Annotated in this window: 43 protein-coding genes and 1 other annotated feature; of the genes, 3 read left to right on the top strand and 40 right to left on the bottom strand. The window is 34.2% G+C overall.

The window, feature by feature from the left end; genetic code table 11:
* Positions 1-103: 103 nt before the first annotated feature.
* From CHB72_RS20980 to cooS, 18 genes are all read right to left on the bottom strand, one after another.
* A complete protein-coding gene (locus tag CHB72_RS20980; protein WP_089284841.1) occupies positions 104-781 on the bottom strand; it encodes a DUF3786 domain-containing protein in 678 nt (225 codons plus the stop codon).
* 10 nt (positions 782-791) lie between these two features.
* A complete protein-coding gene (locus CHB72_RS20975; protein WP_089284840.1) occupies positions 792-1,973 on the bottom strand; it encodes a SpoIIE family protein phosphatase in 1,182 nt (393 codons plus the stop codon).
* Positions 1,974-3,695 (bottom strand): [Fe-Fe] hydrogenase large subunit C-terminal domain-containing protein, encoded by a 1,722-nt coding sequence (locus tag CHB72_RS20970; protein WP_089284839.1) that lies wholly within the window; start codon positions 3,693-3,695, stop codon positions 1,974-1,976.
* A 134-nt stretch (positions 3,696-3,829) separates the two neighbouring features.
* Positions 3,830-5,776, bottom strand: a complete 1,947-nt coding sequence (acsV, locus tag CHB72_RS20965) for a corrinoid activation/regeneration protein AcsV (RefSeq protein ID WP_089284838.1) — start codon at positions 5,774-5,776, stop codon at positions 3,830-3,832.
* A gap of 299 nt (positions 5,777-6,075) precedes the next feature.
* A complete protein-coding gene (gene gcvH, locus CHB72_RS20960) occupies positions 6,076-6,447 on the bottom strand; it encodes a glycine cleavage system protein GcvH (protein ID WP_089284837.1) in 372 nt (123 codons plus the stop codon).
* Positions 6,448-6,524: 77 nt separating this feature from the next.
* Positions 6,525-8,651: an acetyl-CoA decarbonylase/synthase complex subunit alpha/beta gene (gene acsB, locus CHB72_RS20955; RefSeq protein ID WP_089284836.1), complete on the bottom strand. Its 2,127-nt coding sequence runs from the start codon at positions 8,649-8,651 to the stop codon at positions 6,525-6,527.
* 25 nt (positions 8,652-8,676) lie between these two features.
* Entirely contained in the window at positions 8,677-9,462 is a 786-nt protein-coding gene (gene acsE / locus CHB72_RS20950; RefSeq protein WP_089284835.1) for a carbon monoxide dehydrogenase/acetyl-CoA synthase methytransferase subunit, read from the bottom strand.
* A gap of 84 nt (positions 9,463-9,546) precedes the next feature.
* Positions 9,547-10,917 (bottom strand): acetyl-CoA decarbonylase/synthase complex subunit gamma, encoded by a 1,371-nt coding sequence (acsC, locus tag CHB72_RS20945; protein ID WP_089284834.1) that lies wholly within the window; start codon positions 10,915-10,917, stop codon positions 9,547-9,549.
* A gap of 71 nt (positions 10,918-10,988) precedes the next feature.
* Positions 10,989-11,933, bottom strand: coding sequence for an acetyl-CoA decarbonylase/synthase complex subunit delta (gene acsD / locus CHB72_RS20940; protein WP_089284833.1), 945 nt, complete (start codon positions 11,931-11,933; stop codon positions 10,989-10,991).
* Between the two features lie 22 nt (positions 11,934-11,955).
* On the bottom strand, positions 11,956-12,729 hold the full coding sequence (locus CHB72_RS20935; protein ID WP_089284832.1) for an ATP-binding protein: 774 nt from the start codon (positions 12,727-12,729) through the stop codon (positions 11,956-11,958).
* Between the two features lie 74 nt (positions 12,730-12,803).
* Entirely contained in the window at positions 12,804-14,177 is a 1,374-nt protein-coding gene (lpdA, locus tag CHB72_RS20930) for a dihydrolipoyl dehydrogenase (protein WP_089284831.1), read from the bottom strand.
* Positions 14,178-14,293: 116 nt separating this feature from the next.
* Positions 14,294-15,175 (bottom strand): methylenetetrahydrofolate reductase, encoded by an 882-nt coding sequence (locus tag CHB72_RS20925; RefSeq protein WP_089284830.1) that lies wholly within the window; start codon positions 15,173-15,175, stop codon positions 14,294-14,296.
* 20 nt (positions 15,176-15,195) lie between these two features.
* The gene (locus tag CHB72_RS20920) at positions 15,196-15,867 is read right to left on the bottom strand and encodes a methylenetetrahydrofolate reductase C-terminal domain-containing protein (protein ID WP_089284829.1); all 672 of its coding nucleotides are present in this window, start codon (positions 15,865-15,867) and stop codon (positions 15,196-15,198) included.
* 99 nt (positions 15,868-15,966) lie between these two features.
* Positions 15,967-16,821 (bottom strand): bifunctional 5,10-methylenetetrahydrofolate dehydrogenase/5,10-methenyltetrahydrofolate cyclohydrolase, encoded by an 855-nt coding sequence (locus CHB72_RS20915; RefSeq protein WP_089284828.1) that lies wholly within the window; start codon positions 16,819-16,821, stop codon positions 15,967-15,969.
* A gap of 115 nt (positions 16,822-16,936) precedes the next feature.
* The gene (locus tag CHB72_RS20910) at positions 16,937-17,569 is read right to left on the bottom strand and encodes a cyclodeaminase/cyclohydrolase family protein (protein WP_089284827.1); all 633 of its coding nucleotides are present in this window, start codon (positions 17,567-17,569) and stop codon (positions 16,937-16,939) included.
* A 24-nt stretch (positions 17,570-17,593) separates the two neighbouring features.
* Complete coding sequence (locus CHB72_RS20905) at positions 17,594-19,270, bottom strand: formate--tetrahydrofolate ligase (protein ID WP_089284826.1); 1,677 nt, start codon at positions 19,268-19,270, stop codon at positions 17,594-17,596.
* The gene (locus CHB72_RS20900) at positions 19,270-20,043 is read right to left on the bottom strand and encodes an ATP-binding protein (protein ID WP_089284825.1); all 774 of its coding nucleotides are present in this window, start codon (positions 20,041-20,043) and stop codon (positions 19,270-19,272) included. Before CHB72_RS20900 ends, CHB72_RS20905 begins: the two co-directional genes overlap by 1 nt.
* Before the next feature lie 112 nt (positions 20,044-20,155).
* Positions 20,156-22,120 carry an anaerobic carbon-monoxide dehydrogenase catalytic subunit gene (cooS, locus tag CHB72_RS20895; protein ID WP_089284824.1) on the bottom strand — a complete coding sequence of 655 codons (1,965 nt, stop codon included), beginning with the start codon at positions 22,118-22,120 and terminating at the stop codon, positions 20,156-20,158.
* Positions 22,121-23,323: 1,203 nt separating this feature from the next.
* On the opposite strand from cooS, the gene CHB72_RS20890 reads away from it, so the two are divergent.
* A complete protein-coding gene (locus CHB72_RS20890) occupies positions 23,324-23,707 on the top strand; it encodes a hypothetical protein (RefSeq protein WP_089284823.1) in 384 nt (127 codons plus the stop codon).
* A 118-nt stretch (positions 23,708-23,825) separates the two neighbouring features.
* On the opposite strand, the gene CHB72_RS20885 is transcribed toward CHB72_RS20890, so the two are convergent.
* The 6 genes from CHB72_RS20885 to CHB72_RS20855 form a co-directional block, all read right to left on the bottom strand.
* Positions 23,826-26,753 carry an insulinase family protein gene (locus tag CHB72_RS20885; protein WP_089284822.1) on the bottom strand — a complete coding sequence of 976 codons (2,928 nt, stop codon included), beginning with the start codon at positions 26,751-26,753 and terminating at the stop codon, positions 23,826-23,828.
* 103 nt (positions 26,754-26,856) lie between these two features.
* On the bottom strand, positions 26,857-27,891 hold the full coding sequence (locus tag CHB72_RS20880; protein ID WP_089284821.1) for a homoserine dehydrogenase: 1,035 nt from the start codon (positions 27,889-27,891) through the stop codon (positions 26,857-26,859).
* 18 nt (positions 27,892-27,909) lie between these two features.
* Positions 27,910-28,662: a response regulator gene (locus CHB72_RS20875; RefSeq protein WP_089284820.1), complete on the bottom strand. Its 753-nt coding sequence runs from the start codon at positions 28,660-28,662 to the stop codon at positions 27,910-27,912.
* A gap of 288 nt (positions 28,663-28,950) precedes the next feature.
* On the bottom strand, positions 28,951-30,756 hold the full coding sequence (locus tag CHB72_RS20865) for a diguanylate cyclase domain-containing protein (protein WP_089284818.1): 1,806 nt from the start codon (positions 30,754-30,756) through the stop codon (positions 28,951-28,953).
* Between the two features lie 598 nt (positions 30,757-31,354).
* Positions 31,355-32,137, bottom strand: coding sequence for an undecaprenyl phosphate translocase family protein (locus CHB72_RS20860; RefSeq protein ID WP_089284817.1), 783 nt, complete (start codon positions 32,135-32,137; stop codon positions 31,355-31,357).
* A 26-nt stretch (positions 32,138-32,163) separates the two neighbouring features.
* Complete coding sequence (locus CHB72_RS20855; RefSeq protein ID WP_089284816.1) at positions 32,164-33,213, bottom strand: serine hydrolase domain-containing protein; 1,050 nt, start codon at positions 33,211-33,213, stop codon at positions 32,164-32,166.
* A gap of 497 nt (positions 33,214-33,710) precedes the next feature.
* Between CHB72_RS20855 and CHB72_RS20850 the strand changes: the two genes are divergently transcribed.
* Positions 33,711-33,878, top strand: coding sequence for a CDIF630_02480 family spore surface protein (locus tag CHB72_RS20850; RefSeq protein WP_089284815.1), 168 nt, complete (start codon positions 33,711-33,713; stop codon positions 33,876-33,878).
* A 39-nt stretch (positions 33,879-33,917) separates the two neighbouring features.
* Here the strand turns inward: CHB72_RS20850 and nifJ are convergent, their stop codons facing one another.
* The 14 genes from nifJ to CHB72_RS20780 all read right to left on the bottom strand — a co-directional run bounded on the left by nifJ (position 33,918) and on the right by CHB72_RS20780 (position 53,140).
* Positions 33,918-37,448 (bottom strand): pyruvate:ferredoxin (flavodoxin) oxidoreductase, encoded by a 3,531-nt coding sequence (gene nifJ, locus CHB72_RS20845; RefSeq protein ID WP_089284814.1) that lies wholly within the window; start codon positions 37,446-37,448, stop codon positions 33,918-33,920.
* 423 nt (positions 37,449-37,871) lie between these two features.
* Positions 37,872-39,140 carry a uracil-xanthine permease family protein gene (locus tag CHB72_RS20840; RefSeq protein ID WP_089284813.1) on the bottom strand — a complete coding sequence of 423 codons (1,269 nt, stop codon included), beginning with the start codon at positions 39,138-39,140 and terminating at the stop codon, positions 37,872-37,874.
* A gap of 384 nt (positions 39,141-39,524) precedes the next feature.
* The gene (locus CHB72_RS20835; RefSeq protein ID WP_089284812.1) at positions 39,525-40,820 is read right to left on the bottom strand and encodes a glycoside hydrolase family 3 protein; all 1,296 of its coding nucleotides are present in this window, start codon (positions 40,818-40,820) and stop codon (positions 39,525-39,527) included.
* Positions 40,759-42,108, bottom strand: coding sequence for an HD-GYP domain-containing protein (locus CHB72_RS20830; RefSeq protein ID WP_089284811.1), 1,350 nt, complete (start codon positions 42,106-42,108; stop codon positions 40,759-40,761). Before CHB72_RS20830 ends, CHB72_RS20835 begins: the two co-directional genes overlap by 62 nt.
* Before the next feature lie 257 nt (positions 42,109-42,365).
* Positions 42,366-43,592 carry a tyrosine--tRNA ligase gene (tyrS, locus tag CHB72_RS20825; RefSeq protein ID WP_089284810.1) on the bottom strand — a complete coding sequence of 409 codons (1,227 nt, stop codon included), beginning with the start codon at positions 43,590-43,592 and terminating at the stop codon, positions 42,366-42,368.
* 55 nt (positions 43,593-43,647) lie between these two features.
* Positions 43,648-43,854: a binding site (T-box leader), on the bottom strand.
* A 62-nt stretch (positions 43,855-43,916) separates the two neighbouring features.
* Positions 43,917-46,382: a DUF3656 domain-containing U32 family peptidase gene (locus CHB72_RS20820; RefSeq protein WP_176431518.1), complete on the bottom strand. Its 2,466-nt coding sequence runs from the start codon at positions 46,380-46,382 to the stop codon at positions 43,917-43,919.
* A 139-nt stretch (positions 46,383-46,521) separates the two neighbouring features.
* Complete coding sequence (locus CHB72_RS20815) at positions 46,522-46,728, bottom strand: endonuclease/exonuclease/phosphatase family protein (RefSeq protein WP_089284808.1); 207 nt, start codon at positions 46,726-46,728, stop codon at positions 46,522-46,524.
* A 296-nt stretch (positions 46,729-47,024) separates the two neighbouring features.
* Entirely contained in the window at positions 47,025-47,384 is a 360-nt protein-coding gene (locus CHB72_RS20810) for a cupin domain-containing protein (protein ID WP_089284807.1), read from the bottom strand.
* Between the two features lie 326 nt (positions 47,385-47,710).
* Entirely contained in the window at positions 47,711-48,268 is a 558-nt protein-coding gene (locus tag CHB72_RS20805) for a hypothetical protein (protein ID WP_089284806.1), read from the bottom strand.
* 387 nt (positions 48,269-48,655) lie between these two features.
* On the bottom strand, positions 48,656-49,234 hold the full coding sequence (locus tag CHB72_RS20800; protein ID WP_207652619.1) for a class I SAM-dependent methyltransferase: 579 nt from the start codon (positions 49,232-49,234) through the stop codon (positions 48,656-48,658).
* A gap of 244 nt (positions 49,235-49,478) precedes the next feature.
* On the bottom strand, positions 49,479-50,000 hold the full coding sequence (locus CHB72_RS20795; protein WP_089284804.1) for a GNAT family N-acetyltransferase: 522 nt from the start codon (positions 49,998-50,000) through the stop codon (positions 49,479-49,481).
* A 341-nt stretch (positions 50,001-50,341) separates the two neighbouring features.
* Positions 50,342-50,992, bottom strand: coding sequence for a DJ-1/PfpI family protein (locus CHB72_RS20790; RefSeq protein ID WP_330397099.1), 651 nt, complete (start codon positions 50,990-50,992; stop codon positions 50,342-50,344).
* Positions 50,993-51,267: 275 nt separating this feature from the next.
* Entirely contained in the window at positions 51,268-51,717 is a 450-nt protein-coding gene (locus CHB72_RS20785) for a hypothetical protein (RefSeq protein WP_089284803.1), read from the bottom strand.
* A gap of 55 nt (positions 51,718-51,772) precedes the next feature.
* Positions 51,773-53,140, bottom strand: a complete 1,368-nt coding sequence (locus CHB72_RS20780; RefSeq protein WP_089284802.1) for an IS4 family transposase — start codon at positions 53,138-53,140, stop codon at positions 51,773-51,775.
* A 187-nt stretch (positions 53,141-53,327) separates the two neighbouring features.
* On the opposite strand from CHB72_RS20780, the gene CHB72_RS26050 reads away from it, so the two are divergent.
* Positions 53,328-53,477 carry a DUF3796 domain-containing protein gene (locus CHB72_RS26050; protein ID WP_141131522.1) on the top strand — a complete coding sequence of 50 codons (150 nt, stop codon included), beginning with the start codon at positions 53,328-53,330 and terminating at the stop codon, positions 53,475-53,477.
* A 70-nt stretch (positions 53,478-53,547) separates the two neighbouring features.
* On the opposite strand, the gene CHB72_RS20775 is transcribed toward CHB72_RS26050, so the two are convergent.
* Both CHB72_RS20775 and CHB72_RS20770 read right to left on the bottom strand, forming a co-directional pair.
* Entirely contained in the window at positions 53,548-53,757 is a 210-nt protein-coding gene (locus CHB72_RS20775) for a PF20097 family protein (RefSeq protein ID WP_089284801.1), read from the bottom strand.
* A 279-nt stretch (positions 53,758-54,036) separates the two neighbouring features.
* Complete coding sequence (locus tag CHB72_RS20770) at positions 54,037-54,528, bottom strand: GNAT family N-acetyltransferase (protein ID WP_089284800.1); 492 nt, start codon at positions 54,526-54,528, stop codon at positions 54,037-54,039.
* Between the last annotated feature and the right edge of the window lie 133 nt (positions 54,529-54,661).

Here is a 54,661-nt window from a genome sequence, read left to right as displayed (position 1 = left end):
TATCGAGGTCTAGAGTTATTATAAACTCTAAATTCGATAGGCTTGATTATTTTTTGAGGATTTCAACTGAAATTTTCAATTTCCCGATATCCCCTTTTATTTGTTACAAAGAAGTAGATTTCCTCTGGTATAAACCCTTCCATAAAGGTAAATCACCATGTCCTTTTAATACAGCAATTGCAATTTCTCCTACAACTGCCAAATCTTCAGCATCAAAATAGTAAGTAGTATTTAAGTCAAACAAGATATTTGCAGAAGAAGGGAGTTCTTCATCCCCTTGCCAAATAATGAAGGTTAAATAAACATTGTTTAAAAACTGTATTTTATATGCTGCATCACCTATCTTCGTTTTCACACCCCTTACTTTCTCCGCAGCTCTACGAAAATCTTCTATATTATTTCCGTAGATTTTTGCTAACTTTAGTATGGTTCTGTTATAGAAATTGCTGTAATAAACATGCCCACCGGGAATCTCTTTATAGGTGATGCTTTTACCAGTTGGCGGAATCCCTTTTGCATTAACAAGATAACGTAAAAAAATGGTTTTTATAGCGTAAGCCTCAACTTCTATGTTTTCACTTTTTAGAAAAACCCTCCCTTCAGGATAGCTCACAATATATTCCTTACTCATAAATGTTACAACAAAAACTTGACTTTTTTTATCATATGTAACTCCTGAAAGCTCTGCCATTTTTAAAGGTTCACATTCTTTATAAGTACTTCTAATAAACTCAAAGGGAACCTTTCCTTGACGGTCTTCTCTTACTGCTTGTAAATTCATCTTACCCCCCCTAATAATAATAGATATTTACAATTTTCCCAAGTTTTCTTAAGGTATTAATTATTTCCCCCACTACTCTAAATTTTGTTCCTAGTTTATATGCAGTATCAGCCTTTTTATGAGCTGAGTTCAAGGAATGTCCAAGAAAAAAGTTAATATGAGTTCCTTCATTAAGTAGTTTGTTTGCCAACATACTTGCACCATTTCTTTTCTTCAATTGATTGATGCTTTCTCTAGATAATGGTTGGTTCAAATAATCCTTTAAATAGCTTAACGCGTGTTTCATGGTTATAGCACCTTCGGTTATTAGTGCAAAGCCTTGCATAATAGAAGTAGGCGGTATCCCTTCGGTTATTGTACTTACATCAATTGTTAATTCTCTTTGAAGCTCTCTAGATACAATATTAGCAGCCGTTCCACCACAGATAATTCTTTTCCCAGGACTACTAGTGAATTTCTTTACCATCAATTTGTCTTTTTCTCTAAGAAGCGGAGGGCCTGTGAATACATTGATGATTTGTGGTAATTTCATCTTAATGACTAGTGCTGTAGCATCATCTGAAGGCTGTCCATTGTATAAATCATTACAAGTAGTCATTAAGGATTTTGAAATCATCATAGCATTATTTTGGTTGTTAGTGCAGGTACCCTCTAAATATTTAGCTACATGGTTCCATTCCCATCCATAATTTAATATTTCTCCTACTCCCGCATGAATTACTCCATCTGAAGCTGCAATAATACAGTCTCCATCTTCTAGCCGACATTGCATTTCTATTATTTTTTTATCGTTTATGATAGATTCATTCCCTATCATTTTTATAATTCTCTTTTGTTTTTTTCTGTAATAGAAAACTGTGGGGTTATCATATTCTGCAATATAGACATCACCATTATACTGTGCATATATAATAGTGAATGTTGAATAAGCAATATTTCGCACTTTACATATAGGCAAGGTATTCGCTATTGTATCTAATACATCTGACAAACTAGCACCATTTTTTAGCATGGTAGCCGCTATTTTTGCTGTAAGTGTAGCTAGAATATTTGCTTTTATCCCACTTCCTAGCCCGTCTGACATAACAGCGATGACCCCGTTATCCATTCTCACAATCTCTACTTGATCGCCACATAATTCTTCATCTTTCTTATTTAATTGATCATGACCTACTTCTATAAAATAACGCATTTAACGATCACCTGACTTTTCTAAAGTAACATCGAGGAATTTTGTTAGTGCGACTTTTGTTTCTGCTGTTGTTTCTCCAAGAACACTGCATATCTCTTGGACAACCATCATTTGCTTTGTAATCACTTTTTGAAGCATATCGGCTGTATTCTTTTTAACCTCCATCAATTCCATTTCCTTTTGTTCTTCTTTTGTTATATCATTTAGTATTGCTAACACAGTATCCTGTTCTTCTATATATAGTAAATTTTGTATTACAGTTAAATTTTGCTCCTCTAGTCTTACGATCTTTCCACAAATACTTTTCTTCGTCTCAAAAACCTTCATATAATCACTAAAATCTAAAATTGTAGATAAGTGTAGATCTCCATCAAATTGTTTATCTAAATATAAATGACCTACTGCAGCTGGATTAATGCTTATTATCTTTAAATCTCTATTTACAAGAAAAATATGGTTGGGAGAATGCTCAAATATTAAACTAGAAATTGTTTCACTTTTATTTCTTATATAGGGCAAACACATTTCTGTTTTATCCATATGATTGTAAACTGCTATAGCTTTGTCTCGACAAGTATCGTAACCACAGGTGCCACAGTTTAATTCATCACTTGTTTTGAACTTTCCCATTTCTTTCAAAATTTTTCTTAACTCTGCTATATTAGGCTTAGCATTTTCTACTTTTTTATTTACAAATTCTCTATCAAATTCAGTTGTAGAATGAGTAGATTCTATTTTGTCAATTTTTCCTGAAATTTCTTTATATTGCTGAACTAATTTTTTTCTAGAATAAAGACTTTTTTTAAAATTATGGAAAACAGGACCATTAATACATCCATTTAAACAATAATTCATTTCAATGTAAGATGGATCTACTTCATCTTTCATTAAACTATGCAAGATTTCTTTAACATTTTCTAACCCTGAAACTTTAATCATGTTTTTATCAGAGGGCAGCTTTTCTTGAGTTATTGGAAAACCTTCTAAAGGAAATGCTTTAGCATCTTTTGAACCTTCCTCATCAAAAAAACCATCTTCTAATTCATTGATAGCAATATTTTTTGTCTTTATCCAATCCTCTACTTCTTGAAAGCTTAAAACGCCATCGATCAATGGCATATCATCTAACAGAGAATCACTGCATTCTATTTTTGCTGCTATACAAGGTCCAATAAAAACTACTTTACTTTCGTTACCATACTTTTCTTTCAAAAGTTTACCATGCACCATCATAGGGGAAAGTATAGGTATCATATACTCATTCAACTCTGGATAGTACTTCTGTATCAAAAGGTTCGCTGTAGGACATGCAGAAGTAATATAATGCTTCTTGCTATCATTTAGATATATCTTCTCGTAATGTTGATTTAATGCGTCTATTGCCACTGCTGTTTCTCCTATGTAGTGAAATCCTAATAGCCTTAGGGCAGTCAGTAGTTTTTTGTAATTATCTCCAAAATAGGCAACGAAGGTAGGATCAATGGAAGCTATCATTTTTCTATTATTATCAATAAAATCACTTATTCTTGTTAAACCATTAGGCATATTTTTATTTTTTTGAGGACATATATTGAAGCATTTTCCACAAGCAATACATCTAGTAGATGAGATCTCCGTAAGGTTTTTGTTAAAGTATATTGCTTTTACAGGGCAGTTTCTTATGCATTTATAACAATTCTTACAGCCATTATCTGATAGGGTTAAGGCATAATTATTTTCCATAACTTATTCTCCTTCTTTAACCATTATAGATATATTTATGTTATCATAATTATAAATATTTAAAAAGACTTCTTTCAAGCAATTCCATAGCTTTCAAGAAATCTTTAATCGTCATTTTTAATTTTTAAAATAGCTTAATTGCTTCCATCCTGATGCTGTAATTTTTTTTCAACTGTTGGAAAGCGCTCTATATCAGTATGAGGTAAAAAGCAAGCTGATATAAACTCATCCATATAACTTGGATAGGTACTTAATTCTATATAGGTCATTTGACCTGCTACCTCTTCCATTTTTCTTCTAGCATCTTCACTCATTAGAGTAAGGTAACAACCCATTAAAGAACTATTTCCTATATACATGAACTTTTCTTTTTCTATATCTGGAAACAAACCAATTTCAATCGCTCTATCTATAGATAAGCTATTCCCAATTCCTCCCGCTATATAAACTTTGTCTATGATGCTTAGATCCATGCCTAAACTGTTTATTAGGGTGGACACTCCAGAATAAACCGCTCCCTTTGCTTTAATAAAGTTATCAATATCAATCTCTGTAATGGTTATATCTTCATGAATATCCCAATCATCTTTAAAAGCCAACACATACTCTCCTATATTATACTCATCAAACCTTATTCTATTGGAAGGAAGATTCCTATTGATTTTTCCTTTTCTATCTATTATACCCGCTTTTAACATTTCTGCAATAAGATCTATGATCCCAGAGCCACATATTCCTTTAGGCTCTTCATTATTTATTATTTTTATCTTAGGTTGAAAACTATTTTTATCAATCTCTACTCTTTCTATAGCGCCTCCAGCAGCCCTCATTCCAGAGCTTATTTCTCCGCCTTCAAAGGCTGGTCCAGCTGAACAAGCGCAAGTCACCAAATAGTCTTTATTGCCAAATACAATTTCACCATTTGTGCCTAAATCAATAAAGATCACATTTTCTTCAGAAGTCCAGATGCCTGAAGCCAACACCCCAGCTGTAATATCTCCTCCTACATAGCTTGCTATGGATGGTAAAATATATAAAAAGGTTTCAGGATTTGCTTCTAACTCTAATTCAGAGGCTTTAATAAAGGGTGCTCTTGAAAAAGCAGGAATATATGGCTCTAGCCTCAAATTATCAGGATAAACCCCAAGTAACAAGTGACACATCGTAGTATTTCCTGCTGCAACAAAGGCAGTTACTTCATTTTTATCTATCCCCGCATCAGAATACATCTTTCTTAACAAAGGATTAATCGTTTCGTGGATTACAGCATAAGTAAGTTTTTCTAATCCATTTTTTTTCGTTGAATACATGATTCTATGGATAACATCTCCACCATATTTCATTTGCGCATTACCAGCTGAAGCCTTTGCTAAAAGTTTACCGCCATAAAGGTCAACAAGAAAAGCTGCTACAGAGGTAGTTCCAATATCTAAAGCTACACCATAAAGTCGGTTAGTTGTATCGCCTATTTCCATATTTACAATAGTGGTTCTGCTATCACCTCTTGGTATATGTGTAATCGTTACTTTGAATCCACTTTCTCTTAATATAGATGGTATTCTTCTTAACATTGGTAATCTACAGAAAACCTTGCTATAGCCTAAGTTATTTCTAAGATGTCTCTTTATTCTATCCCAGTCAGAAATATTATCATTCAATGTTGGTATATCTATTTCTATATAATCCTTTTTAATATAGGAACAAAACCGCATACCATTGTTTAATACTTGGGCTCTTGCTCTTTCAAAAATTGCCTGATCTTTTGGCCCAGATAAATCCTCAATTTTCATTCCTACCAAATAATCAGATTGATTAGCAGAGGTCTCTATGATTATATCTTCTATTACCTTGGTGTCACATGCTAAAACATACCCTTCCTTCATTTCTACTTCTTTTATATGATGGCTACCATTAGTATCTACATTACCTTCTATAACCTTCACTTTGCATTTACCACAGGCTGCAGTCCCATTACAGGGTGCATCTATAAATACATTTCCTCTTCTGGCAACCTCCAGCAAGTTTTCTCCTTTTTCTGCTTTTATTTCAATCGCTGCTGGTAGAAATTTAACGTTAATCATTTAGATATCCCTCCATATTATTTGCCAGGATAAGGTGTGAACCCATCTTCTTATAGAACTATTATTCTATAGATATACGCCCTAAATTTCAATATACTAAGGGCTACATTTGCAGTCCTTAGCTATGCTTTTTTAGCCAAGGGTGAAACCGTAGACCGTGTATATTAAAATTTAATTCTAAAGACGTATATCTATAATATTTCTGCAAGATAAAACTCTACCTTTCAATAAATAATATCGTTGGTACTTGGAGTCCTATCTTGCAGACAAAAATTTTAAAATATATATTTTTACCCCAATTATCCCAACAATTCTTGGTAAGCCGAAGTGTTTAATAGATTTTGCACTTCATCAGTATCAGTTATTTTAACCTTTACAATCCATGCATCATAAGGCGCTTCGTTAACAAATTCAGGTTCATCATCTAACTTTTCGTTAATTTCCAGCACTTCTCCTGAAATAGGAGCTATTAAATCCGATGCAACCTTAGAAGATTCCACTACACCAAATTCCTCACCTAGTTCTATTTTATCCCCTACCTCGGGCATTTCTACAAATAAAACTTCACCTAATTGTTCCTGAGCATAGTTGCTTATCCCAATAGTAGCAATATTGCCTTCAATTTTTACCCAAGTATGTTCTTTATGATATTTTAAATTTTCTGGATACATCTTTTTCTCCCCCATTCCTTTTGATTTGATAACATACTCCCACTAAAAAAGTAGGAGTATGCTTAATGATGAATATATTACATTAATGGTTCCATCGTTAGCGCTGGATGGCCTTTTTCTGTTAAAAAGTTTAATACTTCTTCAGATTCAATTGCAATGGTTTCATCACAAATCATGTCTGTGAAATTGTCAATATTGTACATTTCTTTAGCTGTTTGATTCAATTTATCTTGTACATAATCCTTTAATTCCTTCGGCATCCATACGATTCTTGCTAGACCACCCTCAGCGGAGATAAACTTTTTAGAGGAAATAAAGAATCTACCATGACCCATGAATCCTGGTGTTTGTACTCCTCCTCCAGTCATTGAAGCCAATTCTCCAAAGGTCATGCCAACAGGTGTTGTTGCAGCATGTTCTCTATTTACTATAACAATACCATTAGCCTCTGGCATAATTCCTGCAATACATTCGAAGCAGCCACAGGAAGTCATCGGATCTTCCATTAAGCTGTAAAGAGTTATTCTATCTACAGCGCCTTGAGATTTTTCGGCTACATGCTCATTAACAGCACTCCAAATACCCTTCACCTCATCTTCTACACCTTCTTTAGCAACTGGTTGACAAGGTCCAGCAGGATCAAGTTCTTTTGTTGCTTTTGCATCTAACCAACTCACGGCACCGCAAAGTCCTAATCTTTCAGGTGTTACGATACAAACATGGGCTGGTGCAAAAGATTGACATAATAGACATGAATAGAAAGTATCTACACTTTCATCTGTTAAAGATGCAAGTCTTTCATCTCTAGCATTATATTTAGGATATGCTTCTGTTTGTTTCATAGCAGCTACTTTTTCTGGATCAGTTATAATAGTAACTTGGCATTTGTCTACAACCGAGTCGAATTCATCCCTCATTTTTGCATATAAAACCTCACCAAAATGTTTTAATCTAAAGCCACTATTATAGGTATCATGATTAATTCTAATCCAAGTAGTATCTCTTTGTCCTACATGCATAACCCCTTCTGTATAGTTCATAAAGTAGTGGATACGTCTTTCAAGAACAGGTTCAAAATCCTCCTGCATATTCTTTCCAGCAACCTCCACTAAAATTGTCATCGGAAGTCTTTTAGGTGCTCCTTCAACTTCATCTATATCAGGACCTATAATCTCAATCTTATGATCTTCTATCTCACTTAATTCTCTGCTTCTAACCAATTCCCAACACTCAGTTTTAGACCCTCCAAATTCTACGCTTAGATCATCTTTTCTAACTCTTTCACCTTCAAAGGCAGCAGCAAAGCTTACTGGAATAGGAATTTCAGTTACTTTAATTTTAATACCCCTTGCCTCTAATGAAGTAGCTGTAACTTTATCATAATCTTTTTGTGTTAATAATAGGGTAGGAACTTCTAGTACATCTTGATCCGTAATAACAGGGAATCCAAGAGCAATAGCACCTGCTCCTGCAGAAACTACTAATTCACTTAATGGTCCAAAAGCATTAACGAAAGCTGGAACTCTGTTTTTGGTGTATTCCATATGTTCAGCTAATTTACCAGGCTCAACGCCACCAAAAATAAGACTGGCTCTAATCGCAACAGATACAACATGAATTACTGAAGTAACATCATAACCTAGTGGTATAACCCTTAGCTCTAAGCCCATCTTTACATTTGCTTCTATGGCTTGATCAATGACTTTTCCAACTAAGAAGGTAAGTAATCCTTTAGATTGATAATCTTTGATAACCTTAGCAGCAGTTTCACTATCAGGACATTCTCCCAAAACAACAGCTACTCCAGGTATATCGCCAGTTACAAGGGGTACACCTAGTGAACGAATCGTTGCATCGCTAATATGTCCTGCACAAGGCGCTTCATAGGGTGTATCATTTAAAGCATATTTGATGGCTTCAATGATCTCTGCTGACACTGCTGTAGCAAGGCCTGCATTTAAAGCTGGCTCTAATCGAGGTTCTTCAGTAATTAAACTTTTCACTACCCCAATAGCGCCTTCTAAGTCTCCTAGTGAGTTCATTTTTAAGCCTGTTGCTGCATAAATAACAGGTAGAGAATAGGCTGTTTCAGGGAAAGCTACTTTATGAGCTTTTCCTTTTTGGTCAATTGCCTGCTTCAACAAACCTTCAGCCGCTGCTAAAGCTTGGTTGGATCCAGTATAAATGATTTCAAATAAATTCATACATCATTACCCCCTTTTATTATTTTTATAAATCTAAGTAAGAGTCAGCATATAATATATTGTTTTTGATTACATCACAGGTTTTAATGGTATCCATTAATTCCTTATCACAAGGATTAATGATCGCTGAAGAAAGTCCACATTGTATCGCCATTGCAGCAAATACTGCATCCATAATTGGTCTTACATGCTTTGGCGCCCCATTAGAGATATTGCTTAATCCTCCAGTTGTTTTTAATCCCATTTCAGTAATTTGTCTAATAGCTTCTAATACTTCAGATTGTTTCTCCTGCATCCCCTTTACTACTAAGAAAAGTGGATCAAATAGTATATCAGAAGGATCCATACCAACTTCCATAGCTTTTTCAAGCATTTCTGTACAATAAGCTATACGTTCTTCGCAATCTCTTGGTATTCCTTCTTTAGCACATAAACCTATGATTTTCGCATCATATTGTGCAGCTAAATCGAATAAATCAATTCTAGGACCTGCATCAGCAGAGTTAATAATTGCCTTACCCTTTTCATTATTGTAAACCTTTAATCCCGCTTCGATTGCTTTTCTGTTTACAGTATCTAATGCTAAAGGCACATTGTCAAATTCTGATTGAATCAACTGAACAGCCCATGTCATTAATTCTTCTCCATTTTTTTCAGCTGGCCCTATATTTACATCTACATAATCAGCTCCAGCTTCAATTTGTTCTTTTGCTCTCTTTAAAATTGGCTCTGGATTTTTCTCTGCTAACGCCTGTCTAATCACTGGCGAAATACAATGAATTCTTTCTCCGATCACTAGGAATTTTTCCATGTAAATTACCCCCATTTTCTTTTTATTTTAAGGAAAGGCTCAAGCCTTTCCTTAGTTTATATACTGGTAGCACCCAAAAGAGATTTATGCATTGACAGCTGCAGTGCTTATTTGTAGTTCCTTTAAAAACTTAGGAAGATGCATTGCCTCTTCTGGTCCAACAATAATTTCCCAGCCTGGTAGCTCATCCTCAATTTCTCCCTTAAGAACAGCGACTAATCCTGGAATAATTAATTTTCTAGACTTTGTTTTATCTGCTATGCCGCTTTCTTTAATAAACTTTGTAATGCTAGAACCCCCAAATTTTCCTGCAGCCCAAGCAGTAAGTACAGAATATCCACCAGCATCTGGTATAGCTAACCATACAGGTGCTTTAGAACGTTCGACCTCTCCTGCTACGATGAAATAAGTTAATGCAAAGTCAACTGTTACTAACACAGGTGCATTGTCATCGGCACCATTAACTCCATAAACATCAGGTTCTACCCTCATTGGTCTTTGTGGATCTGTATAAACATTTTGTCTTAATGCAAACAAAGGTAATGCTTTTGCAAAATCAATATCTTCTAATACTACTATTGATCCATATTTCAATGTAAATAGTGATGCTAAAGCAATCTCCATAAACTTGTCATTCCCTGACAGTTCGTTTACAAATACCACTGATGGATAACCAAATTTTCTATCTTGTTCTTTTAATGCTGTCCTGCGCATCTGCACTACATTTTTAAACGTCTCTTTGATCGAAGCACCTTCTACTGCTAACAACAATTCTTTATACTCTAAATCCTGTACTTTTTCTACTAGCTCATATAATTCTTGTAAATTTCCAGCTTTTAAACCTAGTGGAAGCTTAGTGCCCTTTACTATGCTAACCATTGCCTCATAGTTATCTTTTGTAGCACCATAAACAATAGGATGATCTTCTTTTACTAATTCTAATGCATCTTTAAGTATGGCAGCATCTTCACAAATTAGCATATAAGTTAATGCTACACCACTTTCTTTAACCCTTTTAATCAAGTTTAGATAAGCTTCTTTATTTCCAGTACATTTTAATGCAGCAATTTCAACCTGCATTTTTTCGCCAATTCGTATATAGTTTACCTTTCTAATGTTTTCTAGTTTTGAAGCTATTACTTCCTCTCCCATAGAATCTGAGAAAATAACTGCAAATCTATTTCTATTTACAAAGGTTTTTTCATGACGGAAAAGGACAGTTTCACCGCCAAGAGCATATTCATTGTCGCCTTTACCAATTTTTATCGTCTTCATCAGTGGTGCTGTCGCTTCGGATAGTTTTTCTAAAGCTGCTTCACTCATATGTGGACATTTTTCTATTTCCATAGCTCCTGCAGCAACCTTCATAGAAAAAGCTAAACATGTTGGAAATCCGCAGTCCTTACAGTTCTTTTTTGGAGTTAACTTAAATATATCTAATCCTGTTAAAGCCATTTTCACTTTCCCCCTTAGAAAATCGTTTAATTACTTTATTATTCATTGCTTAGAGTTAGTTAGATAAGTTGTTATGCAATCGCTTCAGTAAAGTTTTTGATCGTTGCTAAGCTTTTCGGATGACGTACGATTACTGCATCTGAGCCTACTGCAATAATACTGGCAGCAGTGGATACCTCCATAGCAATGCCTCGCTCTTCTTTATCTCCCCACTCTGGCGCGTCCTCTTCCTCAGCAACAGTTTCCTTTACATTCCAAGTTTCAAAAGATACTGGTGTCATGATAGGCATTTGTAAAGTTTTATCATTTTGTCCAAGCGCAGCTAATCGGATTCTATCTACAGTAGAAATTAAATATTCAAAACCATATCCTACAGCTGAACATCCAATGTTCATAGCAATATCTTCATATTTAACACCTAATTGACCCATAAGTACATTTAGCTGTTTTGCAAGATTAATATCAACAGAAGACTCAGCTCCAACTTTATGTCCATAAGCTAAACCAGCAGCCGCACCTATTGTCTTATAGTTGTCTTCTGTAGCTGCTAAGAAAAGACAATTATGTCCTTCTACAGCTGCTGCAACCTTTTCAAATAGTTTAGCATCTTTATCATGGTTTCCTGTTCCTGCGATAACTAATGGAAGATGAATTGCTTCCACTACAGCCTTTGCTATCTCTCCACATTCCTCTGGTGACTTATCTAATCCATTTGGGTCTGCCCCTAAAAATCTTAAACAAATAAAGTCTGGCCCTAATTCTTTTTCTACAAATTTTGCCCACTCAACAGGACTATGTGCAACATCCTTGTATAAATCCTTAAGGGAAGTTATCCATTCCTCAGGAAAAACATCTAGGATTTCCATTCCAACCTTAGGCGAATTGCCTGTTTCTCCATCAAAGTCATAAAAAGCCATCGTGGCTTGCCCACCGATTTTAAAAGCTTTATCGCCCTTACCTATTTCTACTTCATTGATTTTACCTTTATAATCCTGCACTGACATTTTAAATGCCACTTCAATCGCCCCCTCAAATTAATTACTTGTTAAAGTTCACTTTAGAAAGAATATTTTTTAAAGCTTGTTTTGACACAGAATCCTCTGGTAAATTCACTAATGGTATACCTTGTGCATCATACTCATAAACTTGTTGATCCATAGGTACTACCCCTATTAGGTTTAACCCTTGCTTTTTTATTTCTTCAATTGTATCTTCCTTCAAGAGACCATTTGGCACTCTATTTACTATAAGGTAAATATTAGCTACATTCAGCTCTAGCTCTTTTACCAGTTCATTAATTCTGCCAACTGCTTGAATACCTCTTTTTGATGAATCACTAACTAACAACAGGGTGTCAATATGCTTTGTTGTTTTTCTGCTTAAATGCTCCATACCAGCTTCATTATCAATCACTAAATACTTATAACTATCAGACAGGGAATCAATTTGTTCTCTCAGCATACCATTTACATAACAGTAGCATCCTTGCCCCTCTGATCTGCCCATTACTAAAAGATCATATCCTCTTCCTTCAACGAGTGCCGTATTCAACCGATACTTCAAATACTGTGCTTTCGTCATACCTCCAGGAAAACTATTCCCACTATTTTCTCTTTTACTAACTTCTTCTCTTATCTCACCTATAGTAAAATCCACTTCTTCACCTAATACCTCATTTAAGTTTGCATTGGCATCAGCATCTACAGCTAAGATAGGCTTTTCTCCACCTTTCACTAAATAGTCTATTAAAAGCCCTGTCAATGATGTTTTTCCAGTTCCACCTTTACCTGCTACAGCTATTGTATATCCCATAGTATCTACCTCCTGTTTATTGTTGACAAAAGCTTCTCCTAATGGGTCAGGGCTTTTTAATAGAACCCTATCCCTTATACAGAGTGAATACAGGCTTTATGTACATCGTGTAATGCTTCCATAATGCCTTCTGATAATGTTGGATGTGGGTGAATAACATCGCCAACTTGTTCAGCTGTTAATCCTAGTTCAACTGCTAAACTTAGTTCTGCCAAAAGATCAGTAGCGTGGGGTCCTACAATAGATGCACCAATAATCTTATCATCATTGTCAGCCAATACTTTAATAAATCCTTGGAAATGACCAATTGCTTGGGCTTTTCCAAGTCCCCTAAAGTCAAACTTACCAACATGATAAACCATACCTTTAGCTTCTGCTTCCTTTTCAGTAATACCGACAGCAGCTACTTCAGGAGCGGTATAAATACATCTAGGTACCGCTCGATAGCTAACCTTTTTATCTTTTCCTAAAGCGTTCTCTGCTGCTACTATACCTTCTTTTGAGGCTACATGTGCAAGAAATGGTGTGTCGACAATATCTCCGATAGCATAAATTCCCTCAATGTTGGTTTCCATCTTTTGATTGACAACTACTTTGCCTTTTTCCAAGTTAACAGCAACTTGATCAAGACCTAAATTATCTAAGTATGGTTTTCTACCAACCGAAACCAGCATAATGTCTGCTTCTAATGTTTTATCCCCTTCTAGATAGGCAATAACTTTATCATTATTCAATTCACACTTGTTAATCTTTTGTCCTGTCATCATTTTTATTTTATCTTTTTTGAAGGATCTTTCCAACTGTTTTGCTACATCTTTATCTTCTAAAGGCAGCAACTGTTCTGCCATTTCTACAATTGTAACCTTCGTACCTATTTTACTAAAAAATTGACCAAATTCACAGCCTATTACTCCTCCGCCTACGATAATCATAGATTTTGGAACCTCTTTTAGAAAAAGAGCTTCGTCACTTGTAATGATCTTCACGCCATCATAAGGAAAAATAGGTGGAACAATTGGTACTGAACCAGTAGCTAGAATAATCTTATCTGCTTCTATGATTTCTTTGCTTCCGTCTTCTTTAGAAACTTCAATTTTGTTATTATTAAGTAAGCTTCCAAATCCATTAACAAGCTTTACACCTTTTTTATCGAAGAGAAACTCTATTCCCTTAACCAATTGATCTACTATTTTATCTTTTCTTTTCATAATCAGAGAAAAATCCGCTTCAATATCTCCCTGAATATTTATTCCATAATCCTTTGCTTCTCTTACTGCTTCAAGTACATCTGAGGAAGCTAGCAAGGATTTCGTCGGTATACAGCCTACATTAAGGCAGGTTCCGCCAACTCTTCTTTTTTCAACTAATGTAACATCTGCCCCCAGCATAGCTGCCTTTAAAGCTGCTACATATCCCCCAGGGCCCCCTCCAATTACTGCTACCTTCACCTTTAGATACCCCCTTCACTTATTTCGCCTTACATAAGCAACTGACACCAAATCAAAGATGCATTCTGTAAAAGTGACTGATTCAAAAGTTATAAATCAAACTTTCGGCCATCTGCTTATAATTCAGCTGCATCTAATATGGCAGGTACATTTTCTTCTGCACCAATGGCCATAATATGAACTCCATCACATAAGTTTTCTTCTCTTAGCTGTTTAATAAATTCACCAGCAATTTTAATACCCTCTTGTACTCTCAAATCTTTTTCTGTATTTTTCATTCTTTCAATAAGTTCATCTGGCACAAAAATTCCAGGAACATTATTGTTCATGAATTTTGCCATTGCAGCAGATTTTAATGGAATAATCCCTGCTAATACTTTAGCATCTAGATGTTTTGTCTTTTCTCTGAATTCCCTCATGGTATCTAAATCAAATACAGCTTGGGTTTGGAAAAATTTCGCACCTGCTTTGATTTTCTTTTCCATTTTTAAAATTTGTGCTTCTACAGGGTCAAATCTAGGTGTTACGCATGCTCCCAGGAAGAATTCGGGAGTTCCCTGCAAATCATTACCTGACATATCTTTTCCACTCATTAAAGTGGTTGCTGCCTGCAATATACCAACGCTATCTAAATCATAAACTGGTTTAGCCTTTGGGTGATCCCCTACTACCGTATGATCACCAGTTAAGGCCAATGCATTTTGTATTCCAAAAACTCCCGCGGCTAGAAATTCACCCTGAATGGCAATTCTATTTCTATCTCTTCCTGTCATCTGTAGAACAGGCTCTAACCCTTCATCCTTTAAAAGCTTACAGGTTACTAAGGATGTTGCTCTCATAACAGCTGATTGGAAATCTGTCACGTTTACCCCATGAACTCTACCCTTTATAGCTCTTGCACATTCCATAAGATGATGTAAATCTATTCCCTTAGGCGGAGCCATTTCTGCAGTAACAGCAAATTCTCCTCTTTCTAATACCTCCATTAATAAACTCATTTCAGTACCCCCTTTTCATACTAAGCTTCAGCAGTTTCCTTTTTTTGTTCTTTTAAGTTGATTCTTCTTGGACTATTGGACTTTTGGAAATCTTTTGGCTCTCTTAGCTCCATCATATTTTGTAATTGTCCAGTTTCCTTTAGCTTTTCATAAATCATAATCCATGCACAATCATTTTCATTGCTTACCTCACACTTTTTGTTTTTAGCTCCACCACAAGGTCCGTTAATCAGTCCTTTTGCACACCTGGTTATTGGACAAATAGATGCTGTCCACCCAAGCTCGCATTCACCGCAGGCCCTACAGGCTTCTTCAAACTGTCCCATTCTTTCGATTTCCCCAATAAACATAGTATCTGTTCCAGGAAAAACAGGGACCTTAACAGTCTTCGCTATGGTCTGTGTTCCATCACCACAGGCTAGAGAAAGAACCGCATCGGCTTTGCTAAGCTCTTCTTTCAATTTTTTTAAATCTTTTTTAGTATTTAAAAGATTACACGCAGGACTTAAGACAATTGTGCCTAATACCGCTTTCCCTTCTCCTTCTAAAAAGTCCTTCATTTCCTTTAATTCTTCTTCCCCACCGACTTTACAGACAGTAGCACATTCAGAACATCCAGTGATGACAACATTTTTTCCATTTTCAAGAAACTTAAGAATATCCTCAACAGATTTTTTTTGTGAAATAATCATTTATTAATCCCCCTTTGCACAATGTATCCTAATGAATCTGCTATACCAGCAAAAAACAATTTTTGTCTCTTTGCTGGCCCTTTAGCAGATTCAATATTATTATAAATTATTTTGTTGTTTACAAGCCTTAACTACGTGTTTTGCTAAAATTGATGTAGTAACAGAGCCTACACCTCCTGGTACTGGTGTAATCATAGAAACTTTGTCTTTGACTCCATCAAAATCTACATCTCCACATAAGTTACCTTCATTATCTACATTAATTCCAACATCAATAACTATCGCACCTTCTGCAATCCAGTTTTCCTTAACTAGCCTTGGTACCCCTACACCAACTACAACCACTTCTGCTTGTCTAGCAACTTTAGCAGAATCCTTTGTAAAAATATGACATACAGATATGGTTGCATTCTCATTTAATAATAATATAGCTGTAGGTTTACCAACCACCATAGAAGCCCCAATAATTGCACAGTCTTTTCCTTGCAACTCTACACCGTAGAATTTTAGTATTTCCATTACAGCAGTCGGTGTACATGGAGGAAACCCTGTTTTATCTCCTTCTGTCATCTTTCCAACGTTTACTGGGCTTAAACAGTCTATATCCTTTTCTGGTGCAATAACATACTTAATAACACTTTCGTCTAATTGTTCTGGCAACGGCCTGAAAATGAGTATTCCGTTAACAGCTTTATCTTCATTTAGATTTTGTAATTCTTTAATAAAATCATCTTGAGTAATATCTTCTGGTAGTTCCTTTACTTCTGTCTCCACGCCTACCTTTTTACATCTACCTAGTGCTCCCTTTTCATATGCTAAATCATCCGGTCTAGCTCCTACCCGTACAATTGTCAATTTAGGCTGAATTACTTTCTCTTTTAGAGCTTCAATCTCTAGTACCAGTTCTTCACTAATCTTATCTGCAACTGGTTTTCCTTTAATAACTTGGCTCATTATTTTCCCCCCATTTAGTTAATTTATTTATAATATACACTTTGCTATTTGTGAATAGCCATACCTTAGGAATCTATATCAATAGGTTCTAAACCTTTTATGTATTGTCTTCTAATTATTTTAAAAGAACTGCCTCCACCTGTTTATAAACTTTGTCAGCTATTTTTGTTCCATCTTCAACCAATTGATCTACTTCATCTTTAACTCTAGCAACATAATCTTGATCCTGAATCATACTAATGTTAATAATCACATTCAATTGTCCACTTATTAAAGCTGTTCTCAAACATTGAACCCCAACACCTACATCGCTTATAGCCAGTTTAGAACCCCTATCAACCAACGCCTCATGTAATTTGATTGCTTCATAAGAGGTCCTTACAATTTCAATTGGTACACTGCATGCATTTTTTAACGCCTCTTGTAATACTTTATCTTTTTCTGCTTTTTCTTCTTCTGTATTTGATGGCATCCCATAAGCTCTTGATAATGGTAAAAATTCCTCAGCATCGTCATCTACCATTTTTAAGAAGCACTTTTGGACTTTTTCCGTTTTGTCTAATATTTGTTTTACTTCCTCTTCATATTGCGCATACTTCTTCTTTCCAATAGTTAAGTTACATACCATACCACCTAGAGCAGTTCCCAATGCCCCTACTAAAGCTGCTGCGCCCCCACCTCCGGGGACAGCAGCTTTAGAGGCAAGGACATTAGTAAATTCAACACAGCTTTTATCTACTAACTTCATTGTCCTTCCTCCTACTATGTATTGTTAGAACAACCCAGTGATTACACCTGATTCATCTACATCAATTTTTTCAGCTGATGGCACTTTCGGTAATCCTGGCATTGTCATGATTTCTCCAGTAAGAGCTACGAGGAATCCAGCGCCTGCTGATACTTTTACTTGTCTTACAGTAATGTTAAATCCTTGTGGTCTTCCTAATACATTTTGGTTATCAGTTAAAGAATATTGTGTCTTTGCCATACAAATTGGTAATTTATCAAAACCAAGCTTTGTTAATCTTTCTATTTCCTTTAAAGCCACTGGTGTGAAATCTGCATTATCGGCGCCATAAATTTTCTGTGCTATAGCCTTGATTTTGTCTGCTATTGGCATATCTAAGTCATATGCATATTCTAATTTACTATCTTCTGCAGTTAGTCTTAATACTTCTTTGGCTAATTCTTCTCCGCCTTCTCCACCTTTTGCCCATACTTCAGATAAAGCTACGTTTACACCCAATTCTTGACACTTGCTTTTTACAAGTGCTAATTCTGCTTCAGTATCAAGTGGGAATTTGTTGATTGCTACTACTGCTGGCAATTTAAATACCTTTGTAATGTTTTCTACGTGTTTTAGTAGGTTTGGTAGTCCTTTTTCTAACGCTTCAAGATTCTCTTGATTTAAATCTTGCTTTGCTACACCACCATTGTATTTTAATGCCCTTACAGTCGCAACGATGATTACAGCATCAGGCTTAAGATCTGCCATTCTACATTTGATATCTAGGAACTTTTCTGCACCTAAGTCTGCACCAAATCCAGCTTCCGTTACTACATAGTCCGCAAAATGCATTGCCATCTTTGTAGCAATTACCGAGTTGCAGCCATGAGCGATATTGGCAAATGGTCCACCATGTACAAAAGCTGGTGTTCCTTCTAATGTTTGTACTAAGTTAGGCTTTAGAGCATCCTTCAATAGCGCTGCCATAGCACCATGAGCATTTAATTCACCAGCGGTAACTGGCTTGTCGTCTCTGGTATAGGCTACAATAATTCTACTTAATCTTTCCTTTAAGTCTACGATATCACTAGCCAGACAAAAAGCTGCCATTACTTCAGATGCAACAGTAATATCAAAGCCATCTTCTCTTGGGATACCATTGCCTTTACCACCTAAACCATTTACCATGTTTCTAAGCTGTCGATCATTCATGTCTACAGCTCTACGCCATGTTATTTTTCTACTGTCGATTCCAAGTACATTCCCATGGTTGATATGGTTGTCAAGCATAGCTGCTAATAGGTTGTTCGCTGCACCTATAGCATGAAAGTCACCTGTGAAATGTAGGTTGATATCTTCCATTGGTACTACTTGTGCATAGCCGCCACCAGCTGCTCCTCCCTTTACACCAAATACTGGTCCTAAGGATGGTTCTCTTAAAGCTACGATGGTTTTATTACCAAGTCTAGCTAAAGCATCTGACACGCCTATTGTCGTTGTGGTTTTTCCTTCTCCTGCAGGAGTTGGATTAATAGCAGTAGTCAAAATTAATTTTGCTTTCTTACCGCCATTGCCTTCCTTTAGTAGATTGTAGTCTACTTTAGCTTTGTACTTGCCATAGAGCTCAATGTTTTCCTCAGTCAGATTTAGTTTTTTTGCTATTTCTCTTACGTCCTGTAGTTTCGCCTCTTGAGCGATTTCTATGTCGCTTTTAAAACTCATTATATAACCCCCTTCAATTTATTAGAAATGTTTTTTACTTCCTCTTTTATTTGATGATTAACATCATAGGGCGACAGGTTACTTCTGTCGGAATCTACTATATTGGGGTTGTAATGTATAAAGCCTAAACATTCATCTTCTTCTATATGATTGAGTATAAAACTTTCATCTTTCCGATCTCTTATCTTATTTCCGACAACAAGTATTTTTTTTACCCCTATATCCTCTGCCAGCTTTTTGACCTTTCTATAGGTCTGTAGACTTCTCTCTCCTGGTTCCACTACAACAATAAAGGCATCTACATTTTTTGCTGTTCCTCTACCTAAATGTTCTATTCCTGCCTCCATATCCATAACAATAACATCTTTATTTCCTAATATAAGGTGAGATGTTAAAGTCTTCAACAACACATGTTCTGGACATACACATCCTGAACCACCAGTATCGACTGTACCCATAGTTAAAACCTTTACCCCATTATACTCTTTACAGTATCTTTCAGGGATATCACTAACCTTTGGGTTCATTTTAAACATAGTCCCAAAACTACCGGGTGTAGAAGCGGTTCTTTCTGCAACAAGGCTCTTCATTTCAGAAATTGGAACGATTTCATCTATCAATTCCTTTGGAAACCCCAATGCCAACGCTAAGTTGGCATCAGGATCTGCATCCACTCCTAAAACACTATAACCTTCCTCTGCAAATAGCCTACTAATCATTGCTGCAAATGTTGTTTTACCTACTCCACCTTTACCTGTTATAGCAATTTTCATATCTATCACCTATATTCTTAATTTTTGACTATTTTCTATCTTGTTTAGTTTCTATCGTGTTAGAGGTTTTGTAATTTTTCTTTCAGTTGTATTTTCCTAAAAGCTACTTTAATTATACAATTTCGCTTAATGCAGTTGTTGAAGCATCATCCTCTTGTGCAGTATTCATTGTTGCTAATCCTAATTTTTCTAGATTTTTTCTCTTTTCTTCAATTCTTACTAGCATCATATCTGCTAATTTCAATGAATCTTCATCCATAAAGAATTTAGCTCCAGTCATTTCTTCCACTCTATTCGTTAGTAAATCAACAACTTCAGGAGAACCTGTTACTGGAGGTAATACTCCTAAAAATACATCGATACCGCTTGCCATTACATAATTCCCTATTGCAACAGCTTTTTCTGACATCCATTCTGGCGCAACACCTACTACAGGCAAATCACAGTTATCTACTCCCATAAATTTAGCTGTTTCACTAACTAGTGTTATAATACGACTGATATCAACACAAGATCCCATATGCAGTACTGGTGGAATATCTACAAGCTCACATACTGCCTGTAATCCTTTTCCTGCCAATTTAGCAGCATCTTTACTTGTTAGACCTGCTTTTGCAGCAGCTTGAGCAGCACAACCAGTAGTTACAACAATAACATCATTGGCAATTAATTTCTTCATGACTTCTATGTGTCCATAATCATGTTGGGTCTTAGGATTATTACATCCAACAATTCCTGCTGCTCCTCTTAAGACACCTGCTTTAATAACGTCTGCCAATGGCTTAACTGTTCCCAATGGATCTATTTGAGAGTTTACTACTCTGTCTAATTGTTTAATCACAGCCTCTACTGAGTAACCTACAGTTGCTTGTGCTTTTGTTTTAGGTATAAATATTTTATCCTGCTTTCTGTTTTTAAAATTTTCTATTGCTTCTCTCACGATACCTTTAGCTGATTCTAAAGCTTTTTCTTCATTAAATTCTATATGAGTAGCACCTGTGATCTTAGCTTTTGGCGATGTAGTAATAAATTTAGTATGATAACAATCTGTTATTGGTGTTAGTGATGGAAATATACATTGAACATCAACAATAACAGCTTCTACTACTCCTGTTAACACTGCCAATTCCTGTTGATAAAAGTTTCCAGCAATTTTCACCCCATGTCTCATAGTAACTTCGTTACCTGTACAACACATTCCTGCTAGGTTGATACCTTCCGCTCCTACTTCGTGCGCTAACTTAACCAATTCTGGATCCTGTGACGCCATGACAATCATCTCAGATAAACTTGGTTCATGTCCATGAAGTAATATGTTGATTTGTTTTTCCTCTAAAACACCTAAATTCGCTTCAGTTTCTCTTGGTACTGGTGTCCCAAATAAGATATCGCTAAATTCTGTACCAATCATTGAACCTCCCCACCCATCGGCAAGAGCTGTTCTCATACCCATGTGTATCAAAGATTCAGCATCACTTGTACATCCCATATGTGTAGAATGCATAATGGTTGCTATTTCTCTATCAATTGCTCTAGGTTTAATTTTTAATTTTTCCCATATTTTCTTTCTTGGTTCTGGAGCTCTTTCTAAAAACCTCAAAGTTCCAAAAGGTTTGCCAAATTCGTTTAATGCTATTTCTGCTACTTCATGAGCTATGTCATATATATCTTTACCTTCTGTTTTCACTTCCCATTCTTCTGCTAATCTTAATAACTTTTTCTCATCTTTGATCGTATAATTACCATCTTTACTAGCCAAGTGCATAACATGAGCTATCTCTCTAGCATGGTCAGAATGAGCTGCCGTTCCTGCTGCTATCATTCTTGCAAAATTTCTAGCTACAATTGTGTCGGCTGTAGCGCCACAAATACCTCTTTGAGCACCTTTACCTTCAACTGGACTTACTCTACAAGGACCCATAGCACAAATCCTGCAACATACCCCTTTTTCGCCAAAACCACAAGGTGCTTTCATCGTCACTTTTCTGTCCCACATCGTTTCTACGCCTTCTTGTTTTGCCTTTTGGATTAATTGCTCATCCATAGCATCAAGAGAAACCATTTTAGTATCACTCATTTTTAACTCCCCCTAATTTAAGATTATATTAGTGAACACATAAACTCTAATCAATAATTAGATCGTTATGTGTTTAGCAAATACAATTGTTACTTGATAATCGTTGTTTCTTAATAACGCTTTCGTTTTACTTAGGAATATCGTTATTTATTTAACTATAAATATACGTATTATTCTTATGTAGGAATCTTTATTGTTTTGGTGTCTCGCAGAATTTTTATGTATGTTTATGTGTTAATTACGTATATTTATTCAAGTAAATTATTAATACTATATCATTTATTTTTAAAAACAATATAGATTTTACCGCTACATGCGGCAGTTTTTACTAAAATAACACTAAAGTTTAGAAACATCTTGCGTTGAATAAATTTACGTATGCAAATTAAATACTTTCTACATTTTAACAAGTTTCGATCCCGTAAATCGCATTGATATTTGTTAGTATTTATTAGTATTAGATAATAATTACTAATTACTTGTAAATCCGAGGTCATTTTTGTTAATTTAATATCAATCACATTCAAAAAAAATACAACTGCTATTTTTTAATGCTTTAAATTGTTCTAATATTATGTTTTTCTACTTGTTTTTAGTTTAGCATAGTTTGCTTTTGTTTGCAATTAATATTTTGATTTTTTTCAAAAAAGGCATGGGGAAAAAAGCTGGTTTTTCGAATTGATTCCAACTTTATTGAGATGGGTAATTTCATGGGTTTTGTGTTCATAAAAAAAGCCACAAAGATTTATCCTAACTCTTCAAAGTTAGTTATAACCTTCATGGCTAATATTTCTATTTATTTTTATGACATTTCTATAATATTTTATCAAATATATATCAATAAGTCAATAACTTTGTTTAGCATTTGTTAATATTTCTCCTTGATTTTTCCTTTCAGCTTACGACTTTATTTGTCATAATTTATGCAAATTTGATTTTTTGTCATTTTAATCGATATACAACATATTGCTGCTATAAATCTATATGTCATTTCAAAATAATTGAATTGTTAAAATATTTATGTTGTTTTAATATTGACCAACATATTATTTTGATATATTATTTTGATATAATAAATTTCATCATTTGCTATCCATAACCAGATGACCATAAGTAGACAACCGAAAGTTTGGTTTGTAACTTTCGTGTCAGTCGCTTATACAGGGTGAAATAAAGCAATGATTTATTAGGAGGAAAAAATATATGAGTAAACTGGAGTTCAGGTATCCTATTATGATTTTTGCAAAATGTTCCTGTTTAAATCAAATACCTATTAATGAAATAGATGTATCTGATAAATCAAAAAATCCTCTATCAATACGCTATTCCCTTAAATGTCCTATTTGTGATGCGAAAATTAAACAAACCTTTATTCTGTCGTCTAAGGAAATAGATTTCACCAATTTAATCAACGTATTTAAAGTAATACCTTCTATTAAAGATGAACTGGCAATTATTAAATTTGATACAGTAAAAGGTAAGCTTAAAAATGATGAAATAACATTCTATGGTGAATATTCTCATCTAAGATTTTGGGACAAAGTTATTCAAAAAGATATCATCCAAATACCTTATGTACTTAAGTAGCAAAATATTTCTTTAGTAGATACAATAATAAAAGCTTATTTCGCTTTTATTATTGTACCAACTTACGACCCCTGTGTATTTAAATTTAGATATTGCGCCGTATGTTTACATGAAAATATTACTTAAATACATTTACTAAGTGTTCAAAAACCTCTTTATTACTCTTGATTTTTCCTTCATTTCCTAATACGCATAAGTAGTTTTGGTTCATAACATCTTTTATCAAACTAGATAGTGATTTTATATCTTCTGGTTTCGTCTTTAACACTTCATCTCTTTCATTTTGTAGATCCTCATATTCTATTTTACTAATATAATTTGCTGTAGCTTCTTGACCCTTCATAAAGGGAGTTAGAGGAGCATCCATCTTGCTTATGGTTCCTATAATGTACTTTGTCATTTCTCTTTCATCAGCTGAAAATTGTTGAATATACTGATATGCTTCATCATAAACTTTTAATGTTCTCTCTAAATTAGGATCTCTGTAGGAGGTAAAATATAAATTACCATTTCTACTAAAACCTGCCATGGCACCATAGGCTCCACCTGTAACCCTTACTTTGTTCCATAGATAATTTAAACCGACGATTGTCTTGAGGACCTGTAAATGTCCAGTATAGTTATGTCCTAATTTATTGAAGTTATAAGCTTTAGCTACATATTGAACTTTACTAGAAGTCAATAACCCTTCATTCTTAATAGAATAATCAAATAGATATTGATGTTTTTCAAAAGTTTCATCTTTTATGTACTCCATTAGACTATTAAAAGATTGTTTATATACTTCATAATCCTTCTCTTCTATTGTAACACTGACTAATAAATTATTTTTATTGAAAATCATGCTAGCCACTTTTTGTAGATTGCTTTGTATTTCCTGTAGCTTATTATCAAAATTTCTTTCTAACTCTTCAATAAATTGATAGAACTCAATACCAGTGCATATCTCTTTGTAATGCCCTATTGGTGAGAAATATGAAGTTGCTCTACGAGCGGCAACAATGTGTCCATCTTGTAATATATTCATTTCTAATCTAGATTTTACTTCTCTTATGATTTCTTTTAGACGTTTCACTTCATCATATTTTGATTTCCCTATCATTTCACCAAGTAATTCAAATAACTTAGGTATCTGTTTCACTAATGCACTTGATCTTGCTATCATTTTCGGAAAATATGTTCCGTCATCATCCTTTAATGAATATGCATCTGCTCGAAAATCGATTCCACCAGTATATATATTCATTTCATTTGATAAATCCTCATAACTATACTTTTCTGTGCTGACTTTTCCTAGTGTAAAGCTTAGTAGACTTATATAGGGTATGAGGTTTTGTGGAACAACTGTTGTATCAAATAATAGATTTATATAAGCAATCTCATTGGTGAACATAGGATGATGTAACACAGGTACATTCTCCTCAGTTTTTTCTACTAATGGTATTGTTTCTGCCTTTGCCTCAATGTCCTCTAGAGATATTAGTGGGATTTTTATAAGGTCTTCTGGATCATTAGGGGCTTCTTGATATTTCTTTAGAGCCTCTGTATTCTCAATTAATTTCTGTAAATCTTCTTTAGACAACTTTTCTTTATAATCTGAAAGCTTTTGTTTTACTTCTTCTTCTTTTTCTTGTGCTAAACCTTTCTTAGGTTTAACGATCAATAGAGAACGATGTTGATTTTTTATTAAATGTTTTTCTATTAATTTTTCGAAATAGTTTGTGGTTAAAGCTGTCTTTATCTTTTCTAATGTAGCTGCATAGTTTAAATGAAGTAAAGGACTTTCATTGTAGAGCCAGCTTTCCATGCTCTTCATACAATACATTAATCCTTTAGGATATCTGCCATAATCAGCTTCCCTCAGCTTAAACTCATGAATGTTGATGGCTGCTTCAATTAGTTTTTTATCTATACCTTTCTTCACTAACTGTTGTAACGTATCAAAGACAATCCTTTCAAATCTTTCTTTTTCTTCTTCATTGGTATTTTTCACCACTACGCTTAAAACCGGCTGAAGAATGCTATGGTCATAGGCTCCAAATACATCCTTGCCTAAATCCGCTTCTAATAAAGCCTTCTTTAAAGGCGCTGCTGATGTATCAAGCAATAGATAAGTTAGAATATCAAAGGCTAAATGCAATTCAGGATTTGTAGCCTTACCAACAACAAAGTTTAAACTTAAAAATGTTTTGTTATCTTCACTTTCGTCAGCTGAAACAGAGTATTCCACGGTAGATGCTTTTGGTTCCTTATATGGCTCTTGCAGACTGATTTCTGAATCCACTTGAATTTTTCCAAAATTATCTAAGTACTCCTCATTCATAAGCCTTAAATGTTCCATTATGTCTCCATTACCGTATAGATAAATGTAGCTGTTAGATGGATGATATAATTTTTTATGAAAAGATAAAAATTGTTCCTGTGTTAAATCTGGGATGACTTCTGGATCCCCTCCTGAATCATATTTATAGGTAGTATCAGGAAATAAAGAATCTTGCATTTTTCTAAATAATACTTGTTCTGGAGAAGAAAATGCACCCTTCATTTCATTATACACAACACCTTTATAGGCTATTTCTTCCTCTAAGTTTTCTAACTCATAGTGCCATCCTTCCTGTGCTAATATTTGAGGTTTTTCATAAATATTCGGATAAAAAACCGCATCGAGATAAACATCCATTAAGTTAAGAAAATCTTTATCATTTCTACTAGCTATCGGGTACATCGTTTTATCTGAAAAAGTCATTGCATTTAGAAATGTATTTAAAGAACCTTTCGCCAGTTCTACAAAAGGATCTTTCGCCGGAAATTTTCTAGAACCACATAGAACAGAGTGCTCTAAAATGTGAGGTAAACCAGTACTATCTGTAGGTGGAGTTCTGAAGGTAATTGAAAAAACTTTGTTATCATCGTCATTCTGTATATACAGTAATCCTGCCCCACTTTTTTCATGTTCAAATATTCTTCCAATAGAATTCATTTCTTTAATTTCTTTCTCTTCTAATAATTTGAAACCATTATAGTTTTCCCCTACTTGAAATATCATGTAATTATTACTCCCTTCAATTATAGTAATACTGCTTTTATTGAATTTTTCCCAATTTTTATCATTTACATTCTAAACTTACTTGAATTTCATATGCCTTTATTTAGGTTAGAATTTTGTATCCTCTATGGAGAATGATTATATCCCTTAATATAGACGCCGCTGCAGGAATTACTCCCGAAGCACCTCCAATGATTGTTAAATCTCCTAAACTATCTGATGTATATTTGACACCTTTGTTTTTGCCATCTACGTTATATAAGGGATGATTTTTATCAAGTTTTTCTAATTTCACACCTATCTCTATCTTCTCCTCGGTTTTGACTGTTTTTCCAATAAGCTTATATTTTTTTCCCTCTATGTTGGCTTTCTTTATATCTTCGAGGGTTATCTGACTTATACCTTCAACCTTTATATCCTCTAGTTTTTCATCTGTTTTCATTAATACATTTGTAAGAATTAACAGCTTTGTCGCCGTATCCCATCCATCTACATCTAACGAGGGATCTGTCTCCGCTATGCCTTGCCTTTGTGCTATTTTTAAAGCTTCCTCATAAGATAGTTCTTTTTCTTCCATCTCCTTAAGTATAAAATTTGTTGTTCCATTTAAAAGCCCTTCTATCGAAGTAATTGTAGCTCCTGCTAAATCTATTAACCCTCCATTAATGGTGGGTAGTGCCCCTCCTGTAGTACATCCGATACATAGCTGAACACCTTTTTCCTCTGCTAACTCTGTTAGTTCATGGTATGCCAGTAGTATTGGTCCTTTATTCGCCGTGACCACATGTATTCCCTTGGCTAAGGCTATTTTCATATGAGTTAAAGCTGGCTCTCCAGTATGAATATTGGTTGGAGTCAATTCCACCAAAATATCAATATCACTATTGTCCAATAGATGATCGAGATTTACTCTATCAAATCCACCTACAGGATAAGAGGCTAAATCCGATTTTTCTTCAGAAAACTCTGCTAAATCTTTCAAATCAATTCCTTCTGGGTTATATACCCCACAATTACTCTTTAAAATAAATATTATTTTTAGAGTAATACCCTTTGATATCAAGTATTGTTCTTTTTCAATAAGTAATTTTAAGAATGCCTTCCCAACGCCGCCATAACCTATTATTCCCAAATCCATATTATTTCCTCCTAAAAATTAATCCTCCCACTTATAATTTGCAAAATAGTTTTTGATTATTTTATATTCTTTTTTTAAATCATTCACTAATTCATTCAGCCCGTTACTTTCTTGTTTTTTTCCTTTTTCCTCTAATTGATAAGCAATATGGTTTATGGAATTAATATTTAAGCAAGCTGCAGCGCCTTTCAATTTATGGGCTTTTTTGTAGAGGACAGTAAAATCTTTAGTGTCTGCTGCAATTTTAATATCCTTTAATAATACTATAGAATATTCTTCGTCAATAAAATCCTCTATTAACTCCTTTAATAATTCCTTATCTCCTTCCACATTATCTAATGCACCTTCTATATCTATACATGGTGACTTATACGTTTTTTCCCCTATGATTTCTTCAATAGCATCATAGAGTTTTTTTGTTTCAATTGGTTTTGTTATATAGCCATCCATTCCCATTTGAAAACATTTTTCCTTTTCTCTTTGTATATCACTGGCGGTCATCCCTATGATAGGCGTATGTTTTTTTTGCCATTTGTCTAGCACACGTATCCTTGTGGTAGCTTCCAGACCATCAATTTTAGGTAAATTTAAATCCATTAATATCATATCCAATGCTTGTTTGGTGCAGATTTCAATTGCTTCTTCACCATTAGAAGTTGAGATAACATTCCACCCTTGCTTTTTTAATAAAGCATCTATGATCTTCTGATTAATTTTATCATCCTCTACTAGTAATACAGTTTTAATTTTTTCTTTTGTTGTTTCTATCACTGTCGTCCCCCCTAATCTCTTGATTAAAATACAATCCTTTTGCTTCTATAAATACCAACTCAAATACTAAATAAAACCCTTTCCCAGTATATAGATATAACTTCCAACAAATGTAGATTTTGAATTCCCAAGAAGTTGGTATGCTTGAGCATAGCAACTTCATAAAATAAACATTTTTCATCATCCACTGTCCCATTAATTACTATTAATCTATATGATAAAAAGGCGTTGCATCAATCCTACATTGATGAATAGCGCCTTTTTATTATATAGTAGTATTTTCCCTTCTTATCCTACTGCTTGCATTTCCATCACTTTGACAAAAATCTCAACCAATTCAGGGTCAAATTGTGTACCAGCGCAACGTTTAATCTCTTCAATAGCATGATAGGCATTTCTAGGTTTTTGATATATGCGCCCACGAACCATCACATCGTATGCATCTACTATCGCTAACAATCTTGCAGTAATCGGTATTTCATCTTTTTGTATTCCCAGTGGATATCCCTTACCATTCCACCATTCGTGATGAAATAAAATAGCCTCAGCTATTGGCATAAGTCTGATGGAGGAAGATGCAATCCTATATCCAGTAACAGGATGTTGTTTAATTAATTCTCTTTCTTCTTCAGTTAACGGCAGTATCTTATTTGCTATTTTATTAGATATTGCTATTTTCCCTATATCATGGAACTCTGCTAATAATCTTAGTTCATGTATCACTGTTTCTGAAATATCTAAGTAACTTGCCATCAAAAGAGCTATTTTCTCTACATTTTCCATGTGCTCTTTTGTTTCATTGGTTTTATTAATTAAATTATTCTTCAAAGAGTTAATAATCATTTCATGGGCTTGTTTACTTTGTATTAGTTTATTTTTATACATTCGATTTTCTGCTTCGAATAATAATTTATGTATATTTTCATCTATTTTCTTTTTTGTTATTCTGCCCAAGGCTATGCTGGTATTAATTGAAGTTTCATTTTCTTCTATACATGCATCCATAATTCTAGAGCAAATTTCCTCAGTAGCCTTTTCATCGGTCTTAGGAAGCAAAATAACGAACTCGTCTCCTCCCCATCTAGCTATAATATCTTCAGAACGACAGCTATCCTTTAATTTTTCAGCAATACTAATTAGTAACTTATCACCTTCATTATGGCCAAATACATCGTTAGCTAACTTTAACCCATTTATGTCCCCCATTATTACACTTAATGGTAATTGCCTAGAAGTATCTAACCGTTTTAACTCTTCTTCAAAGTATGCACGGTTATATAGTCCTGTAAGCTTATCATAAAAAGTTAAATATTTGAGTTTTTCTTCTGATTTCTTTCTTTCAGTAATGTCTGTTAGAAGAGTAGATAAATAACCATTTTGTGGACAGCTAATTGTGATGGAAAACCATTTCTGAGCATATTCAAAAAAGTACTCTTTGATATGTATTTCTTTACCATCCACAGCAGCTTCACTAAATATTTCTATATCTGTAAAAAATTTGTTTTGTTTTTGTAAACAAAATACTTCTTTAATACTTTTATTAACAATCTTTTTTCTCTTTATCCCTATTAATTTTTCAAACGCATCGTTAACTTCTAAAAAGACATAATCAATAGGTCTACTTTCCTCATCAAAAATAATTCTATAGTATGCAAACCCATCAAACATATTTTCAAAAATATTTCGATACTTGATTTCATTTTCTTTTGCTTTCTTCTTCATTTGATGAGCATAAGTGATCATTTCAATATTTGCATATAGGTCTCTCTTTCTAAATGGCTTTATCAGATATGCAAATCCCCCTGTCACTTTAGCTTTGCTTAAAGTGTCTTCATCAGATAGTGCCGTTAAATAAATAATCGGTATATCAAAGGATACTCTTATCTTATCAGCAGTTTCAATGCCGTTCATTTCACCATCGATTTCGATATCCATTAGTATTAAATCAGGTTTATGTAAAAAGCAGGAATAGACAGCAGCTTCACCAGAAGCTACCATGTCAATAACATCATATCCTAAACTCATTAAACTCTTTTTTATTGTTTTTGCTGTTATTTGACAATCTTCAACAATAAGAATTCTTATTTTTTCCATATTATCACCTGCCTTTAGAGAATATCCGTAAAATGTCTTAATTAACACACTAATGTATAATTCATTATCATAATATTATCATAATTTTTCTATATATTTCAACAAAACAGTAAATATACCCTAATGAATATTATTATTTGATAACACTTTTATTCTTTAGCTGCATTCTCTTCTATAAATTGTAAATGTAGCCTCTTAGGTTACATTTATGAAAGATTATAACTTATATATATTCAGTTAAAGAGATCCCATAAAGTTAACTGTAACTCTATTGCAAAGTTTGAAGCCTCGTTATTTAAACGAGGCTATTTATGCCATATCAAACATTTAATCGTTTTCCACCGCTCTCCATTCTTTTAAATACCTTCTAAGATCCTTCACTTTTCCTAAAAAAATAAAAACCTTCATATCCATACCCCCATATAACGTTTAAAAAGTCATTAATGCTTGTTCGCTTTTTACTATTATATTCTCTTGTTCTGAAAATATGAACATTTTTAAAATTATAGTTTTGTTATATAGTAAGATAGATTTGCTTTAAAATTACAAATTGTTATTTATAACTATTTTCTCCTTCGGTGTAGTGCTAAGTCTCATTTTATGTTCCATCCTCCCTTAGTTTATCGGTGGTATAATCCTTTTTTCCACTCCATAACCATACCAAACCGAAACCTATAGAAAAAAGTATTATAATGGACGGTGTATAATAATAAGGTAAAAGTGCTCTAGAGGATCCTAAAATCAGTCCAGCAAAAAAATAAGAGATATTACTTTTATGTTTTTCATAAACTTTACTTAAAAGATTTACAAATAAAATAATTCCTAAAATGCTACCTATTCCAAAAATGATTAAATTCAATATTTCCAATTCCTTAATATAAAATAAAATACTATCATAAATCCCTAGAACAATCAACACTGAGCTACCAGGAATCCCTGGAATTATCATGGCTGCGCTAGATAAGGCTCCACCTATTAATAATAAAATCCAACTAACCTTTTCACTTTCCATCATAAGGCCAATTGGTTCTCCTCCCATATAAAATCCTATCAATAATCCCCCTAGTAAAAATAATAGTCTTTTCATATTTATAGTTGGACAACACTTTAAAACCGTCCTAATAGAAGCAATTAAGCATCCCATTAAAAAGGCAGCTGTCTGATCTCTAAAGGATTCAAAAAATAAAGCAAATACCATACCCCCGCCAAAAATACCTACAATGGTTCCTCCAAACAAAGGTAAATACGGCTTTATATTTAATTTCACCAAATCCTTTAACATATTTTCATAAATTCCAAAAATCAAAAATACTGTGCCCCCACTCATACCTGGCAGTACAATAATAAATCCTAGAATAATTCCTTGGATAATCGAATGCATAATTACCTCCATTTAGCTGTATGCTATTAGTTTTTCTCTGGTGTTTCCAGTAGTATATCAAAAATACTTCTCATTATCCTTCGAGTTGAGATATTATCAATATTGGCAAATATTCCAATAGATAGGTTTTTTTCAGGGATCATTCCAAAACTTGATCTAAACCCAATATCACTTCCATCATGACCCAACATAGAAAAATGATTATGCTTACTAATAAACCATCCTAATCCTATTTTTTCTTGTTCTCCCTTCATGCTTGCGACAGGAGTCCACATTTGTTGATAACTAGATTCTTGTAGAATTCTATTTCCGTTAAATATGCCTCTATTCAAATTCATGATTGCCCATTTACTCATATCTACAGCATTAGACGTTAAGGTAGAACTTGGAGCATGAGCACGATGATATGGATAAATCCTGGATTGAACAACTTTCTTTTCTTGATTTTTTGTATGAGGAGCAGCAATTTTTCCATAATGTTTGTCCCTGTATAGCAAAGTGCTGTCCTTCATATCTAACGGTCTTAATATATGTTCATCAACATAAGCCTCAAATTCTTTTTCACTGATAACCTCAATTAAATATCCTAATATTTCATAAGCAATATTACTATATTGAAACTTATTCCCTGGTTGGAATAGCAGACGTAAATCTTCTAAGTTATGGACATATCTGTTAAGAGCCTTCTGATCATATTCTGCTTCTTCCCAACCATAATCTGCACAATCTGGTATGCCAGAAGTATGACTTAATAAGTGTAATATAGTTATATCCTTATGTCTTTTGTCTTTTAAAACAAATCCCGGTATATAGTATATTAATCTCTCATTAATATTAATCTTTCCTTTTTCTACTAATTGCATCATGGCGGTCGCAACAAAAAGTTTTGTAATAGAAGCCATATGAAAAATAGTTCTTTCTGTTATAGGGTCTTTTCCAGCTATATTTATGAAACCAAAGCCTTGTGAATATATAGTTTCATTTTCATTGGTAATAATAATAGAGATCCCCGGTATATCCTGATAAAACATAGCTCTTTTTACATAATCATCTATAGTTTTCTCTAATTTATTCATAAATTTTTATCTCCTCATAATGTATATAGGTAACCAACTACAGAACTTAATTTTGATATGCTAAGGGCTACATTTGCAGCCCATGGGTTTTTGGGCAAAACCGTGTAAATCCGTGTAGGTTAAAATTTAATTATAAAGGCGTATATCTATATTGCTATATTATATTTTATCATATTTAATTTCCATATGATACTACATATAACAATGCATTAATCACGTATAACCTCCATTATACATGCTAAACTATTCTGGAGATTTAATAAATTTTTAAGCATTTGCGTAGATGGAACTTTTCAAAAACATTCTCCATCTGGTTTCCCCATGTTTTAGCTTGCTGAAGCGAATTTGCCATCCATATTTAGAGGAGTATTTTTATACTATCTTTCAAATTTTTTTAATTTTTCTTACATCCTTTTGTTTTTTAGGTTAATATTGCATAACAAAAATATAATAGAATTATAAAATACAGAAGATAATAGTATTAAGGAGGGGTTTCTATGGCAGAAAATAAATTTAAAGAAAAAAATATGGGGCGTACTATAGAAAATCATCAAACTGCAGCATGGACAAATATAGAGGCGTTGAAACCAATTTCTAGAGTACCTATACCAAATGAAAATCAAGTAAAAAATGCAAAGGAATACGTAGATACTAATCAAAAATAATAGAAAAGGGACACTTTAGTGTCCCTTTTCTATTATAGTTTACTCGTACTTCATTTCTGATAATCTTCTATAGGTGTCATACCTATCCTTAGCATTTCTTTCAGCCGCTTCAAACAGTTCTTCAGCTATGTCTGGAAATACATTCATAATTTGTGTGTATCTTATTTCACTTTCAAGAAATCCTTTAAAGGACTCTTTTGGTTCTTTTGAATCTAAAACAAATGGGTTCTTCCCTTGTTCTCTGAGGGTTGGATTAAAGCGATATAAATGCCAATAGCCTGTTTCTACTGCTTTTTTCTCCTGAGCTACGCTGGTACCCATACCAGATTTTATTCCATGGCTAACACAAGGAGCATAACAAATAACTAAGGAAGGTCCTTTGTAGGCTTCTGCCTCAGCAATTGCCTTAATTGTATGGTTCATATTTGCTCCCATTGATACCTGGGCAACATATACATAACCATAACTAGTAGCCATTAACCCTAAATCCTTTTTCCGTATCTTTTTACCCGAAGCTGCAAATTTAGCCACAGCAGCAGTAGGCGTTGCCTTGGAAGATTGTCCTCCTGTATTGGAATAAATTTCTGTATCCATTACAAGTAGATTCACATCTTCTCCAGTAGCGATAACATGATCTAGGCCTCCATAGCCTATATCATAAGCCCAGCCATCTCCACCAATAATCCATATGGATCTTTTAACTAGATAATCCTTCTTTTCTAATATTTCACTAATGATTGGATTATCTTGATGATTATGAGCACTCAGTAGACTCAGTAGTCTTTCAGAAGCTTCTTTTGATTTTTCTCCATTATCGATGGCCTCAAGCCACTGTTTACAGGCATTTTTGCAATCATTGTCCAAATCGCTATTTATAGCTTGGAGCATTAAATCAGCTAATCTTTCTCTAATTTGTTTTGATGCCAGGTACATCCCAAATCCATATTCAGCATTATCCTCAAACAAAGAGTTTGCCCATGAAGGTCCTCTACCATCAGCATTGGTGCTATAACCAATAGACGGAGCACTTGCACCCCATATAGAAGAACACCCTGTTGCGTTAGCAATCATCATTCTATCTCCATATAGTTGTGTAAGCAGTTTAACATAAGCAGTTTCACCACAGCCAGCGCAAGCCCCGTGAAACTCTAATAAGGGACGAGCAAATTGACTTCCTTTTACAGTTTTCTTGTCCATTAGAAAATCTTTTTCTGTAATACTTAAAGCAAATTCCCAATTCTCTTCTTGTCTTTGCGTTTCTTTTTCTGCATCTACCATCACCAATGCTTTTCCCGGTGCTGGACAAACATCAGCACAATTACTGCAACCGGTGCAGTCAAGAGGACTTACTTGGATACGATATTCTAATCCCTCTAATCCTTTTCCAATTGCTTTTTTGGTTTCAAAACTTTGTGGTTTCTTGTTCATTTCTTCTTCATTTAATAGAAAAGGTCGAACAACAGCATGGGGACAAATATAGGCACATTGATTACATTGAATGCATTTATCCGTCTGCCACTGAGGAATCATAACAGCAATCCCTCTTTTTTCATAAGCAGTTGTACCTAGCGGGAATGTACCATCCTCCATTCCTTTAAAAGCACTTACTGGCAGTTCATCTCCTTCATGCCTAGACATTGGTCTTTGAATATTTTTGACAAAGTCTGGTTCATCTTTAATAGGTAGTTTTTCCTCCTGCTGATTACTGCCCCAATTTTGTGGTACATTGACTTTTATTAATCCCTCTACACCTCGATCAACAGCTTCATGGTTCATTTTTACTATTTTATCGCCTTTTTTACCATAAATATTTTCAATAGCTTCTTTCAAATACTTAACAGCATCCTCTATTGGAACAACTTCTGCTAGTTTAAAGAAGGCGGCTTGCATAATCATATTAATTCGATTGCCAAGACCAATTTCCTGTGCAATCCTAACCGCGTCGATTATATAGAAATTAATGTTTTTCTCTGCAATATATTTTTTTACCGCTGAAGGAATTTTATCATCCAACTCCTTCTGGGACCATGGACAGTTTAATACAAAGGTTCCATTCTGTTTTAAGCCCTTTAACAAATCGTAATGATGTAAGTATGCTTTATTATGACATGCAACAAAGTCAGCGTCGTATACTAAATATGGAGACTTAATGGGTTTCTTCCCAAACCTTAAATGAGAAACCGTTGTTCCGCCAGACTTTTTACTGTCGTAGGAAAAGTATCCTTGCGCGTATAGATCCGTTTTATCTCCTATGATTTTGATAGCGGTCTTATTGGCTCCTACTGTTCCATCTGATCCTAATCCCCAGAACTTACATCTTATTGTGCCTTCTGGAGAGGTTTCAATGGTTTCCTCCTCTGGCAAAGAAGTATTGCTAACATCATCTACAATTCCTATTGTAAAATGGTCTTTAGGGTCCTGTTGTTTCAAATTATTGAATACTGCAAGTATCTGCGATGGCCTTGTATCCTTAGATCCTAACCCATATCTTCCACCAATAATAATTGGATTTTCTTTTTGATCATAAAATATATTTCTTACATCTTCATAAAGAGGCTCACCAAAAGCGCCGGGTTCCTTTGTTCTATCTAACACGGCTATTCTTTTAACTGTCTTTGGAAATACCTTGAAAAAGTATTTAGGCGAAAATGGTCTATAAAGCCGTACTTTAATAACCCCTACCTTCTCACCTTTATTCATTAAATAATCTACTGTTTCCTCAATAGTATCACAAACAGAACCCATAGCAATAATAATCCTGTCGGCATCTTCAGCACCATAATAATCGAATGGATGATACTCCCTTCCAGTTATTTTAGTAACTTGTTGCATATAATCTTCTACTATGTCTGATACTGCATCAATATAAGGGTTCGCAGCTTCCCTTCCTTGGAAATAGATATCAGGGTTTTGGGCTGTTCCTCTTGCCACTGGATGTTCTGGGCTTAATGCTCTGTTACGAAATTGTCTGACTGCATCATGATCTAATAATTTACTTAGATCATGATAATCAATGACTTCCACCTTTTGGTATTCATGGGATGTTCTGAAACCATCAAAAAAGTGCAAAAACGGCACTCTTGATTTTATAGCAGCTAGGTGGGCTATTCCGCCTAGGTCCATCACCTCTTGTACACTACTGGCAGCTAGGTGGGCAAAACCAGTTTGTCGAGTTGCCATAATATCTTGATGATCCCCAAATATAGATAATGCGTGGGCTGCTATAGCTCGAGCACTTACGTGGAATACCGCAGGCAGTAATTCACCCACCATTTTATACATATTTGGAATCATCAAAAGTAATCCTTGCGATGCTGTATAGGTTGTAGTCAATGCTCCTCCCTGCAACGAACCATGAACAGCTCCAGCTGCTCCTGCCTCTGATTGCATTTCTACTACCTTTACTGTTTGTCCAAATATATTTTTTTTCCCATGAGCTGCCCATTCATCTACTCCTTCTGCCATAGATGAAGAGGGTGTAATTGGATAAATAGCTGCAACTTCTGTAAAAGCATAGGATACATAAGCTGCTGCTTCGTTGCCATCCATTGTTTTCGTTTTTTTAGTCATAATCTTCCTCCTTTGTATCTATAAATACTTTTCATATCACTAAAAGCATTTCATTATTCAATCCTTAGTATTTTTCTTTTTCTGGAATATCATACACTAGTAGACAACCAAAATTTTAATTTAAATCATTGAACGAATTTCTTCTTTCAGTGATGAATTTATTATTTTTCAAAAAAAGAAAAGAACTCTCCTAATATATTCTAAAGTAATGTTACTTAGACTATTAAGGAGAGTTCTTTTCTTTTGTAAATTTATCCTTCGGTGTATTTGCTAAGACTCCCGCTTCTTCTAGATAAACAAACTAAGCGACTAACACAAAATCAAAGATTTTGGTTATCTGCTTATAGATAAACAAACTAAGTGACCAACACGAAAGTTGTAAGTCAAACTTTCGTGTTGGTCACTTATGAATTAAGTCTCATTTTATACTGTTTGTTTTCTATTTAATGCTGCATTTAATATTACTCCTACGATTGCTGCAAGGCTTAGACCTTCTATTTTAACGATATCTGTTACTGGAATTCCTATTGATATACCAAAGTTATTTTCAATATATCCAGATCCTAATCCTATTATCAATATAGTTGCCATAATTACTATGTTTTTTGCATCAAATTTCACATTGCTTGTCTTAATAGTTTTTACGCCTATTAATGCTATCATACTGAAGAGCATCACACTGATCCCCCCCATAACTGCTACAGGAATGCTGTTTAAAAAGCCTCCTACTTTAGCAACAAAGCTTAGAATAATTGCAAATACTGCCGCCATTCTTAATATCGCTGGATCATAGTTTTTGGTAATTGCTAATACTCCTGTATTTTCACCGTAGGTAGTATTAGCTGGTCCACCTATGAAACCGGCGAATAGAGTTGCTAATCCATCTCCTAAAAGTGTACGGTTTAAACCTGGATCTTCTATGAAATTTTTACCAACCACCTGTCCATTTGTAGTTATATCTCCTATATGCTCCATAAATACCGCCAGTACAACCGGTGCAATAATTGCTATAGCCCCAAGTTCAAATTTTGGCAAAGTAAAGTTTGGAATTGCAAATGCTTGCGCTTCCCTGATTACTTCAGTGTTAACTAGTCCCATGTTAAGAGAGATAACATATCCTACCACTACTGCTATCAGTATTGACAGCTGCTTCCCCAAACCCCTACCTTTTAAGGTAACGGCTATAGCAGTTACTAGCGTTATTGCTGCGACGACAAAATGATCTGATGCCATGCCATATGCTACAGGTACTAGATTTAATCCAATGACCATAATCATTGGTCCAACTACCTGGGCTGGTAGATATTGCTTTATCTTTTCTACTCCAATTCTACCGACAATAAAAGACATTAATATATAGATGAGTCCTGCTACTACAATACCACCTTGAGCATAAGCTAAATCTCCATTATATAAACTGCTAACCTTAATAATTACGGGTATAAAAGCAAAGGAAGAACCTAAGAAAACCGGTACTTTGCCATAGGTAACAAGATGAAACAGTAATGTTCCTACTCCTGCTGATAATAATGCAACTGAAGGATTTAATCCTGTTAACATTGGTACCAGCACTGTAGCTCCAAACATTGCTACTAAGTGTTGAATTGCTAATATTGATTTTTTTGCTGTATCTAAAGCATTTGTTTCTTTTTTAATTTCAATGCTTGTTTTTGTTAATGTGTTTTCTGTCATAATAAAGCCTCCTTTGATTTAGTCAAAAGGAGAAAAATTGTGTTTTTCTCCCTTTTCAACCTCACTGGGTTGATTTAAAGGTCTTACATTTGCATTTAAAAAAACTTCTTGCCAACTGGCAAGAAGTTACATGTATTAATAATTATACACATAGACATTATGTTATCTTGCCAGCCTCTCTGGACTGAATTAAAGACTATTCATCCTCATTAAAGATGATTATATCATCTTTAGTATTGAAAGACAAGCTTGGATAATATGTTTATATATTGTTACTTTTTTGAATGTTTATAATTGTACATTAACTACTATTGAAATATGTAATCCAATAATTGTAAGAAACAGGACTATACCTATAGTTAAGGCTGGTAATAGATTTATTAATTATTCTCTCTCTTTCAATATTCTTTCAACAATTTTTTGATGCTCTTGGGAACCTAATATCTTTCTCGGATCAAGATTATTCTCATTCTTAAATAAAATACCACGTTCATACTTTACCATTAAAATACGCCTAACAGATGCATCTAGCCTTTCTATAGATATCATTTCTTTCTCAACAGCTTTTAATAAACCTTCATATGCTTTCTCTAAGGATTGAGGCATTAATAAAATATCTGCTCCTGCTTTAAATGCTAAAATTGCAGCTTCATCAGGGGCCCAATATTTAGAAATAGCCAGCATTTCTAAAGCGTCTGTTATAATAAGCTTGTCATGTTTTAGCTCTTGTCTCAATAAATCCTTTACTATTTCTTCAGAGAAAGTAGCTGGTAAAGAACCTTTAGTGATATTAGGAACTTGAAGATGGGCTAGCATGACACCATCTACCTCTTCATCGATCCCTCTCTTAAAGGGAAGAAATTCTATAGTTTCCAATCTTTCTATGTTGTGTGGAACAGTAACAGCCCCATCGTGGGTGTCTAATAAAGTATCTCCATGTCCTGGAAAATGCTTAACTACAGCACTAACGCTTTCTTCCTGTAATCCTCGTACCATTTGTGCTACCATTTCCCCTACAATATGAGGTTCATCTCCGAAGGAGCGATCCCCTATAACAGGATTTTTAGGATTCGTATTTATATCTGCAACAGGTGCAAAATTCATGTTGACACCTAGTGAAGATAACTCACGACCCAACAATTTCCCTACTTCATATGCCAACTCTGGTTCTCTAGTTTCACCTAATTTTTTATTGCCCGGTAGCCTTGTAGCTGGTAGGTTTGTACCTCTATTTAATCTGCTAACCATTCCACCTTCTTCATCTATAGCAATGAATAAGGGGGTATTACTCATTGATTGCATGTCCTGGATTAGCTTCTGGGTTTGATCTATTGTATCAATATTCTCAGAAAAGAAGATTATACCACCTAAATGATACTCTTCTATAGCAAACCGAATCTCATCGTTTAACACAAGTATTGGTAATTGATTTTTATCATATCTAAATGCTGGCATAAATACTTGTCCTACTTTTTGCTGTAATGTCATTTTTTCCATAAGTTCATCTATGTATAAATCTCTTTCTATGATTTCATCATAAATTTCTTCTTCCTTTTCCTCAGGATACACCGCTTCATCTCTCTTTTGGTCTTCCGGTTTTACATTTTCATCAGTTAGGCTATTGCACCCTGCCAATATATATAAGCTCAGAATAAGAAGAATGGTCAAACATCTCTTCATCGTCATCATAACTCCTTATTGTATTGATCTCTTGAGAAAATCCTTCATATTCAATTAATGCCTGCTTTTGTGCGCTACTCCTAATGCTGTTAATCTCATCATAATTACTTTTTAATAGGGAAATAAGCTGATGATCAAGAGCATTGTTATTTGCCATCTTTTCCATCAATCCTAAAGCTTCCTCTTTGGGCATTCCCACCCTATATGGTCTGTCTTCAGTGATCGCAGTAAATACATCAGCTACTGCCATAATTCTTGAACCCTCATTTAAGCTTTTTTCATCATGGTGAAAAGGATAACCGCTGCCATCTAAACGTTCATGATGTAGAGATGCATATTCGTTTATTTCCCTTAACGCATCAATGCTATCTAGTAGATAATAACTATAATATGTATGGGCTTTCACTATATTATATTCCTCTAGGGTAAGCTTATCTTTTTTTTCTAAAATATTATTAGGTATTGCTAGTTTTCCTATATCATGCAAGTATCCTGCAATTCTAATTTTTCTACATTCTTCAGCTGTCCAATTACATCTTTGAGCTATACTTTCTGCCACGGCCGCCACACCACTACTATGAAGAGCGGTGAATCTACTTCTAAAGTCTACAACTTGGCCAATAATTTTAGCCATTTTTATTAAATCGTCTAAATCCAATAGGCTGCTGTTTCCTATCCACATTCTTCTTATTCTATAGTCAGTAAATGGAGAAACAATATCTAGCCAAAAGCTCTCTTTGAATTTTATCTTATTAAAAGCTTTTATTATTGTGGGATGGAACATTTTCTTATTTTGCGCTTCTAGTAGTCTACTGATTCTGTTTACTTGAGATAGTATTTCCTTATCTCTGTTGATTAATACTGCAATTCGATCAGCTAAATGAATAATATGACTTTCAAAAGGTACAATTTCATCTCCTACAGTTTGTCCTTCCCCGTTTTCCCATGGTAAGTGATGATATTTGATGATTGTAGCAACATCTTGAAGCGCATCATAATTCTTCAAGAGAAGATAAGCAGTAATTGCATGTTGGTATGGCTTTTCTACCTCAAATTGTAATGTTAACAATCTATCTTCAAGGGTTAAGCCCCCAATGTCATGTAACAAACTGGCTATCAATAAATCGTTGTGTTTCTTTTCCTCCAAGGCTACTTCTTTAGCTAAATGATAAGCAATATAAGCCACTTGCTTATGATGATTATGTAAAATTGGATTGATTAAATCAACAGCATTCGATAGAATTAAAGTTAAGTCTAAAAGCGACGCTTTTTGTTTTTGATTCGACATATTTTCACCTCGATGCAATAATTTGTCTAATGATTTTTTAAAATTGAGTTGGGATAATTAATTATATCATAAATTAAGCCCTATCCAAAATATGGTTAGGGCTTAATTATCAGCTATTATTCTATTTTTCTGATTTCCCCAATTTTGGGAAACCTATTTCAAACAAACCATTGTCGAAGTTTGTAGTAATTCTATTTTTAAAAATATTTTCAATATAGAAACCTCTATTGGTTTTTTCTATCTTTAGATGCAGGGATTTAAACTAGCTTAACTTGATGGTATATTTTTTTTCCTTTTTTTATAATAATTTTTTCATTTACAAAATCCTTTAGCAGAATAATTTCATTAACATCTTCTGCTTTCCGATCTTCAATGGATATTCCACCCTGTTGCACAAGACGTCTAGCTTCAGATTTTGAAGACACTAAGCCTGTATCTATCAGCAGCGTTAATATATCTACTCCTTCTTCAAATCTGGCCTTAGGAACTTCTGTAGAAGGCATAGCATCAGCTGCCATACCGCCACTGAATAAAGCTTTTGCAGCTTCCTGAGCTCTCTTTGCTTCTTCTTCTCCATGTACCAATTTTGTTACCTCAAAAGCTAACACACCTTTAGCATAATTAATTTCAGCTCCTTCTAAAGAGCCTAACCTCTTAACCTCCTCCATAGGTAAGAGGGTTAGTAAAGCTAATGTATTTTCTACATCCTTATCATCCACATTTCTTAGGTACTGATAGAAATCATAAGGCGATGTTTTTTCTGCATCTAACCATATGGTTCCTGATTCTGTTTTACCCATTTTTTTACCTTCGCTGGTGGTAAGAAGCTTGAAGGTCAAAGCAAAAACCGATTCTCCTTCCACTCTTCTTACTAATTCATACCCACCAAGAATGTTGGACCATTGGTCACTTCCTCCCATTTGTATTTTACAATTGTATCGACGGAATAATTCTAAGTAGTCATAGGATTGCATTAGCATATAATTAAATTCTAAAAAGGTTAATCCCTTCTCTAGTCTTGATTTGTAGCATTCTGCCGTTAACATACGATTTACAGAAAAATGTACACCTACTTCTCTAAGAAACTCAACATAGTTCAAATCTAAAAGCCAGTCTGCATTATTGGCGATTAAGGCTTTCTCATCAGAGAAATCTAAAAACCCAGCAAACTGTTCTCTAAACCTCTCAGCATTTTTATCTATACTTTCCTTCGTTAACATCTTTCTCATATCAGCCTTGCCAGAAGGATCACCAACCAAGGTAGTTCCCCCACCTAATAGTACAATTGGTCTATGTCCAGCTCTTTGCATATGCATCATTACCATAATCTGTACAAAATGTCCAAGAGTTAAGCTATCGGCGGTTGCATCAAATCCTATATAAAAGGTCACAGGCTCCTTTCCTAAAAGCTCCTTCAACTCTTCTTCATAGGTTACTTGCTCTATATAACCTCTTTCTTGTAAAATATCAAAAACATTTTTCATATGCTTCCCTCCAAATATATTTTTAGAAAATTAAAAAAGGGCCTTCTCATTCCTAAGCAAGGACGAGAAAGACCCGTGGTACCACCTTAATTTACATCCAAAAGGATGCCTCTAAGCCAATATATCGGTTGGCTACCGCAATGATCTCCCATTGAAACTCCAAAGTGTAATTTGCAGCTTTATGTACTGTAAACTTTTCACCTACCAGTCTACTCTCTGGATTGTAACCATAAAGTGCTACTATCTTTATCATCGTTATTGATTATACTATTCCAAATATAATATTATATTGCTCTATCTCTGTCAAGGGGTTAATAGAAAAATTTATTCAACACCTCGATAATAGTGTCCTCTTGTAAATCTATCAATTTTATTCTCATATGGCTTATGATTATTGGTATTCTCATCATAGTAATATTTCATATTATTCCAACAATCCGCCATAATCCGTCTTATTCCTGGAGGTTCTTCATCAGTAAAATCAAGTCTAAAGGAGGTAATATACAATTCTTTCAAATCATCCATTTTATCTATTATGTATAGTGGATGATTATTCACAATAATTGTTCTACCCCAATTATCCTTTGTAAAAGGAAAAACAGCTTTTTTTTCATCCTTCAATCCCCATAAATATTGAAAAGGGTTTTGAGAGCAACTGTTGCATTGATGATGACACTTATTTATGCTAGCTAATGGACATGTTTCGGTAATCATAACTGGTAATTTTCCATAAATAATTGCTTCGGTTTCTATCCCATCGCTGATCTCTAAAGTTTTTATATTTTTCAAATCTAATTCCGTTGAGATCGTAATTCCATCAATGCCTTTTTCTTGCAAAAAGGATATAGTTTTGCTATTCATTACATTTAAAGTAGTGTCTGCAATCACAGGAAGATCTACTATATTCTTTCCATAATCAATGATTCCCAGTTCACCTGCTAAAATACCGTCTAAACTGCAATGATGTAAAATTGTCCTTAACTTTTCTTGATCCTTATCCTTCAGAATTGAAGGACTTCTATAGTAGACTTCTACACCTTTTTCTTTACATATTTTCACTGCCTCTTGTAGATCTAAAATATTCCCATAATAGATTCTATCAATAGGAAACTCCAGTATATTTTTGAGTTGTTGGATTCCATCAACCTTTGCTGAAAGCTTAGGCAAGGTAGTATGTCTCTTTTTAGTATGTAAAGTTCGTTGATTTTCAAATATTTTTGATTGTTCAATAGGTTTTATCATTCTCTTAGATTTATTTATTCTAAGCTTAACTAATTCTTCTATTGCTTCTCTTCTAACTTGATTAATAATAGAGATAGGTAAAGCCACATTAGATTGCAATTCCACTTTCATATCCTCTAATTGAAAGGGGGTATTCCCAAGTTTCCGTAAGTTTTCAGTAAGTTTTTTTGCTGTTAATGGAACTTTTTCAGCTTCTTCTACAATTGTTTCAGTTTCTTTATGAACTGTATTGCCCTCCATATCCCAAACATGTAGCTTTAATGGCATTCCTCTTTCTACGTTTACTTCTCCATATATTTTTACCTTTCTATTTTCTATATCATGACTATAAGTCTTTTCTAAGTCCCTCATCAACTGTAAATCCAAGGTTTTATAGACTTCATCACCTTTATTGATGGTGCCAAATAATTGAATTTCTATAATATCACCTTTTTTAGCTTCATGTATTAGTTTGTTTTCCTTATACATCTTGTTAATGATACCACCAGGATTTTCTGATTTATTACTCCAGATTTCGATACCATCACCTTGTCGTATATCTTCTAGAATCTTGATCTTAAATTTTTTCCCCTTTCCATCGTAATTTTCTACCCTTCCCAGAAATATCCCTCTATTATTTGGCTTTTCTACATTTAGCATCTCTTCAGGAGAACTATTTAACAAATAACCTTTTGTAAACTTTCTATTAAAAATCTGCGTGATTTCCTTTACTGTTGCTTCTTGATTTAACTGTGTCTTGTTAAGCATATAATTATCAATAGATTTGCGATAAGATCTTACGATAGAAGCTACATATTGAGGTTTTTTCATTCGACCTTCTATTTTTAGAGACGTTACCCCACTTTCAATAATTTTTCCGATGTTTTCTATTGTTTTCAAATCTCGAGTACTCATATAATATGCCTTTTGTATCTTCGATGTTTTATCATCCTTTAGTGGGAGAATTTCGTAGGTTCTTCTACAGGGTTGAGCACATCTTCCTCTGTTACCGCTACGTCCTCCTATTAAACTACTCATAAGACATAGTCCAGAATAACAATAGCACAGGGCTCCGTGTACAAAAACTTCTATCTCTATCCCTGTATTCCTAGTAATTTCCCTTATGTCTTTTATAGATAACTCTCTAGCTAATACCACCCGCTTAGCTCCTGCCTTTTTTAACATCATAATGCCCTGACTATTGTGCAGAGCCATTTGAGTGCTACAATGAATTTCTAATCCTGAAAATAGCTCATTAATAAGCTTCATAACCCCTAAGTCCTGAACAATCACTGCATCTATTCCCATATTATATAATTTTGTAACATAATCTACTAATTCTACTATTTCACGGTCCTTTACTAAGGTATTTATTGTTACATACACCTTAACCCCTCTGACATGAGCATAATCTACAGCTTTTTCTAATGTTTCCAAATCAAAATTTGTAGCATAAGCTCTTGCGCCAAAGACCATGCCTCCTAGATATATAGCATCTGCACCATTTTGGATAGCAGCAACCAATGCTTCGTAGGAGCCTGCTGGAGCCAACAATTCTATTTCTTTCATAAACATGAACACCTTTCTTTTCCCATCTAAAACAAAAGTAGTAATATTATTATATCACCAATCGAAACATATTTTTCATCAAATTTTATAAAATGTTTTCAAATACAGGTTTTCTGGATTAATTTAATTTAGATATTCATCATACTTTTTCATATTTTATTGTTGAACCATTTTTATTATCCCCTACCCATATATAATTAGGCATAAGTATTTTAAACTCTTTTGGATATTCAACTTCACTAGGATCTTCACATTCTTGTATAATCATGATGTCACAATGAAACTTCACCAAATGTTTATACTTTTTTCTAAAAGCTCCATTGCAATTCCACGATACAATAACCATATATATCTTTCCTTTCAAAAACAATCTATGTAATAAAACCTTTTAGTAAGAAATAATAACTCATAACTATATCATGAAATAATTGACCCTAAAAACTAACCCTGCCATTAAGGTGTCGTGTCTACTAACGTCTTCAGTATTCCCGAAGTCTAGTTATTACGTTCATATATTCTCAGATTTTGGGAATACGCTGTTCTACGACGTATTGTGCCCCCAGACTCAGACAGCGTCACGGACGGCGCTGCCTTATATTTGTCGGCAATACCTCTAAGTCACAGAAAAAAGAAGAATCCGCACTAAATTGTTTCAAGTTCCTCTACTGTCCTTTCATTTCTTACCTCTCCAGTATTCAACGTTGTTTTTGCTTCAATTAACATTACATGTACTTCTTCTTTAGCAACGGGCATATGTTCAATTCCTTTCGGAATAATGAGAAATTCTCCTTCATTTAAAACGTAGTCCTTATCCCTAAACCTAATAATCAATAATCCTTTTAGAACATAAAACATTTCATCTTCATTTTCATGACTGTGCCATAGAAATTCGCCCTTGAGTTTGGCAACTTTAACATATGATTCGTTGACTTCGCCTAATATTTTCGGACTCCAATACTCATTAAAAAGATTTAATTTCTCGCAGATATTGATTTTATCCATTTTCATATCCCCCTCAAATAGTCTATTTATTGTAGATGAATAAAACAAATTTATATATCACTTTATTGTACAAAATCCTACTACTGTGAAAGATTACTATAGATTCTTCTCGTCTGCGCATTCAAGACGTTCCTCAGCCTTAGATAGCTCTTATCTTAGGCTGAGGAATGTGCTTTGGCTTCTTCAAAAATATTACCCCAAATCAGCCAAAGCCAACTTGAGTGCATTGTTAGGTGTAGTTGGTCGCCCCGTAATTCAGAGTCCCACAGGACGTGGGACCCTATATTTTTATAACTATCACTAGACCGTTAACTCTACCAATTATTCTAAAATTTATATTCCATAACAATATTAGCATTTATGTCATTTGCATAGTTTTTAATAATCTCAGAAAACTCTATCCATTCATTACTACTGAAATTAGCCGGTTTTTCATTATTACCCAATGATAATGTGTGTACATATAAGGTAGTTTTCTCTTCTAGGGACATTTTTCTTTTATTTATACAGTCAAGATATACTGCTACAAGAAGCTCTGTAATAATAATCTCCCTATCGATATTAGTACTTCTTCGAAAATCTTCTTCATAGGCTTCATAACTTCTTAAATCAACATCTTTTATTGCATTATGTGCCAGTTTTAATCTTGCACTCATTTGAGTTGATAGTTTTTCATGCCTTACTGGAGGGATCCTGGTAATCTTTGAAAAGTCTTTATTACTAATCATATATTGCCTAGAATCTTTCAATAATCGTTCAAAATATTGCATTCTGCTTATATTATCATAAATGTCAGGTCTAATAACTTTCAATATTTTAATTGTCAAATCATCAATATCAAATTCATTACTCAATCCAATAGCAAACTTATCGGCTAAAACCAAGCTATACTTACTTATTTCCTCTTTAGTAATACTTTAGCTTTATAAATCTCAGAAAGTTGTTTAGCTAACGGCCTTACAACAAGCTCCTTATCTTCTGAAGCATGAGAAATAAACACATCCCACATTACATTACCCCCTCTTCCTAAATTTAGTTTTATAATATACAACTTCAAAGACCGCGCTATCAAAATCCACCTCAGGACGAGGCGGCCTGCGACCAATTACACCTAACGTTTCGCATTTGCGACGCCTTCGAACTGGACCCTAAAGGAATACCCCTTGGAGGTGCTTGCACCCAGTGAGAAGGTGTGGTGCTCTGATCCTTCCCTAAAATCGTGCTTCCAGCACCCTTGTGCAAAAACATTGTTAGGCGATTGTGCATAGCGGCTAAGTCTCTTTACTAGTATTTACAATTGCATTTTTAAAAACAATTCCACGACTCATGAATAATTTTGGCTGATTGATAATTTCAAATCCTAATCTTTTTACTGCTTTCTTAGTTTCTTCGAATACTTCTTTTGAAACATGAAATTTAGGTTCAACTATGAAAGCCTTTCCATTTGGTTTTAATATAGATATTATTTCTCTTAGAAGTATTTCTTGATTAGGAACTTCATGAACCATATAGAAAGCTAAAATAAAATCTACTTTATCTGTAACACCTATTCTGTTCTCCTCACATCTATGTAACTTTATCCGTTTTTCGATCTTTGTTCCTTTAATTTTATTTTTTAATTTCTCAAGCATCTCTTCCTGTACATCAACAGCTATAACTTTGCCATTCTTGCCAACCATTTTAGCCATTTCAACAGAGAAAAAGCCTGGACCACAACCAAGATCCAACACTGTCATTCCATCTTTAATATAGGGTTTTAATATTTTAGATGGATTCTGAAAAAATCTTCTAAATCCATTATCGAGACTTCCAGCTTGTTCAGCAGGACATACTCGTTTCCTATCAACCACATTCATAGCCACCTTTCAATATTACAATATATCGGAATTTATTTAGCATGTCGCCTAACGTTTCGCATTTGCGACGCCTTCGAACTGGACCCCAAAGGAATACTCCATAGTGGAGCTGCGCTCCCAGTGAGAAGGTGTGGTGCTGACCCTGCTCGAAAAACGTGCTCCCAGCACCTTTATGCAAATGCATTGTTATAGGGAGTAGTGACGTCTTCTATAAAGGATGTGATTTAAATTACACCGCTTATACTCGTTTGGCAGAGTTGTTAAAAGAATAAATATATCGTATATCAGTAAATTGTTCTCCCATAATTTCACAAATGCATTCATCTTTGTTACATTGCAACTTATTCTTCTCGTAAAAATATCTTGCTCGTTGATTTTCTTTAAGTACCCATAAGTAAATATTTTGATAGCCCAATCGCTTTAAATCTAATAAGGCACTTTCTAAAAGCTTATTACCATATCCTCTGCCAAAATATTCGGGCAACAGATAAATGGAGACAATTTCGCCCCAATTTGGCAGATATTTATCTCTAGATTTTCCATAAGCAACACAACCGACTGAGTGCCCATTGTCTAAAATAAGCTGTACGGTTAAAACATTATCTTTTATCCAAGATGTAAAAGATGGTACCCAAAAATCTTCTTTAAGCTCATCTAAGTATGCTTGTGGAATAATTCCCTTATAGGCCGACTTCCAGCTTAAAGCATGAATACGACTGATGTCTTTAACTTCATCAAGGGTAGCTTTTCTAATTTCCATCTTCACTCCTCCATAACATATCTAATTATAATTAATAATAATTCTACACATTTTGCAACTATTATGTATCTCCTTACCTTTTAAAAAGACCACATAGAAAATCTCTGATATCACTATTTCCTATAACGTTTCGCATTTGCGACGTCTTCGAACTGGACCCTAAAGGAATACCCCTTAGAGGAGCTTCGCTCCAAGTGAGAAGATGTGGTGCTCTGACTGTTCCCTTGACACGTGCTGCCAGCACCTTTATGCAAATGCTTTGTTATAGGAAGTGGCGACAGCTTTTACCACTTAATTCTTTAGTTAAATATCACTATTATATCTTTTTTTCTTAAAACACATTAGATATTGATGTCATACTCCATTCTTTTTGCAGTATAACTCGCTACTTGTTCTCCCAAAAGTTTTTTGACAATATAAAATGACATGTTTATTCCTGCAGATATGCCTCCTGAAGTAATAATTGAACCGCCATCAACATATTTGACATTATGCTCAACTCTCACTTTAGGATATTCTTTTTCCAGTCTTTCAATGTCCATCCAATGCGTAGTTGCTTTCTTGCCATTTAATAAACCCGTTTTTGCTAATAAAAAAGCTCCGGTACATATAGATGCCATTAAATCAACAGTATTCATTCGTTCACTAATCCAATTTAAAACTTTCTGATTATGAATTTCAATTTCTTCTGCTCCATATCCACCAGGTATAATTAAGATATCAAAATGTGGAGCATCATAAAAATCGTAATCTGGCTGAACTTTGAGTCCGTTTCGAGCAGTTATTAACTCTTTTGTTTGAGCAACTGTTGTTACCTTAAATGGTCTTATATTTGACTCCGGATAAGTTGTAATAGAAAATACTTCAAATGGTCCAGCAAAATCTAAAACTTCCACCTCATTAAAGAGTAATATTCCGACATCCCATTGTTTAAACATTTTGCCATCACTACCTTTTATATTATATATTTTTGCAATATTAAACTTTCTCATATTAAAAAAGCTTCAAAGGGCAATCCCGATATCGCCATTTCCTATAACGGTCCCGCATTTGCGACACTTTCGAACTGGACCCTATAGGAATACCCCTTGGCGGTGCTTGCCACCCAGTGAGATGGTGTGGTGCTCTGACCTTTCCCTTGACACGTACTTCCAGCACCTTTATGCAAATGCATTGTTATAGGGAGTAGTGACGTCTTTTATCAAGAATGCGTATTAAACACAACTAATCAATATGCTTATTTTCGCAGTTTGCATAATTTGAGTAATCATTCCTCATCATCATCTTCGGTTGCACCATCTATGCTTTGTGTTGCTTTAGGAATAGCTCTGATAAGCCCCTCATCGGCGTTCCATATCAGTTTCTCTCTGTTTTTGTCTTTAAAATAAACATTTTCAATATCTGTATTATCTAATGTTATCGTTATATCAAAATCACCCCAACGATTTAAGAACCCTAATAGTGTATTATGCTTTACGCCTATGTAAAGATTGCTATCCTTTATTTCATAAATATGTCCTACATAAGCAGATGCACTACTTCCTATTCCTCCCTTAATACGGACTGAACCATTCTCAACAGAAACAGTCTCAGCATATAGCGAACTTGGAGAATTACACATTGAAAAACCAAGTATCCTCCACCCATACCTTGATAAAATAAATATGAATGTTATTGCCACAAAAACAATTGCAACAGTCTTACAAAATTTCTTCATTTAGTTTTTCCTCCCCTACCAAATATAAAATAATATGTAAATCATAGGCGTTAACTTAAGCTATATTTTGGTAATTTATTTTGGGCAAACAATATCCCTGTAATATTTCTAGAGTTGTTTTTCTTTTGCGTTTTTCATGTAAAGAGTGTTTAGATATTCTAGTAAGGATGTGGTAAATTTCTTGGATAGCTGTTAAGCTTAAATTGATATTTTCACTAATTGTTGATGCTTCATCAGCCCAAAGCTTTATAAACAGCAGCATACTTATCCCTCTTTGGTGTAAAGTATATATTTCGATGTAAAAAGCATTATACATTAAAAAGGCTATACAAATTGCTGTTAAACGTCCATAAATTAGACATTCTAGCTGATAAAGTCCACAATTTCCTAATTTGTCTATGTTTAAATAACTCTTACATGCTTTAAATACAAGCTCTATCTGCCACCTGGCACGGTATAGATCACATACTGCTTCAGAGGAGAGCATATCTCCATTTGCATTTGTAATTATGATATTAAATGCCAGTAACTCAATTTCTTTAGCACTTAGTTGTTTACCTTGGGATTTAGCCTTCTTTTTGGCTTTTCGTCTACGTTCATTGACAATTTCATCTGACAGACGAATAGCAACCAAACGACACTCCAACTGTTTTTTGTACCCTACGCCTATAAAGACAGTTGTATCAACAAGGTTGTGTCCCTTTAGTATCTCAGCTAAATCAACTTGTTTCATTTCACCTGCTTTGTCTAGATAAACAGCAGTATTGCTACGAATACAGCTTAAGTAAAAAGCATCTTTGTTTGAGAGTTTTTCAAAAAATGTTTTGCTAAAATAGCCTAAATCAACAATTAGCAATTCACCTTTATCAATCATAGAAAGCAATTTCTTTGTATAAGTAGTATCGTTTCCTGGAGCCTTAGTTGACTCAAGGCTTGAGAAAGAACTAGATATTAAGCTGTAAATACCTTGTATTTTTAATGCTGACTTTGCATTACGTCTACCTAACCCAGGCCAAAGGTCTGCTAGTTTATCAGGTAAAGAAATTTTCGTACTATCACATATTTTAACATCTTTGAATTGAAATAGAATTTTAGTTATTTTTGCTGGAACTGCTTTTTGTAAAGTGATTTTCATAGTATCGATGAATATATGTTGTACAAATTCAGATATAGCAGGTAATCGATTGTATATTGCGTTTTTAGTAATTCTAAGTCCTGGTTGTATTTTTTCACATTTTGATGCAATCTGTTTTAAAGAGGGATTAGGGGTACTAATTAACCCAAAGATAAAAGTTTTTACTATTGTATCAGGTAAGATATCTCTTTTTCGTTTAAGAAAACCTGTATTAATAGCGATTTCCATAATTTTAGCATTACTAAAAAAGCGAATAAAAGGTATAATAAGTGATGAAGATATCTTCATGGGAATCTCTCCTTTGTGATTTGATCGTCACTTTGAGATTCCCATTTTTTATGTTTTTATGCAAATGTAATTTTTACCTTGGAATAACATGGGTTAAGTTAACGCCTATGATATAGATTTAAACCTATTATGTAATATATTAATAACTCTACGAATATATATTTCCATGTGAATGGAGGGATTAATTATGAAAAAAATTAATGAAGTAAATAAGTTACGCTATCTAGGTTTATTGGGATTATTAGGTTTACTAGGGTTTTTTACTAATAATACGAAATTGTTTGGATTGTTTGGATTCTTTGGTTTTTTCGGTGGGTGGCACAAGAATAGTTATTAAATCACGCTTATGGTTGTTTCGCATTATTTGTCAACCACACCTTTAAAAGACTACCTGAAATACCATTATATTAGAGTCCATCTATATCTATAATAATCTTATTGCAACTCTTACATCTATAGCACTTAACCTTTGGATTCTCACTTATTATTTCGCCTCCGAACTCTGTATGCTTTGCAATAAAACTCATGTTTTCAGTATACCACTTAAATGTATACCTCCCTCCGCGTATGAAACCTTCTATCAATTCATTATTGCAATAAGGACAATTTAAATCCATAATTTATACCCTCCTTATGAGTTAATACATATAACCCATCTAATGTTAAGTAGCATCAGACAAAATAATTGGCCCCAACGCCCTCCTCTGATATTGTGTTGTCAACTAACGTCTCGCATTACCGAAGCCTTTGAGCTGGACCCCAAAGGAATGCTTCTTGGTGGAGCTTGTCTCCCAGCGAAAAGGTTTGGGTCGGAGCATAGCGGAGCCGGTAATGCACTGTTAGGCGTTCGTACCAAACTACTATCTGACTGCATTAATCTAAATCTCTCTCGCTAGTCAGTAACTTTTTTCTAAACAATAAAATTTTCCTTTTCTAAAATTTACAATTCCTACAGATTTATAGCCAAGCTTTTCATAAAAATTACATGCACGATGATTATCTGTGAATACATCAAGCCTAATTGATTTGTACCCTAACTCTTTTCCATGCTGTTCTGCATAAACCATTAGTAACCTTGCAATACCTTGCCCCTGATATTTAGGACTAACACATAGACGATGAATAACTAACTGTTTTCCTGATTTAAATTTCCATTCCAAACTGTTGTATTCTTTATCTTGATACTCATTTAAAACAACAATACCTTTTATAATTCCAGAATCTTCATATACATAAAGATGACCCTTACTTATGTCATTATTTATTATTTCAAAGCCTGGATAAATGTTGTCCCACTGATGAATATCTTTTGATTCCATATCTGCAATAGTATCTTTTATTATGTTCATGATTAATATTTGATCATCTATACAGCCTTTTCTAATCATTGTTTTTAATCCTCGCTTTTTTCTCTTGGTATGTCGCCTAACGATTAGGATTGCATCTGAAGTTGAAAGAATAATAAGTTAACCCTTCTATCATCACCTTTTTCAGGGTAATTACATCAATACTTAATTTATC

Source organism: Anaerovirgula multivorans (assembly GCF_900188145.1).
In the GTDB taxonomy this organism is placed as follows: domain Bacteria; phylum Bacillota; class Clostridia; order Peptostreptococcales; family Natronincolaceae; genus Anaerovirgula; species Anaerovirgula multivorans.
Note: the sequence above shows the minus strand (reverse complement) of the source record. Positions and strands in the feature narration are given on the sequence as shown.

Excerpts from the sequence above, each read along its gene's own strand:
- CHB72_RS20980 (WP_089284841.1), bottom strand. The coding sequence starts at position 781 with ATGAATTTACAAGCAGTAAGAGAAGACCGTCAAGGAAAGGTTCCCTTT.
- CHB72_RS20975 (WP_089284840.1), bottom strand. The coding sequence starts at position 1,973 with ATGCGTTATTTTATAGAAGTAGGTCATGATCAATTAAATAAGAAAGAT.
- CHB72_RS20970 (WP_089284839.1), bottom strand. The coding sequence starts at position 3,695 with ATGGAAAATAATTATGCCTTAACCCTATCAGATAATGGCTGTAAGAAT.
- acsV (WP_089284838.1), bottom strand. The coding sequence starts at position 5,776 with ATGATTAACGTTAAATTTCTACCAGCAGCGATTGAAATAAAAGCAGAA.
- gcvH (WP_089284837.1), bottom strand. The coding sequence starts at position 6,447 with ATGTATCCAGAAAATTTAAAATATCATAAAGAACATACTTGGGTAAAA.
- acsB (WP_089284836.1), bottom strand. The coding sequence starts at position 8,651 with ATGAATTTATTTGAAATCATTTATACTGGATCCAACCAAGCTTTAGCA.
- acsE (WP_089284835.1), bottom strand. The coding sequence starts at position 9,462 with ATGGAAAAATTCCTAGTGATCGGAGAAAGAATTCATTGTATTTCGCCA.
- acsC (WP_089284834.1), bottom strand. The coding sequence starts at position 10,917 with ATGGCTTTAACAGGATTAGATATATTTAAGTTAACTCCAAAAAAGAAC.
- CHB72_RS20935 (WP_089284832.1), bottom strand. The coding sequence starts at position 12,729 with ATGGGATATACAATAGCTGTAGCAGGTAAAGGTGGAACTGGAAAAACA.
- CHB72_RS20925 (WP_089284830.1), bottom strand. The coding sequence starts at position 15,175 with ATGAGTTTATTAATGGAGGTATTAGAAAGAGGAGAATTTGCTGTTACT.
- CHB72_RS20920 (WP_089284829.1), bottom strand. The coding sequence starts at position 15,867 with ATGATTATTTCACAAAAAAAATCTGTTGAGGATATTCTTAAGTTTCTT.
- CHB72_RS20915 (WP_089284828.1), bottom strand. The coding sequence starts at position 16,821 with ATGAGCCAAGTTATTAAAGGAAAACCAGTTGCAGATAAGATTAGTGAA.
- CHB72_RS20910 (WP_089284827.1), bottom strand. The coding sequence starts at position 17,569 with ATGAAGTTAGTAGATAAAAGCTGTGTTGAATTTACTAATGTCCTTGCC.
- CHB72_RS20905 (WP_089284826.1), bottom strand. The coding sequence starts at position 19,270 with ATGAGTTTTAAAAGCGACATAGAAATCGCTCAAGAGGCGAAACTACAG.
- CHB72_RS20900 (WP_089284825.1), bottom strand. The coding sequence starts at position 20,043 with ATGAAAATTGCTATAACAGGTAAAGGTGGAGTAGGTAAAACAACATTT.
- cooS (WP_089284824.1), bottom strand. The coding sequence starts at position 22,120 with ATGAGTGATACTAAAATGGTTTCTCTTGATGCTATGGATGAGCAATTA.
- CHB72_RS20890 (WP_089284823.1), top strand. The coding sequence starts at position 23,324 with ATGAGTAAACTGGAGTTCAGGTATCCTATTATGATTTTTGCAAAATGT.
- CHB72_RS20885 (WP_089284822.1), bottom strand. The coding sequence starts at position 26,753 with ATGATATTTCAAGTAGGGGAAAACTATAATGGTTTCAAATTATTAGAA.
- CHB72_RS20880 (WP_089284821.1), bottom strand. The coding sequence starts at position 27,891 with ATGGATTTGGGAATAATAGGTTATGGCGGCGTTGGGAAGGCATTCTTA.
- CHB72_RS20865 (WP_089284818.1), bottom strand. The coding sequence starts at position 30,756 with ATGGAAAAAATAAGAATTCTTATTGTTGAAGATTGTCAAATAACAGCA.
- CHB72_RS20860 (WP_089284817.1), bottom strand. The coding sequence starts at position 32,137 with ATGCATTCGATTATCCAAGGAATTATTCTAGGATTTATTATTGTACTG.
- CHB72_RS20855 (WP_089284816.1), bottom strand. The coding sequence starts at position 33,213 with ATGAATAAATTAGAGAAAACTATAGATGATTATGTAAAAAGAGCTATG.
- CHB72_RS20850 (WP_089284815.1), top strand. The coding sequence starts at position 33,711 with ATGGCAGAAAATAAATTTAAAGAAAAAAATATGGGGCGTACTATAGAA.
- nifJ (WP_089284814.1), bottom strand. The coding sequence starts at position 37,448 with ATGACTAAAAAAACGAAAACAATGGATGGCAACGAAGCAGCAGCTTAT.
- CHB72_RS20840 (WP_089284813.1), bottom strand. The coding sequence starts at position 39,140 with ATGACAGAAAACACATTAACAAAAACAAGCATTGAAATTAAAAAAGAA.
- CHB72_RS20835 (WP_089284812.1), bottom strand. The coding sequence starts at position 40,820 with ATGAAGAGATGTTTGACCATTCTTCTTATTCTGAGCTTATATATATTG.
- CHB72_RS20830 (WP_089284811.1), bottom strand. The coding sequence starts at position 42,108 with ATGTCGAATCAAAAACAAAAAGCGTCGCTTTTAGACTTAACTTTAATT.
- tyrS (WP_089284810.1), bottom strand. The coding sequence starts at position 43,592 with ATGAAAAATGTTTTTGATATTTTACAAGAAAGAGGTTATATAGAGCAA.
- CHB72_RS20820 (WP_176431518.1), bottom strand. The coding sequence starts at position 46,382 with ATGAAAGAAATAGAATTGTTGGCTCCAGCAGGCTCCTACGAAGCATTG.
- CHB72_RS20815 (WP_089284808.1), bottom strand. The coding sequence starts at position 46,728 with ATGGTTATTGTATCGTGGAATTGCAATGGAGCTTTTAGAAAAAAGTAT.
- CHB72_RS20810 (WP_089284807.1), bottom strand. The coding sequence starts at position 47,384 with ATGGATAAAATCAATATCTGCGAGAAATTAAATCTTTTTAATGAGTAT.
- CHB72_RS20795 (WP_089284804.1), bottom strand. The coding sequence starts at position 50,000 with ATGGAAATTAGAAAAGCTACCCTTGATGAAGTTAAAGACATCAGTCGT.
- CHB72_RS20790 (WP_330397099.1), bottom strand. The coding sequence starts at position 50,992 with ATGAGAAAGTTTAATATTGCAAAAATATATAATATAAAAGGTAGTGAT.
- CHB72_RS20785 (WP_089284803.1), bottom strand. The coding sequence starts at position 51,717 with ATGAAGAAATTTTGTAAGACTGTTGCAATTGTTTTTGTGGCAATAACA.
- CHB72_RS20780 (WP_089284802.1), bottom strand. The coding sequence starts at position 53,140 with ATGAAGATATCTTCATCACTTATTATACCTTTTATTCGCTTTTTTAGT.
- CHB72_RS26050 (WP_141131522.1), top strand. The coding sequence starts at position 53,328 with ATGAAAAAAATTAATGAAGTAAATAAGTTACGCTATCTAGGTTTATTG.
- CHB72_RS20775 (WP_089284801.1), bottom strand. The coding sequence starts at position 53,757 with ATGGATTTAAATTGTCCTTATTGCAATAATGAATTGATAGAAGGTTTC.
- CHB72_RS20770 (WP_089284800.1), bottom strand. The coding sequence starts at position 54,528 with ATGATTAGAAAAGGCTGTATAGATGATCAAATATTAATCATGAACATA.